53 protein-coding genes (1 of these 53 cut by a window edge) are annotated in these 56609 nt (G+C 65.9%); 12 read left to right on the top strand and 41 right to left on the bottom strand.

Features of this window, described 5'->3' with window-relative positions:
- The 4 genes in view from AAFG50_RS15595 to AAFG50_RS15580 are tightly spaced (at most 9 nt apart) and all read right to left on the bottom strand, a layout consistent with a single transcriptional unit that may run on beyond the window.
- Positions 1-473: the start of a 2Fe-2S iron-sulfur cluster-binding protein gene (locus AAFG50_RS15595; RefSeq protein WP_028172056.1), read on the bottom strand. It extends 733 nt beyond the left edge of the window; 473 of the gene's 1206 nt are visible here — the first part of the coding sequence; it begins with the start codon at positions 471-473; the stop codon falls past the left edge of the window.
- The gene (locus AAFG50_RS15590) at positions 470-1306 is read right to left on the bottom strand and encodes an FAD binding domain-containing protein (RefSeq protein WP_028172057.1); all 837 of its coding nucleotides are present in this window, start codon (positions 1304-1306) and stop codon (positions 470-472) included. The genes AAFG50_RS15595 and AAFG50_RS15590 overlap by 4 nt, the downstream gene beginning before the upstream one ends.
- Entirely contained in the window at positions 1303-3696 is a 2394-nt protein-coding gene (locus AAFG50_RS15585) for a xanthine dehydrogenase family protein molybdopterin-binding subunit (RefSeq protein WP_039184158.1), read from the bottom strand. Before AAFG50_RS15585 ends, AAFG50_RS15590 begins: the two co-directional genes overlap by 4 nt.
- 9 nt (positions 3697-3705) lie before the next feature.
- Positions 3706-4983 carry an amidohydrolase/deacetylase family metallohydrolase gene (locus tag AAFG50_RS15580; protein WP_028172059.1) on the bottom strand — a complete coding sequence of 426 codons (1278 nt, stop codon included), beginning with the start codon at positions 4981-4983 and terminating at the stop codon, positions 3706-3708.
- 234 nt (positions 4984-5217) lie between these two features.
- Here AAFG50_RS15580 and AAFG50_RS15575 point away from each other — a divergent pair, with 234 nt between their 5' ends.
- The 3 genes from AAFG50_RS15575 to AAFG50_RS15565 all read left to right on the top strand — a co-directional run bounded on the left by AAFG50_RS15575 (position 5218) and on the right by AAFG50_RS15565 (position 8318).
- Positions 5218-5661, top strand: coding sequence for a MarR family transcriptional regulator (locus AAFG50_RS15575; RefSeq protein WP_039184155.1), 444 nt, complete (start codon positions 5218-5220; stop codon positions 5659-5661).
- Positions 5662-5950: 289 nt separating this feature from the next.
- Positions 5951-7369, top strand: a complete 1419-nt coding sequence (locus AAFG50_RS15570; RefSeq protein WP_038966001.1) for a cytosine permease — start codon at positions 5951-5953, stop codon at positions 7367-7369.
- A 4-nt stretch (positions 7370-7373) separates the two neighbouring features.
- Entirely contained in the window at positions 7374-8318 is a 945-nt protein-coding gene (locus AAFG50_RS15565; RefSeq protein ID WP_028172062.1) for an acetamidase/formamidase family protein, read from the top strand.
- A gap of 2 nt (positions 8319-8320) precedes the next feature.
- Here AAFG50_RS15565 and AAFG50_RS15560 read toward each other — a convergent pair whose 3' ends face one another.
- From AAFG50_RS15560 to hydA, 13 genes are all read right to left on the bottom strand, one after another.
- Entirely contained in the window at positions 8321-9307 is a 987-nt protein-coding gene (locus AAFG50_RS15560; protein WP_028172063.1) for an oligopeptide/dipeptide ABC transporter ATP-binding protein, read from the bottom strand.
- Positions 9304-10293 (bottom strand): ABC transporter ATP-binding protein, encoded by a 990-nt coding sequence (locus tag AAFG50_RS15555; protein WP_028172064.1) that lies wholly within the window; start codon positions 10291-10293, stop codon positions 9304-9306. The genes AAFG50_RS15560 and AAFG50_RS15555 overlap by 4 nt, the downstream gene beginning before the upstream one ends.
- 19 nt (positions 10294-10312) lie before the next feature.
- On the bottom strand, positions 10313-11236 hold the full coding sequence (locus AAFG50_RS15550; protein ID WP_011086127.1) for an ABC transporter permease: 924 nt from the start codon (positions 11234-11236) through the stop codon (positions 10313-10315).
- Positions 11233-12174 carry an ABC transporter permease gene (locus AAFG50_RS15545; protein WP_027548944.1) on the bottom strand — a complete coding sequence of 314 codons (942 nt, stop codon included), beginning with the start codon at positions 12172-12174 and terminating at the stop codon, positions 11233-11235. Before AAFG50_RS15545 ends, AAFG50_RS15550 begins: the two co-directional genes overlap by 4 nt.
- A gap of 17 nt (positions 12175-12191) precedes the next feature.
- Complete coding sequence (locus tag AAFG50_RS15540; RefSeq protein WP_011086125.1) at positions 12192-13796, bottom strand: ABC transporter substrate-binding protein; 1605 nt, start codon at positions 13794-13796, stop codon at positions 12192-12194.
- Between the two features lie 142 nt (positions 13797-13938).
- Positions 13939-15609 carry an ABC transporter ATP-binding protein gene (locus AAFG50_RS15535; protein ID WP_028172065.1) on the bottom strand — a complete coding sequence of 557 codons (1671 nt, stop codon included), beginning with the start codon at positions 15607-15609 and terminating at the stop codon, positions 13939-13941.
- Entirely contained in the window at positions 15606-16454 is an 849-nt protein-coding gene (locus tag AAFG50_RS15530) for an ABC transporter permease (RefSeq protein ID WP_028172066.1), read from the bottom strand. Before AAFG50_RS15530 ends, AAFG50_RS15535 begins: the two co-directional genes overlap by 4 nt.
- Positions 16451-17485: an ABC transporter permease gene (locus tag AAFG50_RS15525; protein WP_028172067.1), complete on the bottom strand. Its 1035-nt coding sequence runs from the start codon at positions 17483-17485 to the stop codon at positions 16451-16453. The genes AAFG50_RS15530 and AAFG50_RS15525 overlap by 4 nt, the downstream gene beginning before the upstream one ends.
- 28 nt (positions 17486-17513) lie before the next feature.
- Positions 17514-19133, bottom strand: a complete 1620-nt coding sequence (locus tag AAFG50_RS15520) for an ABC transporter substrate-binding protein (RefSeq protein ID WP_028172068.1) — start codon at positions 19131-19133, stop codon at positions 17514-17516.
- Positions 19134-19251: 118 nt separating this feature from the next.
- A complete protein-coding gene (locus AAFG50_RS15515) occupies positions 19252-20688 on the bottom strand; it encodes an NAD(P)/FAD-dependent oxidoreductase (protein ID WP_028172069.1) in 1437 nt (478 codons plus the stop codon).
- The gene (locus AAFG50_RS15510) at positions 20685-21434 is read right to left on the bottom strand and encodes an SDR family oxidoreductase (RefSeq protein ID WP_011086119.1); all 750 of its coding nucleotides are present in this window, start codon (positions 21432-21434) and stop codon (positions 20685-20687) included. The genes AAFG50_RS15515 and AAFG50_RS15510 overlap by 4 nt, the downstream gene beginning before the upstream one ends.
- Position 21435: 1 nt before the next feature.
- A complete protein-coding gene (locus AAFG50_RS15505) occupies positions 21436-22410 on the bottom strand; it encodes an NAD(P)-dependent oxidoreductase (protein ID WP_028172070.1) in 975 nt (324 codons plus the stop codon).
- A 16-nt stretch (positions 22411-22426) separates the two neighbouring features.
- Positions 22427-23896 (bottom strand): dihydropyrimidinase, encoded by a 1470-nt coding sequence (gene hydA / locus AAFG50_RS15500; RefSeq protein WP_028172071.1) that lies wholly within the window; start codon positions 23894-23896, stop codon positions 22427-22429.
- A gap of 56 nt (positions 23897-23952) precedes the next feature.
- Between hydA and AAFG50_RS15495 the strand changes: the two genes are divergently transcribed.
- Positions 23953-24615 (top strand): aspartate/glutamate racemase family protein, encoded by a 663-nt coding sequence (locus AAFG50_RS15495; protein ID WP_028172072.1) that lies wholly within the window; start codon positions 23953-23955, stop codon positions 24613-24615.
- On the opposite strand, the gene AAFG50_RS15490 is transcribed toward AAFG50_RS15495, so the two are convergent.
- The 13 genes from AAFG50_RS15490 to AAFG50_RS15430 form a co-directional block, all read right to left on the bottom strand.
- Complete coding sequence (locus tag AAFG50_RS15490) at positions 24612-25280, bottom strand: flavin reductase family protein (RefSeq protein ID WP_171463751.1); 669 nt, start codon at positions 25278-25280, stop codon at positions 24612-24614. The two genes, AAFG50_RS15495 and AAFG50_RS15490, sit on opposite strands and share 4 nt — an antisense overlap.
- 5 nt (positions 25281-25285) lie before the next feature.
- Complete coding sequence (locus AAFG50_RS15485; RefSeq protein WP_028172073.1) at positions 25286-26218, bottom strand: N-carbamoyl-D-amino-acid hydrolase; 933 nt, start codon at positions 26216-26218, stop codon at positions 25286-25288.
- Positions 26219-26329: 111 nt separating this feature from the next.
- A complete protein-coding gene (locus tag AAFG50_RS15480; RefSeq protein WP_028172074.1) occupies positions 26330-28012 on the bottom strand; it encodes a long-chain-fatty-acid--CoA ligase in 1683 nt (560 codons plus the stop codon).
- Positions 28009-29304: an aspartate aminotransferase family protein gene (locus AAFG50_RS15475; RefSeq protein WP_028172075.1), complete on the bottom strand. Its 1296-nt coding sequence runs from the start codon at positions 29302-29304 to the stop codon at positions 28009-28011. Before AAFG50_RS15475 ends, AAFG50_RS15480 begins: the two co-directional genes overlap by 4 nt.
- A gap of 11 nt (positions 29305-29315) precedes the next feature.
- A complete protein-coding gene (locus tag AAFG50_RS15470) occupies positions 29316-30896 on the bottom strand; it encodes a hydantoinase B/oxoprolinase family protein (RefSeq protein WP_028172076.1) in 1581 nt (526 codons plus the stop codon).
- Positions 30893-32902: a hydantoinase/oxoprolinase family protein gene (locus AAFG50_RS15465; protein ID WP_028172077.1), complete on the bottom strand. Its 2010-nt coding sequence runs from the start codon at positions 32900-32902 to the stop codon at positions 30893-30895. Before AAFG50_RS15465 ends, AAFG50_RS15470 begins: the two co-directional genes overlap by 4 nt.
- A gap of 409 nt (positions 32903-33311) precedes the next feature.
- Positions 33312-34877, bottom strand: coding sequence for a PLP-dependent aminotransferase family protein (locus AAFG50_RS15460; protein ID WP_039185050.1), 1566 nt, complete (start codon positions 34875-34877; stop codon positions 33312-33314).
- Between the two features lie 46 nt (positions 34878-34923).
- Positions 34924-35454 (bottom strand): flavin reductase, encoded by a 531-nt coding sequence (locus AAFG50_RS15455; protein WP_038966016.1) that lies wholly within the window; start codon positions 35452-35454, stop codon positions 34924-34926.
- A gap of 8 nt (positions 35455-35462) precedes the next feature.
- Positions 35463-36716, bottom strand: a complete 1254-nt coding sequence (locus AAFG50_RS15450; protein ID WP_342714191.1) for a Zn-dependent hydrolase — start codon at positions 36714-36716, stop codon at positions 35463-35465.
- A 4-nt stretch (positions 36717-36720) separates the two neighbouring features.
- Entirely contained in the window at positions 36721-37602 is an 882-nt protein-coding gene (locus AAFG50_RS15445; protein ID WP_028172080.1) for an alpha/beta hydrolase, read from the bottom strand.
- 11 nt (positions 37603-37613) lie between these two features.
- Positions 37614-38759 carry a pyridoxal phosphate-dependent aminotransferase gene (locus AAFG50_RS15440; protein WP_028172081.1) on the bottom strand — a complete coding sequence of 382 codons (1146 nt, stop codon included), beginning with the start codon at positions 38757-38759 and terminating at the stop codon, positions 37614-37616.
- A gap of 7 nt (positions 38760-38766) precedes the next feature.
- Entirely contained in the window at positions 38767-39546 is a 780-nt protein-coding gene (locus AAFG50_RS15435) for a short-chain dehydrogenase/reductase (protein WP_011086104.1), read from the bottom strand.
- A gap of 68 nt (positions 39547-39614) precedes the next feature.
- Positions 39615-40538, bottom strand: coding sequence for a GntR family transcriptional regulator (locus AAFG50_RS15430; RefSeq protein ID WP_028172082.1), 924 nt, complete (start codon positions 40536-40538; stop codon positions 39615-39617).
- A 17-nt stretch (positions 40539-40555) separates the two neighbouring features.
- Between AAFG50_RS15430 and AAFG50_RS15425 the strand changes: the two genes are divergently transcribed.
- Genes AAFG50_RS15425 through AAFG50_RS15400 form a run of 6 tightly spaced genes read left to right on the top strand, consistent with a single transcriptional unit; the run spans position 40556 to position 46122 of the window.
- Positions 40556-41419, top strand: coding sequence for an ABC transporter ATP-binding protein (locus AAFG50_RS15425; RefSeq protein WP_028172083.1), 864 nt, complete (start codon positions 40556-40558; stop codon positions 41417-41419).
- Positions 41416-42207, top strand: a complete 792-nt coding sequence (locus AAFG50_RS15420; protein WP_028172084.1) for a class II aldolase/adducin family protein — start codon at positions 41416-41418, stop codon at positions 42205-42207. The genes AAFG50_RS15425 and AAFG50_RS15420 overlap by 4 nt, the downstream gene beginning before the upstream one ends.
- A gap of 22 nt (positions 42208-42229) precedes the next feature.
- A complete protein-coding gene (locus AAFG50_RS15415) occupies positions 42230-43246 on the top strand; it encodes an ABC transporter substrate-binding protein (RefSeq protein ID WP_028172085.1) in 1017 nt (338 codons plus the stop codon).
- The gene (locus tag AAFG50_RS15410; protein ID WP_028172086.1) at positions 43243-44058 is read left to right on the top strand and encodes an ABC transporter permease; all 816 of its coding nucleotides are present in this window, start codon (positions 43243-43245) and stop codon (positions 44056-44058) included. Before AAFG50_RS15415 ends, AAFG50_RS15410 begins: the two co-directional genes overlap by 4 nt.
- Positions 44055-44813: an ABC transporter permease gene (locus AAFG50_RS15405; RefSeq protein ID WP_028172087.1), complete on the top strand. Its 759-nt coding sequence runs from the start codon at positions 44055-44057 to the stop codon at positions 44811-44813. Before AAFG50_RS15410 ends, AAFG50_RS15405 begins: the two co-directional genes overlap by 4 nt.
- A gap of 4 nt (positions 44814-44817) precedes the next feature.
- Positions 44818-46122 (top strand): LLM class flavin-dependent oxidoreductase, encoded by a 1305-nt coding sequence (locus AAFG50_RS15400; protein WP_028172088.1) that lies wholly within the window; start codon positions 44818-44820, stop codon positions 46120-46122.
- Here AAFG50_RS15400 and AAFG50_RS15395 read toward each other — a convergent pair.
- The 11 genes from AAFG50_RS15395 to dapA all read right to left on the bottom strand — a co-directional run bounded on the left by AAFG50_RS15395 (position 46119) and on the right by dapA (position 54966).
- On the bottom strand, positions 46119-47051 hold the full coding sequence (locus AAFG50_RS15395) for a dihydrodipicolinate synthase family protein (protein WP_028172089.1): 933 nt from the start codon (positions 47049-47051) through the stop codon (positions 46119-46121). The genes AAFG50_RS15400 and AAFG50_RS15395 overlap by 4 nt on opposite strands.
- A gap of 26 nt (positions 47052-47077) precedes the next feature.
- Positions 47078-47869: an amino acid ABC transporter ATP-binding protein gene (locus tag AAFG50_RS15390; RefSeq protein WP_028172090.1), complete on the bottom strand. Its 792-nt coding sequence runs from the start codon at positions 47867-47869 to the stop codon at positions 47078-47080.
- Positions 47866-48597: an amino acid ABC transporter permease gene (locus AAFG50_RS15385; protein ID WP_028172091.1), complete on the bottom strand. Its 732-nt coding sequence runs from the start codon at positions 48595-48597 to the stop codon at positions 47866-47868. Before AAFG50_RS15385 ends, AAFG50_RS15390 begins: the two co-directional genes overlap by 4 nt.
- 19 nt (positions 48598-48616) lie before the next feature.
- The gene (locus AAFG50_RS15380) at positions 48617-49453 is read right to left on the bottom strand and encodes an ABC transporter substrate-binding protein (RefSeq protein ID WP_028172092.1); all 837 of its coding nucleotides are present in this window, start codon (positions 49451-49453) and stop codon (positions 48617-48619) included.
- 121 nt (positions 49454-49574) lie between these two features.
- The gene (locus AAFG50_RS15375) at positions 49575-49877 is read right to left on the bottom strand and encodes a DUF4286 family protein (RefSeq protein ID WP_231166672.1); all 303 of its coding nucleotides are present in this window, start codon (positions 49875-49877) and stop codon (positions 49575-49577) included.
- An 11-nt stretch (positions 49878-49888) separates the two neighbouring features.
- Entirely contained in the window at positions 49889-50830 is a 942-nt protein-coding gene (locus AAFG50_RS15370) for a dihydrodipicolinate synthase family protein (RefSeq protein WP_231166671.1), read from the bottom strand.
- A gap of 8 nt (positions 50831-50838) precedes the next feature.
- Positions 50839-51270, bottom strand: coding sequence for a MaoC/PaaZ C-terminal domain-containing protein (locus tag AAFG50_RS15365; RefSeq protein ID WP_011086090.1), 432 nt, complete (start codon positions 51268-51270; stop codon positions 50839-50841).
- A 3-nt stretch (positions 51271-51273) separates the two neighbouring features.
- Complete coding sequence (locus AAFG50_RS15360; protein WP_028172095.1) at positions 51274-51681, bottom strand: MaoC/PaaZ C-terminal domain-containing protein; 408 nt, start codon at positions 51679-51681, stop codon at positions 51274-51276.
- Between the two features lie 11 nt (positions 51682-51692).
- The gene (locus tag AAFG50_RS15355; protein WP_039184147.1) at positions 51693-52856 is read right to left on the bottom strand and encodes an acyl-CoA dehydrogenase family protein; all 1164 of its coding nucleotides are present in this window, start codon (positions 52854-52856) and stop codon (positions 51693-51695) included.
- Positions 52853-54043: a CaiB/BaiF CoA-transferase family protein gene (locus AAFG50_RS15350; protein WP_028172097.1), complete on the bottom strand. Its 1191-nt coding sequence runs from the start codon at positions 54041-54043 to the stop codon at positions 52853-52855. The genes AAFG50_RS15355 and AAFG50_RS15350 overlap by 4 nt, the downstream gene beginning before the upstream one ends.
- 14 nt (positions 54044-54057) lie before the next feature.
- Positions 54058-54966 carry a 4-hydroxy-tetrahydrodipicolinate synthase gene (gene dapA / locus AAFG50_RS15345; RefSeq protein ID WP_028172098.1) on the bottom strand — a complete coding sequence of 303 codons (909 nt, stop codon included), beginning with the start codon at positions 54964-54966 and terminating at the stop codon, positions 54058-54060.
- A 184-nt stretch (positions 54967-55150) separates the two neighbouring features.
- Here dapA and AAFG50_RS15340 point away from each other — a divergent pair, with 184 nt between their 5' ends.
- Together AAFG50_RS15340 and AAFG50_RS15335 are read left to right on the top strand one after the other, a co-directional pair.
- A complete protein-coding gene (locus AAFG50_RS15340; RefSeq protein ID WP_028172099.1) occupies positions 55151-56236 on the top strand; it encodes a LacI family DNA-binding transcriptional regulator in 1086 nt (361 codons plus the stop codon).
- A 3-nt stretch (positions 56237-56239) separates the two neighbouring features.
- On the top strand, positions 56240-56608 hold the full coding sequence (locus AAFG50_RS15335; RefSeq protein WP_028172100.1) for a tautomerase family protein: 369 nt from the start codon (positions 56240-56242) through the stop codon (positions 56606-56608).
- The last annotated feature ends 1 nt before the right edge of the window (position 56609 follow it).

The following is a 56609-nucleotide window of genomic DNA, read 5'->3' as shown; positions in this document are numbered from 1 at the left end:
ATGTTGCGCGCACGCCTCGCCCCGATCACGGACTGCACGGCGCGCACGATGCCGACATAGCCGGTGCAGCGGCAGAGATTGCCGCTGAGGCCGACGCGAATGCGCCGTTCGTCGGCGTCAGGCAGGCGCAACACCAGGTCGCGCGCGGAGACCAGCATGCCGGGCGTGCAATAGCCGCATTGCAGCGCGTGCTCCCGGGTGAAGGCGGCGCGCAACTCGGTCGTGACCTCGTCCTCGTCGAGGCCCTCGATCGTGGTGATGTCGGCGCCTTCGCAGGCCACCGCATAGGTGATGCAGGAGCGCGCCGGCACGCCGTCGAGCAGCACGGTGCAGGCGCCGCAGACGCCATGCTCGCAGCCGAGATGGGTGCCGGTGAGATCGAGCTTTTCGCGCACGAAATCGGCAAGGCTGGTGCGCGGCTCGGCCGAGACCTCCACCGCACGCCGGTTGACCTGAAGCGAGACCGTGTTCATGCCGCGGCCTCCAGGACGGCGCGCTTCAACACGCTGACATGGATATGGCGCTGCGCGGCATCGTCGATGCCGGCCTTCATCAGAAGAGCGTCGACGACGCGGATGTCGAAACGCTGCTTGTAGTCGGCCGCAATCCGGCCGCCGAACAACCCGGCGGCATCGGTCACGACGATCGGCGCCGTATCGATCGCACCGATCACGATGCGCGCGGTGGCGGTGGCCGGGTCGACCAGGACCGCACCAATGGCATGGGCGAACTCGCCGGTCTTGCGGCAGCTCTTGGCATAGCCCCAATGCGCGGAGGCCGCGCGGGCCGGCACGTGAATCGCCTCGACGATTTCGCCGGCGTGCAACGCCGATTCCAGCGCACCGACGACAAACGCCTCGATCGCCATCGTGCGCGCACCGGCAAGACTGCGCAGTGTCACCTGCGCACCTAGGGCCGCGAGCGCGGAAATCCAGTCCGCGGCGGGATCGGCATGGCTGAGCGAGCCGCCGATCGTGCCGCGGTTGCGCACGGCGCGATACGCGATGTTGGCCGCGACGCCGCGCATCGCGCCACGCGTCACGTCGGCGGTGCGGCCGTCCTCGATATCGGCATGGGTGACCAGGGCACCCAGCACGAGCTCGCCGCCGGACACCACCGCGCGCTTGAGCTCGGCAAGCCCGGAGATGTCGACGATCAGCTCCGGCTGCACCAACCGCAGATTGAGCATGGGCCCAAGCGACTGGCCGCCGGCGATGATCTTCGCCGATCCGCCTGCCGCTGCCAGCATCGACAGCGCCGAATTGAGATCGCGCGGGCGTTCGTAAGCGAAGGGCGCCGGTTTCATGCCGCGCTCCTCTCAGTCGCGCGAGCGGCCAGTACGGCCGCGACGACGCGATGCGGCGTGATCGGCGACTGCATCAGCTCGACACCGAGTGGCCGCAGCGCGTCGTTGACGGCATTGGCGATCGCGGCCGGCGGCGCGATGGCACCGCCCTCGCCGATGCCCTTCACGCCGAACTGCGTATAGGGCGACGGCGTCTCCATGTGATCGAGGCGCGCCGCCGGAACCTCGGTCGCGCCGGGAAGCAGATAGTCGGCCAGCGTCGTCGCTAGCGGCTGGCCGGAGGCGTCGAACGGCATCTCCTCGTAGAGCGCGGTGCCGATGCCCTGCGCGAGACCGCCATAGATCTGGCCGTCGACCACCAGCGGATTGACCAGCACGCCGCCGTCCTCGACGATCACGTAGTCGAGGATTTCCACCTCGCCCAGATCAGGATCGACCGCGACGACGGCCGCATGCGCGGCGTAGCTGAACGTCCCGCTGTCGCGCACGGGCTTGTAGCCCTGCGTCACCTCGAGCCCGCCGGGATCGACATCGGCCGGCAGATCCTGCGGGCGGCGATACCAGGTGTGGGCGATCGCCCGGAGGCTGACGCTGCCATTGACGCCGCGCACCTCGCCATTCTGCAACACGACCGATGCCGGATCATGCTGCAACAGTTTGGCACCGATGCGCCTCGCACGTTCGCCGAGCTCGCGGCAGGCGGTTGCCACCGCGCCGCCCGCCATCACCATCGAGCGCGAGCCCCAGGTGCCGGTCGAATAGGGCGTCATCGCGGTGTCGCCGAGGATGATGCGGATCTTTGCGACGTCTATTCCCAGCATTTCATGCGCGACCTGGGCGAGCGTCGTCTCCATGCCCTGCCCATGCGAATGCACGCCGACACGCAGCTCGAGACCGCCATCCGGCGTCAGCCGTGCCGATGCCTGCTCGTGGCCCGGCACCATCGGGATGCCCCAGCCGGAATAGACGGAGGTGCCGTGCGCCGCCTGCTCGCAATAGATGGAGACGCCGACGCCGATGCGGCGGCTATCTGCCCCGCCCTGCTTTTGCTTCGCGCGGATGGCGTCGACATCGATCGCGGCGAGCGCGCGGCGCATCGCTTCCGGATAATCGCCGCTGTCAAAATGCTTCCTGGTGATGTTGTCGAACGGCATCTGTTCGGGGCGCACCAGATTGCGCAGTCGCACCTCGCCGGGCTCGAGCCCGGCCTCCACCGCGACGAGGTCGAGCATCAATTCCAGCGCAAAGCAGACGCCGGTGCGCGCGACGCCCCGGTAGGGCAGGATCGGACATTTGTTGGTGGCAACCGAAAAGGTGCGGCAGCGATAGGCCGGCATCTTGTACGGACCGGGCAGGATACTCGCGACCTGCGCGGCCTCGAGACAGGCGGAGAACGGATAGGACGAGTAGGCGCCGGAATCGACCGTCGCCTCGCAATCGATGCCGCGCAAGGTCCCGTCGCTGTTAGCATAGACCGTGATCTTGTAATGATGCTCGCGGCAATTGGAGCTGGCGACGAGATGCTCGCGGCGATCCTCGGTCCAGCGCACGGGGTGGCCGCGTTGCATGGTCAGCCAGGACAGGCAGACCTCTTCAGGCAGCAGAATGCCCTTGTGGCCAAAACCGCCGCCGACATCGGGCGAGATGACGCGGATCTGGCCCTCCTCCATGCCCAAGCATTCGGCAAGGCCGCTGCGCGTGATGTGCGGCATCTGAGCCGCCGAATGCAGCGTGAGCTGGTCGAGCCGGCGGTCGAAGGTCGCGACCACGCCGCGGCCTTCCAGCGGCGACATGCATTGCCGCGCGGTCGAGATCTCGCGCGTCACCTTGATCGGCGCATCGAGCGCGGCGGAGATATCGACCTCAAAGTTGGTCTCGAGGAAAACGTTGTCGCCCCAATGCTCGTGCACCAGCCCCGAACCGGGCTCGCGCGCCTTCAGCATGTCATAGACCGCGGGCAGCTCCTCCAGATCCAGCGTCACGGAGGCCGCGATGTCCTCGGCCTCAGCCCGCGTCGGCGCAAGACACATGGCGACGAGCTCGCCGACCTGGCGCACCTTGCCGGTGGCGAGCACCGGCTGCTCCGAGATCTTGAAGCCCGGCAATCCAGATACCGCGCGGATTGGCTTGATGCCGACGAGGTCCGCCGCCGTGAAGACGCTGCCACGATGGCGCTCGGGCACGTGGATGGCGCGGATGCGTGCGTGCGCCAGCGGGCTGCGCACGAAGGCGACGTCCTGAAGGCCGCTAAGCCTGATGTCCGCGACGAACTGGCCGCGGCCGCGCATCAGGCGGTCGTCCTCCTTCCGCGGCAGGCGCACGCCGACGCCCTGCCCGGACCTTCCAGAAGGAAACTCTCGCTCGTTGCGCAACTCCGCGCCCTCCTTCACCGCCCGGCCTTACGCCGCGACGGCCTGCGGCAGGATCGGGGCGACCGCGTCGAAGCGCGTGCCGGCACGCAGGCAGAAGGCCGGCTGCAGCAGGCGCTCGGCGATCACCTCGTTGTTCTCGTTGTCCTTCAGGATGAAGCGCCCCTTCTTCTCCGAGAGCACGGAGACGTCGGCATCCATGCCGACCTTGAGCGCGCCGATCTCCGCGCTGCGGCCGAGCATCTTGGCCGGATTGGCGGTGACCATCGGCACCACCTGCTCGAGCGACAGGCCGAGCGCCATCATCGAGCTCATCGCCTGGACCAGGCTGAACTTGGCCTGCCCCGCGAAGGGATGGTTCTCCTCGTCCTCGTGCTCGTCGGGCGTTCCGGCCGGCGCGGGCACATGGGTGTTGTAGCCGTGGATGTCGGCGCCGAGCGTGGTCGGAATGATGCCGGCGGCGATCGCCTTCTTCGCAAGCCGGTACGAGAAATGGCTGCCGTGGCCGACATCGACCTTCAGGCCGCGATCGAGCGCCGCCTGGATCACCGGATGCACCTCGCCCTCGCGGTTGACGAAGCCGCCGGGGTGGCGCGTGAACGGATGAGCGAGAACGTCGCCTTCGCGCAAGAGCGGGATCACACGCGTGAGGATGGTGTCGGCATCTTCGCCATTGGCGCCGCTCTCGGGCAGGCCCCAGAGCTGGCCGAAATGGACATAGACAGGCAGATCGGCGCGCTTGCCGATCTCCGCCGCCATCTCGATGACGCGGATGCCCCAGCGCGCGAAGCCGCCGATCTCGGCATGGGCCTTGATGCCGCGCACGATGTCGAGATTGGCCGTCGCCGCCTTGACGGTCGCATCGATGTCGACGCCGTCGGGGCTATAGAGCTGCGGATAATAATGTCCTTCCAGTCCGCCGACGAGATAGGCCGACAAGAAGGCGTAGACGCGCGAGGCCGAGGGCTCGGCGATGAAATGACGAAAGCCGGGCAGCGTCATGCAGGACGGGCCGCCCTGATCGACCAACGTCGTCACGCCCGACTGCACGCCGACCATGTCGGGGTTCATGCCGAAGCGGCCGGAGACATATTGATAGACATGGGCGTGGGTGTCGATTAGCCCCGGCAGCACCAGCTTGCCGCCGACGTCGACGACCTCCTTGGCGCTGGTCGGCAGGATATCCGCCGCGACCGCTGCGATCTTGCCGCCCCGGATGGCGACGTCCTTGATGCCGTCCACGCCCGAGGCCGGACAGATCACGCGACCGCCTCGCAGCAGAAGGTCGAAGCTGGCAGTAACTGACATGACGCTCTCCTCGGTCCCGCGCAGGCGGTTGCTCCGCCCCGGATTACGAAGCATGCTTCGCATTTTAATACGAAGTATGCTTCGTATTTTGACAAAAGCAAGCATCATGCCATGATCAGGCGGTGGCAGCCGCGTTCGAATCGAGCTAAGCGCGAGGGAGTTTTTGGGTTGGGAGAGCGTGCATTGCGGCAAGCACAGAAGCGTCGCAGCGGGGGCAAGCACCGCCCCTGGCCATTGTCGCAACGTCCCGGCTATCTGATCCGGCGGCTGCACCAGATTCACGTCGCGCTGTTTCAGGAAGCGTGCGGCGCGTTCGAGGTCACGCCGCTGCAATACAGCCTGCTCTCGGCGCTAGCCGTGCGCGAAACCGCCGATCAGACCACTTTGGCGGCCGATATCGCCCTCGATCGGACCACGACGACCGGTGCGCTGAAGCGGCTCGCTGCACGGAACCTGGTCGAGCGCGCCATCAACAAGGACGATCGCCGCGCGCGCCTGTGCCGATTGACGCCTGAAGGCGCCGCGCTTCTGGTCAAGATCGAAGGCGCGGCGCGACGGGCGCACCGTGCGACGCTCGGCGATTTGAGCGAGCGGGAACAGGCGCTCTTCATCGAAATGATGCAGCGCATCGTGGCCGGCAACCCAAGTCGCGACAGCGCCGCTTCCCTATTCGATTAGAAGCGGCTGCTGCGCTTTTGGGTGGGGCTGCTTAATTTATCATCGTACCGCTGCACGACCGTGCAACGTCTTTTGCCTCCCGCCCGCAAGCGCGCGGAGGAGATCAGCGTCTCGCGGGCACGGTGGCGAACCCGCGCGTGAGTTCAGGGCACGCTTGAATTTCCAATGACAATCCGGCGCAAACCTCATTGCATCCGGCATCGGCGCACGCCCTGCTCCGGCGGTTGCGCAACCGATGGCACGATTTATGCTGCAACGATGCGAAGCGTGCTTCGTATTGGGGGATGTCATGACGGATTCCGAACTTCGCGCTGATATTCACAGCATCGAGCCAATTCCCGATGCGGACCGGGACTCGACCGGACCGCAGCAGATGTGGATCTGGGCCGGCGCCAACATCGCGCCGGTCAACTGGGCGCTCGGCGCGCTCGGGATCATCCTGAAGCTTGGGCTGATGGAGACGATCGCGGTCATCGTGCTCGGGAACATCGTCGGCTGCGCGATCTTCGCAACCTTCACCGTGATGGGGCACAAGACCGGCGTCAACCAGATGGTGCTGAGCCGGTCCGCGTTCGGCGTCCGCGGCGCCTACCTGCCCAGCATCCTGATGTTCGTGATGACGCTCGGCTGGATCGGCGTGAACACCTACTTCCCGGTGAAGGTTTCGATCGGAATCCTTGGCCAGTTCGGCGTGCCCGACACCTGGCTGATCGAGATCGTCATCATCACGCTGGTGATGGCGGCGCAGGTCCTGATCGGCGTGTACGGTTTCTACGCGATCCGCACCTTCGAGAAATACACGGTGCCGCCCACCATCGCCATCATGGTGCTGATGAGCGTGCTGGCCTGGACGCGCCCCGGCGTCGTCAACTGGAGCCTCACGACCTCGCTGCCGCCGGGCGCGCATCTGGCGATGCTGACGCTGCTGATGACCGCGATCGGCGTCGGCTGGGGCATTTCCTGGGTCACCTGGGCCTCCGACTATTCGCGCTTCGTGCCGAAAAGCGTGCCGTCGAAATCCGTCTTCTGGTACAGCTATGTCGGCATGTTCGTGCCGACGGTCTGGCTCGGCATCCTCGGCGCGACCATCGCCTCGACCACGCTGGACACCGATCCCGCAAAAATGGTCAGCGCGGTGTTCGGCGGGCCGGTCAGCATCCTCGTTTTGCTGATGGTGCTGCACGGCCCGATCGCGACCAACATCCTCAACGTCTACTCGGCGACGCTGGCGGCGCTGAGCGCGGGGCTGAAGTTCTCGCGCTTCTGGCTCACCGTCATCGTTGGCGTCGCCGGCTATCTGGTCACGCTGTACTTCATCTTCGCGCCGTCCTTCGCCAAGGCGTTCGACAACTGGATGATCAGCCTCTTGTTGTGGATGAGCCCGTGGGCCGGCGTGGTGCTCGCGGACTTCTTCCTCAAGCGGAAGGGCAAGATCGACGTCGCCGAGCTCTATCGCTCGCCGGAGACCAGCGCCTATGGCGACATCAACTGGGCCGGCATGATCGCGTTCTTCGCCGGCCTTGTCGCCGGATGGCTGGTGGAAGACGGCCTGGTCGGCGCGCTTCAGGGGCCGGTCTCGATCAACCTCCTGGGCGGAGCCGATCTGAGCTGGCTTTTCGGGATCGGGGTCTCGGGGCTGGTCTATCTGGCGCTGGGCAAGCACGTCACGTCGCCCTCCTCGATCGTTGCGAGCAGCGCAGGCCGGTGAAGGCATGGACCACATTCTGCGATCCACTCCTGGAAACGTCCAGTGGGGACTCTGGGACGGACGGCTGAAGCCGGTGCTCCGGATCGCATCCGGAGACCGCGTGACCATCGAGACGCTCTCGGGCGAGCCGGACGACCTGCCCGATCCGTCGCTCGGTTTTGATGTCGTGCCCGGACATGCGGAGGTGCTCGCAAGCGCCTTCCGCGGTCCGGGGCCGCACCTTCTCACCGGGCCTGTCTACATCGAGGGCGCCGAGCCCGGCGACGTCCTCGAAGTGCGCGTGCTGAGCATCGAGCTGCGCTGCAATTGGGGCTGGAATCTCCAGGTCCCGACGCTCGGCACTCTCCCTGAGGATTTCCCCGAGTTCCGCCGCATCCACATTCCGCTGGACCGCGCGCGCAACGTCGCAAAGCTCCCCTGGGGCCAGGAGCTGCCGCTCGCCCCCTTCTTCGGCAATTTCGGCGTCGCGCCGCCGCTCGCCTGGGGCCGGCTGTCCTCGAAGGAGCCGCGGGCCTTCGGCGGCAACATGGACAACAAGGAGTTAGGTGCCGGCAGCACGCTCTATTTTCCGGTCTTCGTGCCGGGCGCGCTGTTCTCCGCCGGCGACGGCCACGCGCTCCAGGGCGACGGCGAAGTCTGCCTGACCGCGATCGAGGCGGCGCTCACCGGCACCTTCGAATTCCACGTCCGCCGCGATCTCCGCCTCACCTCGCCCCGCGCCGAGACGGCGTCCGACTGGATCACCATGGGCTTTGACGAGGATCTCGACGACGCGGCCAAGGCCGCGCTGCGCGACATGATCGCGCTGATCCGCGAGCACAGCGGCCTCGGCGCACAGGATGCCTATACGCTCTGCTCGATCGCCGCGGACCTGCGGGTCACGCAGATGGTCGACGGCAACAAGGGCATTCACTGCGTGTTGGCGAAATCCCGCATGCCATGCCTCTAAACTTATGGTGCCTCTAGTGCCTCGTCGAGGTGGCACGCCACCCACTGCTCGGGTCCAGTCGTCCGAAGCACCGGCTCTTCCGTGCGACAACGGTCGAACACGTATGGACAACGGGTGTGGAAGCGGCATCCGCTCGGCGGATTGATCGGGCTCGGCACGTCGCCGCCGAGGATGATCGGGTTGCGCTGGGCGCCCGGCTCGGGCAGCGGCACCGCTGAGAGCAGCGCCTTGGTGTAGGGATGCCTCGGCGCGGCAAAGATCTCCCGGCGCGGCGCGACCTCGACGATCTTGCCGAGATACATCACCGCGACGCGATGGGTCATGTGCTCGACGATGGCGAGGTCATGGCTGATGAACAGCAGCGCGAGGCCGAATTTCTGCTGGAGGTCCTGGAGCAGATTGACGATCTGCGCCTTGACCGAGACGTCGAGCGCGGAGACCGCCTCGTCGCAGACGATCAGCTCTGGCTCGGCCGCCAGCGCCCGCGCGATCCCGATGCGCTGGCGCTGACCGCCGGAGAATTCGTGCGGCCGGCGGTTCAGCGCCTCGCGCGGCAGGCGCACGGTGTCCATCAGAGACGTGACGCGCACCTCGAGATCTTCCGCGGATTTGGCGAGGCCGAAATTGCGGATCGGCTCCGCGAGAATGTCGCGCACGCGCATGCGCGGATTGAGGCTGGAGAACGGATCCTGGAACACGACCTGCACGCGCCGGCGCATCTGGCGCATCGTGGCCGGCGCGGCATCGTCGATGCGCTGGCCGTCGAGGATCACCTGCCCCGAAGTGATGTCGAACAGCCGCAGGATGGCGCGGCCGACCGTCGATTTGCCGCAGCCGGACTCCCCGACCAGCGACAGCGTCTCGCCGCGCGCGATCTCGAATGACACGCCGTCGACCGCATACACCCATTCGGACTTGCGGACGAACAGGCCCTTGTTGACCGGAAAATGCTTCTTGAGGTCGTTGACCTGGAGCAGAGGAGGACTCATGCCGCGACCGCTCCCTTCGCCGCGTAGTGACAGGCCGCAACATGGCGCGGGCCCTTCTCCTCGAGCCCCGGCGCATATTGGCGGCAGAGATCGGTCGCGAGCGCGCAGCGTCCGGCGAAGACGCAGCCGGTGATCGGCTTGCGCAGGTCGGGGACCTGCCCGGGAATCTCGGCCAGCCGTCTCGCGGTGCCCGTCAGCGACGAACCAAGCCGCGGCACGGCGCCGAGCAAACCTTGCGTATAGGGATGCCGGGGCGAGCGAAACAGCTCGGCGACCGGCGCCTCCTCGACCTTGCGGCCAGCATACATGACCATGACGCGCTCGGCGATCTCGGCAACGACGCCAAGATCGTGCGTGATCAGGATGATCGCAGCACCGACCCGGCTCTTGAGGTCGAGCATCAGCTTGAGGATTTGCGCCTGGATGGTCACGTCGAGCGCCGTGGTCGGCTCGTCCGCGATCAGAAGTTTTGGATTGCACGCCAGCGCAACGGCGATCATCACGCGCTGGCGCATGCCGCCGGAGAGCTGGTGCGGATATTCGCGCACGCGCCGCTTCGGCTCGGGAATGCCGACCAGCGTCAGCATCTCGATCGCGTGCGCCTCGGCGGCCTGCTTGTCCAGGCCCTGGTGGATCATCAGCGTCTCGCGGATCTGGCGGCCGACGGTCAGGACCGGATTGAGGCTCGTCATCGGTTCCTGGAAGATCATCGAGATGTCGTTGCCGCGGATGGCGCGCATCTCGCGGTCGGACAGCTTGAGGAGGTCCCTGCCCGCAAAGCGGATGCTGCCTGCGATCTTGCCCGGCGGCTCCGGGATCAGCCGCATCAGCGACATCGAGGTCACCGACTTGCCGCAGCCGGATTCGCCGACGATGGCGAGCGTCTCGCCCTCGTTGACATGGAAGGACACGCCGTCGACCGCGCGGTTGATGCCGCTGGGCGTACGGAAGTGGGCCTGAAGGTCTTCGACTTCGAGCAGCGCCATCGTGATCAGCCTCGCAACATCAGAGGCTCTTGGCCATGCGCGGATCGAGCGCATCGCGAAGGCCGTCGCCGAGCAGATTCACGGCGAGCACGGTGACGGACAGGAAGGCCGCCGGAAAGAACACGATATAGGGCTTGACTTGCCACAGCGCGCGGCCCTCGGCCATGATGTTGCCCCAAGACGGAATGGTGGGCGGCGTACCCGCACCGATGAAGGACAGGATCGCCTCCGTGATCATGGCGCTGGCGCAAATGTAGGTCGCCTGGACCAGCATGGGCGCGAGCGTGTTGGGAAGGATATGGCGCAGGATGATCATCGGCGTGCGCGTGCCGCAGGCCACCGCCGCATCCACATAGGGCTGCTCGCGCAGCGACAGCACCACGCTGCGGACGAGGCGCGAGACGCGCGGGATCTCGGCGATGGTGATGGCCAGGATGACGTTGCCGACGCTGCCGCGGGTCAAGGCCATCAGCGCGATCGCCAGCAGGATCGGCGGGATCGACATCAAGCCGTCCATGAAGCGCATTAGGATGCCGTCGGCCCAGCGGATGAAGCCGGAGACGATGCCGATGGCAAGGCCCACCGCAGACGCGAACATCGCAACCGACAGGCCGACCGTGAGCGAGACCCGCGCGCCGAAGAGCACGCGCGAATAGATGTCGCGGCCGAGCACGTCGGTGCCGAACCAGTAGTCCGCCGACGGCGCGCGCGTGCGCTTGGCTGGCGCGAGCGCGGTCGGATCGACCGTTCCGAGATAAGGCGCGAAGATCGCGATCAGGACCAGCGTCAGCAGCAGCGCACCGCCGATGGCGACCGTCGGATGACCGCGCAGGAAGCCGATGAAGCCGCGCCGGATCTTGACCGGCCGAAGGATCTCCGGCAGTTGCGGCGCGAGGACTAGACCGGCCGGGAGCGATTGCGGGTTGACGGTGGTGTCGGTCAATAGCGAATCCTCGGGTCAACGAGCGTATAGATGACGTCGATCATCAAATTGACGAGGACGTAGACGAAGCTGAACAGCAGCACGATCCCCTGGATGACGGGATAGTCGCGGCGCAGGATCGCATCGATCGTGAGCCGGCCGAGGCCGGGAATCGCAAACACGCTTTCCGTGACGACGGCACCGCCGATCAGGAGCGCGATGCCGATCCCGATCACGGTGACGATCGGCACCGCCGCGTTCTTCAGCGCGTGAACAAACAGGATGCCGCCCTGCCCGAGGCCCTTGGCCCGCGCGGTGCGGATATAGTCCTGCTGCAGCACTTCGAGCATGGTGGCGCGGGTGATGCGCGCGATCAGCGCGATGTAGACACAGCCCAGCGCGACCGCCGGCAAGATCAAGTTCTCCAGCCAGGGCCAAAAGCCCTGGGCAAGCGGCGTGTAGCCCTGCACCGGCAGCCATTCCAGTTCGAGCGCGAAGATGTAGGCAAGCATGTAGCCGACCACGAAGACGGGCAGCGAGAAGCCGAACACGGCAAAGCCCATGATGACGCGGTCGATCAGGCTGCCGGCTTTCCACGCCGCCACCACGCCGAGCGGCACCGCGACCACGATGGTGAGCAGCAGCGTGACGATCATCAGCGACAGCGTCGGTCCGAGACGCTGCCCGATCATCGTCGAGACCGGCAGATTGGTGAAGATCGAGGTGCCGAGATCGCCGTGCAGGATGCGCCAGACCCAGCTTCCGAACTGGATCAGGAACGGCCGGTCGAGACCGAGGCTCTGGCGGATTCGCTCCACATCCTCCGGGCTCGCCTGATCGCCCGCGATCACCACGGCCGGATCACCCGGCGCGATGTAAAGCAGGCTGAACACGAACAGCGCGACGATTGCCATCACCGGCAAGGTCGCGACGATGCGACGGAGGATGTAGGAGAGCATCTGGCCTCAGCGCGCGATCATGCGGATTTCGACACGCCCCAGAAGAACGGCAGCGGCCCCTTGGTAATGCCGGAGACGTTCTTGCGCCACGCGGTGTAGCTCAGGAAGAAGCCGGTCGGCGCGTAGACGACGTCATCGAGCGCCGCCTTGTTGAGGCGGCCGATGGCGGCTTTCTCCTCATCGAGGTTCTTGGCCTCGAACCAGGACGCGACCTCCTTTTCGGTGCCGGGGCTGGTGGGCCAGCCGAACCAGGCCTTGTCGCCGTTGGCGCGAATGGCGGTGTACGGCGCAGGGTTGATGCAGTCCGCGCCCGCATGCCAGGTGTGGAACATGTTCCAGCCGCCCTGTCCCGGCGGCGTCTTCTGTGCACGGCGCGAGCCGACCGTGCCCCAGTCGGTCGCGACGAAATCGACATTCATGCCGAGCTTCTTCAGGAGGTCCGCGGTCACGTCGCCCTGCGCCTTGGTGATCGGCTGGTCCTGCGCCACGAGGCACGTCACGGGCTGGCCGGAATAACCGCTCTCGGCGAGCAGCTTCTTGGCTGCGTCGAGATCGCGCTTGCCCTTCAGGATCTCGCCGCCCGCCTCGGAATAGAGCGGCGTATCCGGCGTGAAATAGCCGGGCAGCGGCTTCCACAACGCGGTGTCGTCGCCGACGATCGCGCGCATGTAGTCTTCCTGACTCATTGCCATCAGCACCGCGCGCCGCGCCCGCACGTCGTTGAAGGGCGGATACAGGAAGTTCATGCGGAACGAGCCGACATTGCCGAGGGGATCGCCAATGTCGACGCTGATGTTCTTGTTCTTCTTCAGGACCGGAACGAGGTCGGCGATCGGGCTTTCCCACCAGTCGACCTCGCCGTTCTGCAAGGCGGCGGCCGCGGTCGCCGGATCCGGCATCACGATCCATTCGATGCGGTCAACCATGATCTGCTTGCCGCCGGCCAGCCACGACGCTTTCTCCTGCCGCGGCGCGTAGTCGGCGAACTTCTCGAACACCGCCTTCGCGCCGGGCACCCATTCGCCCTTGGCGAACTTCATCGGCCCGGAGCCGACATAGTCGGTGATCTGCTTGAACGGATCGGTCTGCGCGATGCGCTCCGGCATGATGAAGGCGCACGGCGAGTTGTTCTTGGCCAGCGCGTAGAGCAGCTTCGGGAAGGGCTGCTTGAGCACCCATTTGAAGGTGCGATCGTCGACGGCCGTCAGCTCCTGCTGAAGCGCCTTGATCATGAGCCCCATCGGATCTCGCGCCGACCAGCGCGTAAGGCTCGCGACGACGTCCTTGCTCAGCACCGGCTCGCCGTCATGGAACTTGAGCCCCGGCCGCAATTTGAACGTCCAGGTCGTACCGTCGTCGGTGACTTCCTCGGACTCCACCATCTGGCGTTGCGGCTGGAGCGAGGAATCGATGCCGTAAAGCGTGTCCCAGACCAGCGCCGCAGCGTTGCGCACGACATATTGCGTGCCCCAGATCGGATCGAAATTGGCGAGATTGGCCTGCGGCACGAAGCGCAGGGTGCGCGCCGCGGCACCCTGGGCGATCGCCGGGGCCGAAAGGCCGCCCGTCAATGCCAGGCCGCTTGCGCCAGCCAGTCCCTTCAATACGGTCCTGCGATCCATGAAGTCCTCCCAGTAATGCCGTGATGCCGGCCAATCATTGGCCAAGAGCAGTGAAACCGAAGCCCATTGGCGTGCAAATGGTATGCCAGTAACCAGGCCTTCGCCAGCGGGATCTCATCGTCACTTTTGGTCGATCGAGACCTCAAAGCGCCGCCGCCAGCGTCGGCCCGATCTCGATATGCGGGATCGCCTCGACCAGCTTGCGCGTGTAGTCGGTCTTCGGATTGTCGAACAGCGCCCGGCTCTCGCCCTGTTCGACGATGCCGCCATTGCGCAGCACGATGGTGCGATCACAGAGCATGCGCACCACGTTGAGATCGTGGCTGACGAACAGCAGCGCGATGTCGTTCTCGCGGCGCAAGCGATCGAGCAATTGCAGCACCACCGCCTGCACGGAGACGTCGAGTGCGGCGGTCGGCTCGTCCAGCACCAGAAGCCGGGGCCGGCAGGCGATGGCGCGGGCGATGCCGACGCGGGCCTTCTGGCCGCCGGAGAGCTGGTGCGGGAAGCGCGGCAAGAGATCGAGCGGCAGCCCCACGCGCTCCGCGCATTCCTCGACCCGCGCGCGTAGCGCGTCGCCCGCCCGCATGCCGTCGAGCCGCATCAGCGGATGGGCGATGCAGTCGAAGGCGGTGAAGCGCGGGTTGAGGCTCTCGTTCGGGTCCTGGAAGACCATCTGAATGTCTTTGCGCAAGGACGAGCGGTGAAAATCACGCGATGCCACATGACCGATCGACTGCCCGTCGAACACGATGTCGCCTTCGCTCGGATCGATCAGGCGGCAGATCATCCGCGACGTCGTGCTCTTGCCCGAGCCGGACTCGCCGACGAGACCGACGCTCTCGCCGCCGGCCATCGTCATCGAGAAATCCGCGACCGCCGCGGAGCCCTGATCGAAACGCTTGGCAAGCTTGCGCACTTCCAGCAGCGGCGGCGTACCGTGCGCGGGCTCCTGCCTCGGCATGTTGACAACCGCCGCGTAGCCTTCCCGCTCCTCCTCCGTCACGAGATCCTCGATCCGGGACGTCGCGGTCGGCGATGCCGCAACGAGGCGCCTGGTGTAGGCGTGCTGCGGCGTGGTGAAGAGAGTCCTGGGACTGGCCTCCTCGACGATGCGTCCGCGCTCCATCACCGCGATGCGACGGCAGTAGCGCGCCGCGAGCCCGAGATCGTGCGTGATCAGGATCGTCGCCATGCCGCGCGCGGCGGCGATGTCCGCCAGAAGATCCATCACCACCTTCTGCGTGGTGACGTCGAGGCCGGTGGTCGGCTCGTCGGCAATCAGCAGTGCGGGATTGCAGGAGATCGCGATCGCGATCATCACGCGCTGGCACATGCCGCCGGAGAGCTCGTGCGGATAGGCGTTCATCCGCACCTCGGGGTCGCGGATCTGGACCGCGCGCAGCAGCTCCAGCGCCTCGGCGCGCGCGGCGTCCTTCGAGATGCGCTTGTGGGTGAGGATCGCGTCTGCGATCTGCAAGCCGATCGCCCGGATCGGATTGAGCGCCGCACGCGGGTTCTGGAAGATCATGGACATCGCGGCGCCCTGGAGCTGACGGAGATCGTCGCCCCGGAGTTTTGTCACATCCTGCCCGCGAAACAGGATCTTGCCGCCGGTGACGCGGCCGGCGGCATCGAGCAGCCTTGTCGTTGCGAACCCCGTAACCGACTTGCCCGAGCCGCTCTCGCCGACGAGGCCGAGCATCTCGCCGGCTTCGACGGTGAGCGTGACCCCGCGCACGGCCTCGACCATGCCGCGCCGCGTCGAGAACGAGACGTGGAGGTCGTCGATCCTGAGCAGTTCCTTGCTCATGTGCGCATGCGGGGATCGAGAATGTCCCGCATCCCGTCACCGAGGAGATTGAAGCAGAGCACGGCCAGCATCAGCGCAAGGCCGGGGAAGGCCACCAGCCACCACCGTCCGGTCGAGATGAAGCGCGCGCCTTCCGCGACCATGATGCCCCATTCCGGCGTCGGCGGCTTGACACCAAGGCCGATGAAGGACAGGCCCGCCGCATTCAGAATGGCCCAGCCGAGATTGAGCGAGATCTGCACCGCCATCGCCGGCAGGATATTCGGCAACAAAAACCGCAGCACCACCGAAAAGTGGCTCTCGCCGCAGGCGCGCGCGGCCTCGACCCAGCCGACATTGCGCCGGACGTTGACCTCGGCCCGCGCGAAGCGAATGTAAAAGGGAAGATTGATGATCGCGGTTGCAATCACGATGTTCTCGATCCGGTTGCCGAGCGCCGCGACCATCGCCATCGCCAGCACGAACAGCGGAAAGGCCATCATCACGTCGACGAAGCGGCCGACGCCCCGGTCGAGCCTGCCGCCGGCATAACCGCAGAACGAGCCGACAACGGCACCGATCACGAAGGAGATGCCGACCGCGGAGACCGCGATAGCAAGGTCGAGCCGCGCCGCGATCACGAGGCGGCTGAACACGTCGCGCCCGAGCTGGTCGGTGCCGGCAATGTGCGCCGCGCTTGGCGGCAGCAGCGCTTCCGAGACATTGGAGACCACGGGATCATAGGGCACGATCCAGGGGCCGAAGATCGCGAGGAGGACGAACAGAAGGACGCCGGCCGCGGCGACGGCCGTAAGCGGATTGCCGCGCAGGATCCAGACCGAATGGCGGAGGGTTGCGCTGGTCATTCGATCGACACCCTGGGATCGGCGATGCCGTAGCAGACATCGACCACGAGATTGACCAGCACAAAGAGGCTGGCCATCAGGAGCACGAAGCCCTGCACCGGCGCATAGTCGGAGGACAAGAGCGCATCGAGCGCGTAGGAAGCAACGCCCGGCCAGGAGAACACCTTCTCCACCAGGACATTGGCGCCCAGCATGGTCGAGAATACGATGCCGGCGATGGTGATGACGGGGAGAATCGCATTGCGCAGCGCATAGGTGACGACCACCTTGCGCCACGACAGCCCGACAGAGCGCGCGGTGCGCACGAAATCGCTGCCGAGCGAAACCAGCATCGAGGCGCGCGTGATCCGCGCCAGCGGCGCGATCACGAACAGGGCCATGCTCACCGCCGGCAGGACCAGCTGCTTGCAAGCTGCCCACCAGCCTTCAAAATCTCCTGCGAGCAGGAAATCGATCGAGAGGAAGCCGGTGCGCTGCGGCGGCAGCGAGGTGAAGACGTCAATCCGGCCCGTGGGATCGGGCGCGAGCCCGAGCAGGTAGTAGAAGACGTAGATCAGCAGCAGGCCCGACACGAAGGTCGGCACGCAGACGCCGAGCGCGCAGAACAGCCGCACGCCGTGATCGACGATCGACCCCGGCCGCAGCGCCGCGACGACGCCGAGCGGCACCGCCGCGATCAGCGCGATCAGCAGCGCGGTGAAGGTGAGCTCGAGCGAGGCCGGCAGCCGCTCGCGCAGATCCTTCAGCACCGGCTGCCCCGTCATCATGGAGCGGCCGAGATTGCCGTGGCCGATGTCGGAGAGATAGAACACGAGCTGCTCCGGCACCGACCTGTTGAGCCCCATCTGCTTGCGGATCTGCTCGATCTCCTCCTTGCCGGCGTTGGGCCCCGAGGCAAAGAACACCGCGGGGTCGCCGGGCAGGACGCGCATTAGAAGAAAGGTGAAGACCAGCACGCCGAACAGCGCCGGCAGCGACGACAGAAGCCGCCTGCCCGCCCGGATCATCGTTGCGCCAAGACCGGTCATCACCTTTCAGAGCCTCCCTTGTTTGCCGATCTCACTTGCGGCTGACGTCGCGGTAATCCACCTGGCGGTGGAACTCGTAGGTATAGCCCTCGATCGACGACGCCATCACCGCGTCCTGGTTCGGCTGCCACAGCGGAATCTGCGGCATCTCGCTGAAATGGATCGCGTTGAGCTTGCGGCCGTCGTCGTCGTACTTGGCCTTGTCCGGCTCGAAGCGGGCTTCCTGCGCGATCGCGGCGAGCTCGGGATTGTTGATGGAGCTGTAGTTCCAGCGCTGATTGCCGGTATAGAAGTTGCGGTAGAAATAATCGGTCGACGGCAGCCAGGCGACGATGCCTTCGGTGAAGAACGGCAGCTTCTTCTCGTTGATCTGCGTCGACATCTGCGCATCCGGCAGCTTCTGAATGTCGACCTTGATCCCGATCTTCGCAAGCGATTCCTTCACCAGCGACGCCATCGGCTCGGCCGTCGAGGCCTGGCCGACATTGAAGCTGAAGGTGGTCGAAAAACCTTCGGGAAGGCCGGCGGCCTTGAGATACTCGCGGGCCTTGTCGAGATCGGTCTTCACCGGCGCCTGGAACGGATAGATGCCGTTCACAGGCTTGCCGTCCGGCCAGCTCGCGCCGAACAGCGGCGCGCCGCGGCCGAACAGCGCAGCCTTGAACATGTCGTCATAGGGCAGCGCGAAGGCAATGGCGCGGCGGACGTTGACGTTGTCGAAGGGCGGGATCTGGTTGTTCATCGAGACGAAGGTGATCGCATTGTACTGCGGCGTCGAGATCACCTTGAGCTTGCCCTTGGCCTCGAGCGACTGCACGTCGCTCGCCTGGAGATCGACGACGATGTCGGCATCGCCGCGCTCGACCAGGTTGGCGCGGGTCGCCGGCTCCGGCACCGACTGCACGATCACACGCTTGAAGAAGGCGGGCTTGTTGGCCGAGCCGCGGTTCCAGGACTCGTCACGCTTGAGGATCACCTGCTCACCCGGCTTGAAAGTCTCGACCACGTAGGCACCGCTGCCGGCGGTGTGCTCCTTCAGCCAGGCGGTGGCCCAGGGATCATCCGCGGTCGCGTGCTCCTTGGCGACCTTCGAGTTGATGATCATGGGATAGACGGTCGCCAAATTCGGCAGCGCGAGCTTGTCGGGCTTTGGCAGCGTCACCTCGATGGTGAGGGGATCGATCACCTTGAACTGATCGGCCGACGTCAAGGAGCCGGTCAGGAGCTGCGCCTTGCCGAGGATCGGCGCGGTGACGCAGCGATCGAGCGACCATTTCACATCGTCGGCCGTAACAGGCGAGCCGTCCTGGAACTTGGCGTCCTTGCGCAGGCGGAAGGTGAGCTTCAGCCCGTCGGGACTGACGTCGTAGGATTCGGCGAGCTCGCCGGTGATCGTGTCGAGATCGAACACCCATTTGCCGTTGAGCTGCTTGCGGCCGAACGCCACCAGCCGGTCGTAAGTGCTCATGCTCAGCGCGAAGGACTCGCGCGTCGAGCCGGGGATGTTGGGATCGAGCGTGTTGACGGATGCGCCGGTCACATAGCGCAGCGTTTCCGCCCTGGTTTGGGCCTGCGAGGGCGCGCTCGCGATGAGCAGAAGCGCGACAGTGGCAAGCATCGAGGACGCCGGCCTGAAAGACACAAAACGCATTCGTTTTTCCCTGAATTTCGACAAGAACGCCAGCAAGGCAGGTTAAGAAACAAGCAAGTTGCGCGCCAGTCTCACGGGTCGCGCGTGGGGACGCTTCGTCGCGGCGGCGCATGGATGATCATCGCGATTCCCCCGTCTTTCGCGCCGGCCGCGTGACCACGGCCTGCGGCACGTCATAGGCGCTGAGCGAAGCCCAGTGCCGCGCGATATCGGCACGAAACAGGCCGCGCGTCAGGCCGTGGACCAGCTTCGGGACGGCCGTCGTCATCGCGTTGATCGACGATCCCGACGGACCGAAGCTCATGGTGGAGGCGATGGCGAAGAGATGGATGTCGGAAATCCAGGGCGTCTCGCCTGCCACACGCTCGGTGAAGGCGTAATCGTCGGCGAGATAGGGAAAGCGGCCGAGCCGTTCGTTGCGCTCGCTCGAAGGCGGCTGATAGCGGTCGGCCCAGGTCGCGATGTTGCCGGCGAATGCAGCGAGCTCGCCGCGCCCGGCAAAGCTCATGTCGATGCCGGTGCCGCAGATGACGAAATCAGCACGGATGGCGCCGCGCGGCGTCTGCAATTCGATGCCTTTGCCCGTCTCCCGGGCCGCCTCGACCGGCGCGCCCTCGTGCAGTGTGAAATTGGCATGACGCGCGCAGCGATCATAGGTTGCTTGCGGAAAGCCTTCCCGCATTTCGAGGATGGTGCGCATGAAGCGCCAGCGCCAGGCATCGTCGAGATCGCTGAGATGACGCAGGAAGCCGCGAAAGGTCAGCCACCGATAGGGCTGGATCACCTGGATCTGCGTACGGCGGCACAGCAGATGCACCTCGGCGGCGCCAGCCTCCAGCGCGGTCGCCGCATTGTCGAAGGCGGACGCACCGGCGCCGATTACGGCGACGCGCTTGCCGCGCAGCTTTTCGAAGTCGATGTCGTCGGCGACGGTCGCGACCGAACCTGACGGCAGATGGCGGAGCGGTTCCGGGATCATCCAGCCGCCCATCCCCTCCTGCCCCGTCGCCAGCACGATCTTGCGGGCGTAGAGCGTCTCGACCTCTCCTGCCCGTTTTACTCGCGCGGTGAGCAAGCCGTCAGACGCAGGCGCGATCTCCAGGAGTTCGCAAGCGTTGCGCACCGGCAAGCCGACCGTGCGGCGCAGCCACAGCAGATACTCAGCCCAATGCCCGCGTTCGATCAGGCCGAGTTCTTGCCAGCTCTGCTTGCCGAAGCGGGCTTCGTGCCAGGACTGGTAGGTCAGGCTCGGAATGTCGAGGTCGGGACCGGTGTAGTCCTTGGGGCTGCGCAGCGTCGGCATGCGGGCGTAAGTGAGCCACGGACCCTCCTTCCCCTCCTCGGCCTTGTCGAGCAGCAGGATGTTGCTGACGCGGGAGCGCATGAGGCCGAAGCCGATGGCGATGCCGGATTGGCCGGCGCCGACGACGAGCACGTCCAGCGCCGGTTTGCCATCAGGCCCGATCTTCGGCTCAAGCCATGCCGCGCCCGGATGCGCGATCATGGCGAGATCAGCGCGAACGTCAGCTTCGAGCTCTCCCAGCGCGTCGGTCATGCCGCGAGCCAGCCTCCGTCAACCACCATTACGGTTCCGGTCGTGAAGGACGACGCGTCGCTGGCGAGATGCAGCGCGGTCTGCGCGATCTCTTCCGCCGTGCCAAACCGCTTCATGGCGTGGCGGTTGCGCGAAGCTTCGCGCACCTCGTCCGAATTGGCGTGACGGGCAAAGCTGCGGCGAAGCATCGGCGTGTCGATCGCGCCGGGCGCGATGGCGTTGACGCGAATGCCGTCGGTGGCGAAATCCACCGCCATCGTCCGCGTGAGACTCACGATCGCGCCCTTGGCGGCGATATAGGCGCTGTTGCCCTTGCCGCCGGCGATGGCGAGCTGCGATGCCAGCGTGATGATCGAGCCGCTCTGCTGCCGCTGCATGTGAGGCACCGCGGCTCGCGCCCACAGCCAGGTGCCGCCGACATTGGCGCGGAACACCGCGTCCCAGTCGTCCGGGCTCGTCGTCAGCACCGTGCCGCCGCAGGAGAAGCCGGCAGCGGTCATGAGGATATCGAGCCGGCCGTGGCGCGCCACGACATCGCCGGCAACAGTCTCGGCCAATGCGGCATCGCCGACGTCCCCGACATGCACCGTTGCCTCTCTCACGAGGCCCAGCGTTTCCTGAAGACCCGCGGCATCGCGATCGACCAGCGCGAGACGCGCGCCCTCCGCCGCGAACAGCTTTGCGCTGGCCCGGCCGATGCCCGAGCCCGCTCCGGTGATGATGGCCGTGCGCCCCTGCAGCCGCATGTCAGATCCCTTCCTTGTGCTGCATCCACCAGGCGCTCATCGCTGCGGCCGACTCCACGCAGCCGAACCGGGCGCGCCAGCCGAACTCATCGGCCATCCGCTTGACCGACATCGGCGCACGATCCCCGCCGTGGAGCTTGATGAAGGTCTTCTCTCCGGGTGACGCGAGCCGGCACTCCAGCCCGGGATGAAGGGCTGCGAACGCCTCACCCCATTGCAGCGCGGACCAGGCTGCGCCGCTTGAGATGTTGTAGAGCCGGTGGCGTGGCCGCTCGGCTTCGATCAGCACCGCCACCGCTTCGGCGGCGTCGGGCGCGTAGGTCCAATCCTTGATGCCTGGCGCAGGGAGAAGGGCCGGTTCGCCGCGGGCGAACGCAGCAAGGATCTGGAACTGGAGGCTGGGCGTATCGCGCACCTTCCCGATCTGCTCCCACGGACCGAACACGGCGCTTAACCGCACACTCAGAAAATCGCCTCCCCACAACTCGGCAAGCCGCGCCACGGATCTCTCTGACGTGAATTTGCTGATCGCGTAAAATGAGACGGGATCGCACGGCGTCTCCTCGTCCAGTACCGGATAGCGTTGCCCCGCGGCACCATAGGCCGACGCAGAGGAGAGATTGATCACGCGCCGAACGCCACGGCGGATCGCAACGCTCAGGATCGGCATCTGAGCCATCACATTGATCTCGAGGATGCTCGAGGTCGTGGTCCGCTCGAGCTGGTCCCCGGCGGTTATGGCAGCGCCAAGGATGATCGCATCAAAGCCTTGCTTTACCAGCGCGTCGATCCTCTCGATGTCCGTGATCTCGCCCTGAATAATCGAGAGCCGCTCCCGGTGGTCAGCAAAGAACCGCTCCGCGCCAGCCGGAAGTTGCTTACGATCATACAGCGTCACCTCATGGCCGCGCGCAAGCAGCACCTCGGCAACATTGAGGCCGACAAAGCCGGTGCCGCCGAAGATGACGATCTTCATCGCGCGCGATCCACCGTCACAGCAGTTTTGCTCCGAAATTCCGTTCCGGATCCATGTCCGCGACCAGCCGGCCCGTCGGCTTCGCTGCCTCGCCGCCGCTGCGCGCCAGGAACTTTCCGCTGCCGGCGCTTGCGAGGCACTTGTTGCCCTCGACGATCACGCGGCCGCGCGAGAGCACCGACACCGGCCAGCCCTTCAGCTTCCGCCCGGCAAACGGCGTGTAACCGGCGAGGTCGTGCATCATCTCGTCGGCGATCACGGTCTCGCGATTGGGATCCCAGATCGCGATATCGGCGTCAGCGCCGACCGCGATCGAGCCCTTGCGCGGATGCAGATTGTAGATCTTGGCCGGCGCCGTCGCAGTCAGCTCGACGAACTTTTCCAAGCCGAGCCGGCCCTTCGAGACCATCGCGTCGAACAAGAGCGGCAGCCGCAGCTCCAGCCCCGGCAGGCCGTTGGCGACCTGCTTGAAGTTTGGATTGGGGCCGGCGCGCAGCTTGCCGGTCTCGTCAAAGCGATACGGCGCGTGATCCGACGAGATGGTCTGGAGATCGCCGAGCGACAGCGCCTGCCACAGCGCCTCCTGGTCGGCATGCGTGCGCGGCGGCGGGCTGCACATCCATTTGGCGCCGTCCGCACCGGGCTTGTCGAGATCGGCAGCGGTGAGGAACAGATATTGCGGGCAAGTCTCGGCAAAGACCTTGAGCCCCTGCCCGCGCGAGTCGCGGATGACCTTGGCGCCTTCGGCGGTGGAGACATGGAAGATCATGATCGGCTGGTCGATCAGCGCCGCCATTCCGATCAGCCGGGTGAACGCCTCGGCCTCCGACACACGGGCGTGGCTGACGGCGTGGTATTTCGGCAGCGTGTAGCCGCGCGCGAGCAGGCGCTTCACCATCCAGGCGATGATGCCGTGGTTTTCGGCGTGCGCGCACAGCATCGCGCCGGACTGGCGCGCGGCAAGGAGGATGTCGAGCAGCGGCTCGTCGTCGACCTTGAGCCGGTCGTAGGTCATGAAGATCTTGATCGACGCATGCCCCTGCTTTACCAGCGCCGGGATGTGCTCCTCGACCGTCTCCCTGGTCGCGTCCGCAATGATCATGTGGAAGGCGTAGTCGATCACCGCGCCCTTCTTCGCCAGCGCGTGATAGTCCTCGACCACCTGCGGCAGCTTCATGCCGACATGCTGGGCGGCGAACGGGATCACCGTGGTGGTGCCGCCGAACGCCGCGGACACGGTCGCGCTCTCGAACGTATCGGCATTCATGATGCCGGCCGCGGACAATTGCTCGATATGGGCGTGGCTGTCGACGCCGCCGGGCAGCACCAGCTTGCCGCGCGCGTCGATCTCGCGCTTGGCGGCCGGAAGGCCGCGGCCGACGGCTGCGATGGTTTCGCCGGAGATGGCGACGTCGGCCTCGAAGACGTCAGTCGTGGTCGCGACGCGGCCGCCGCGAATGATCAGGTCGTAGGTGGGTTCAGTCATGAGGCACTCCGTGATAGGCTCAACGCACGTGATCGCAATTTCTTGGAAAGACCATCATGCCCCGGCCGCGCATTCTCGTCATCAATCCGAACTCCAACCCCACCGTCACGCAGGGGCTGGAGGACGCCTTGAAGCCGCTCGATTTCGAGGGCGGACCGGAAGTGGTTTGTCGGACGCTGGCCGAGGGTCCGTTCGGCATTGAAAGCCAGGCCGACGTCGACAGCGTCGCGATGCCGCTGCGCCGGCTGGTGGAAAGCGACAACAGTTTTGCCGCCTTCGTCATCGCCTGCTATAGCGATCCCGGGCTTCAGGTCTGCCGCGAGGGCACCGACCGGCCCGTGTTCGGGATCGCGGAGTGCGGCGTGCTGACGGCGCTGGCGCGCGCCGAAACCTTTGGCGTCATCGCCATCGCCCAGCGCTCGATCCCGCGGCACATGCGCTATCTCAGGCAGATCGGACTGACCGACCGCCTCGCCGGCGAGCGGCCGCTCAACATGAGTGTTGCAGAGACCGCGTCCGGCGAAGGCACGCTGGCCAAGATGATCGACATCGGCCGTGCGCTGCGCGACGAGGACGGCGCCCGCGCCATCGTGATGGGCTGCGCCGGCATGGCGCGCCATCGCCGCCCGCTGGAAGACGCGCTGCGTATTCCCGTGATCGACCCGACACAGGCGGCCGTCACCATGGCGCTCGGAGCGGTGCAGTTCTCGGCTCACTAGGCGTCCTTCAGCTCTTTGGCGTCCTGCCGCGCGCGCCATTGCGCGTGGCTCTCGCGGACCAGTGCGAACGTGTCCCGCTGCGTCGTGTAGAGATTGCCGAACATGCGGCCGATCGGCCGGTAGGCGTCGAGATCGACATACATGTTGGCCTCGTCGACGAGGCCCTCGCGGGCGTGAACCCTGAGCACCTCGCCGACCAGCAGCTCGCGATCGGGCGAGAACGTCATCACGACATGGCGCCGGCATTCCAGCGCAAAGGGTGCCGCAGCGAGACGCGGCACCTTCACGTCGACCGAGGGAAGCGTGGCGAGCCCGGTCGCAGCGACCTCGCTGTCGCCGGAAGGAAAATCGACCGCGCAGTCGTTCATCGCCACCGACAGCGCCTCGTCCACCATGTGAACCACGAACTCGCCGTCGCGATGGATGTTGCGGGTCGTGTCCTTCGGGCTGTGATCCGGCTTGTGCTGAAGCCCCAGCACGATCAGCGCGGGACTCTCGGAGAAGACGTTGAAGAAGCTGAACGGCGCGGCATTGACCGCCCCGTTCTCGTCCAGCGTCGTCACCAGCGCGATCGGCCGCGGCACCACCACGCCGCAGAGCAGCTTGTAGCGGTCGCGCGGATCGAGCTCGGCTAAGGGAATGCCTGATGTGCCCTTGTCGGCCATCGGCGTCACTTTTCCGGCGGCGGCACCGCGCCGGTTTGGCTGGTGATCAGGCCGTAATGCTCGATGCGGCGATGCCGCGCGAAATCGAAGATCGTGGTCTTGCCGAAGGTGGTGGCATCGAGGTCGCAGGCGTGAACCAGAACCTCGTCGTCCTCAGTCCTGGCCTCGGCGACGATCTCGCCGTTGGGGTCGACGATCAGGCTGCCGCCAAACAGCGGGTGGCCATCCTCATTGCCGGCCTTGGCCACTGCGACGACCCAGGTTGCATTCTGATAGGCGCCGGCCTGCACCGAAAGGCGATTGTGAAACAGGCGCTTCTCGACGCCCTCCTCGCTCTTCTCCGCATTGACGGACGGCGTGTTGTAGCCGATCAGCACCATCTCGACGCCCTGCAAGCCCATGACGCGATAGGTCTCGGGCCAGCGCCGGTCGTTGCAGATGGCCATGCCGATGATGCCGCCGAGCTCACGCCAGACCTTGAAGCCGAGATCACCCGGCTCGAAATAGCGCTTCTCCAGGTGCTGGTGCGAGCGCTTGGTGTCGTATTCCACATGGCCCGGCAGATGGATCTTGCGATATTTGCCGACGATCCTGCCGGACTTGTCGGTGAGGATGGCGGTATTGAAGTGATGGCCGTCCGGCGTCAGCTCCGCATAGCCGAAATTCATCGCCATCTGATGCTGCGCCGCGCGCTCGAACAGCGGTTTCGTCGCCACACTCGGCATCTCGCGCTCGAACCAGTTGTCGAACTCGGCCCGGTCCTCCACGTACCAGCGCGGAAAAAACGTCGTCAGCGCCAGCTCCGGATAGACGATCAGATCGGCGCCTTTTGCTTTCGCCTCGTCCATCAGCGCGATCATGCGCTTGACCACGGCCTCGCGGCTGTCGGCTTTCTGAATCGGGCCCATCTGGGCGGCGGCAACATTGACGATACGCATAAGCGGGTTCCTGGTGACCTCTTGGACGAAGCTGAACATCGCAGCCTCAACGATTTGCCGGCGCCGGCAGCATAGCGCAGCCGCGTCCGGAATTTCCAGCCGGGCGCCTTCTCATGCGGTCCGCCCCCATTCGGCGTCTTGCAGCAGTCGCCAGTTGATCTTGTTGCTCGCGGTCCGCGGCAAATGATCGACGAAGATAACGGCGCGCGGCGCCTTGTAGCTCGCCATGACGCCGCGCGCCCAGCCGATGATATCGTCCGCCGACGTCGTCGCGCGCATCGCCTCGTCCAGCACCACCAGCGCCTTGACGGTCTCGCCGCGATAATCGTCCGGCGCCGAGACGATACAACACTCCCGGATGGCGCGGTTCTGGTACATGGCCGCCTCCACCTCGGCCGGCCACACCTTGAAGCCGCTGACGTTGATCATCCGCTTGAGGCGGTCCACCGCAAAGAAATAGCCGTCGGCATCGCGATAACCGAGATCGCCCGTGCGCAGGAACCGTTTGCCTGAGAGTTCGATGAAGGATTCAGCATTGGCCTGGGCGCGGTTCCAGTAGCCTTGCAGCACCTGCGGCCCGTGCACGACGATCTCACCGACGACGTTGTCGTCCAACTCGATCAGGCTCTCGGGATCGACGATCCGCGCGTCGGTCTCCTGCACGGCGATGCCGAGACACTGCCGCTTCGGCGCCGCCATCGGATTGAGGTGCGTCGGCGACATGGTCTCGGTCATGCCGTAGCCCTCGACGAAATCGAGACCGAAGCGTCCCTTCAGCCGTTCGGCCACCGCCGTCGGCATCGCGGCGCCGCCGCCGGTCAGCACCTTCAGCTTCGCAAAACACCGGTCGCGGAACCGCGCGCTTGCGAGCACGTCCACGATCATGGTCGGGGCCGCGTTCCAGAACGTCACGCCATAGGTTTCGAACAGGTCCGGCAGCAGATCCTTGTCCCAGCGCGCCATCAACAGCAGCGTGGCGCCGGCGACGATCGCAGCATTCATCGAACCCTGCATGCCCGCGACGTGGAACAGCGGCATGAATCCAGTCATCACGTCGCCGCCGTTGATCCCGTACCAGCGCGCCTGCAAGGCCGCGGTGAACAGCGCGCTGCGATGACTGTGCATGCAGGCCTTGGGCTTGCCTGTCGTCCCCGACGTGTAGGGCAGGATCATGAGGTCGTCCGGCCCGGCGGCCATCGCACCCGGCCGCAAGTCTTGCGCGATCGCGGACGACCAAAAGTGCCAGCCCGGCGACGACGGCATCTCCGACGGCGCTTCGGTCACGCAGGACGGCAGCGTATAGGGCGTGGCGACCGGAACCTCGTCGCGATACTGCGCGACGATTGCATACGCAATGGCATCCCCGACCAGCGGAGCAAACACATCGCTCAGTTCGCTGCCGATGATCGCGACCTCCGCGCCGCTGTCCGCGGCGAGATACGCCATCTCGGCGGTCTTGTTCATGGGATTGACCGGCACGATCACGGCGTCCGCCCGCATCACCGCATAATAGGCGATGACATATTGCGGCGAGTTCTGCAGCGCGATCATGACGCGGTCGCCGCGCTTGATGCCGCAAGCACCTTGCAGGAAACCCGCCAACGCGTCGACACGCTCACGCAGCTCGGCGTAGCTCAGGCTCGCACCGTAGAACACCGTCGCCGGATGCGACGGCCGGTCGTTCGCCGCGCGTGCCAGCGCGTCGTACAGCGTCCCTTCCGGCATCGCGAGATGCCAGGGCTCATCCACCGGCCAGGCCGGCGAACGACGGGATGCTGCGTGATCTATACTCACCCGTGCTCCTCGTCCGCGACGTCGAGACCGTGGTCGAGCGCATCCAGAAGCTGCTCAGCTTCGCGCTCGGAGATCACGAGTGGCGGCGCCAGGAACAGCGAAGTCTGCTCGCCGCTGGTGCCGATCACCGCGCCGGCTTCCAGCGCCCGCTCCGCCACGCGCGAGGCGATCGGCACCTCCGTGGTGTCGGCATGCCAGGTGCGCCAGTCCGGGCCGTGCAGCTCCACCGTCCAGTGCAGTCCCTGCCCCGCCACGCGCTGCACGCTCGGATGTTTCTGCGCGATCGCGAGCAGGCGGCGGGTGAACAGCCTTTCGAGCTCTTGGACATGCTCCAGAATCTTGTCGTCGCTGACGACCTTCAGATAGGCGCTGACGGCCGCCATGCTGATCGGATGGCCGCGCAGCGTGCCATAGTTCTGCCAGCTCGTGCCCTTGAGCCGCTCGACGATGTCCTTGGACACCACGACCGCGGCCACCGCCGCCGCACCGCCGCCGAGCGACTTTCCGAGCGTCACGATATCGGGGCGGCTCTCCGCGCCCTGAAACGCGAACCAGCGGCCCGCGCGACCTGCGCCGGTGACGACCTCGTCCGCGATCCAGTACGATCCCACCTGCCGCGCGCGGCGCGCCACCTCGTCCTGATAGGCGCCGTCGTAGTAGATGCCGCCTTGGGTGTAGTCGATGATCGTCGCCGCCGTGTCGGAGAGCAGACGCGCGGCATCCGCCAGATATTCGCTCGGCGGCGTATTATTGGCCGGTGCGCCGTAGATCGCGCCATTCGGTGCCGGCAAAATCCGTACTGGCGCCATCGGTGCCGGCAGCTGCGAACCGCCTGAGTGCACCGCGAGCCCGCCATGCCATTGCGGCTGCACCGTCATGCTGCGCGACAGGCCGGTGATGCCATGATAGGCGCGCTCGCGCGTCGCCAATGCAGAGCGCTGCGTCAGCGCCTGGCAGAGCGAAAGTGCCATGTCGTTGGCCTCGCTGCCGCTGATGCAGAAGCGGACCGCACCGACCCAATCCTCTTCGCCCCCGAACGCGGTGGCCATCAGGTCGTCCGCGGCCTGCTCGCGACCGACCCAGGTCCACCCCTCATTCACGACCGGCGTATCGGCCGCACGGCGGATCGCCTCCACCATCGCGGGATGACGATGCCCGAGGCCGCCGCCGGTGTTGCTGCCGTCGATGAGGCGGCGGCCGTCGGACAGGTGGAAGTAGACGCCCTCGCCGCCGACGACGGCCATCGGCGCGGCCTCGCCCGCATTCAGTCCGGTTCGCAACAATCTGCTCATCGCGGGTCCCCTCACTCCGCAGCCGCGGCGCCGTAGCCACCGCCGCCGCACATCTCGATCGTGACGAGATCGTCTTGCTGCAGCACCAGATTTGATTTGCCGTCGATCGCAACATGCGCCCCCTGCCGGATCAGCGAGATACGGCAGGTCTTGCCGGCCTCGCCGCCCTGCATGCCGAATGGCGGAATCACCATGCGCTCGATGCAGGTGGTCAGGTGCATCGACGGCGCCAGGATGCGATAGGTGCGGACGGAGCCGTCACCGCCGCGATGAGCCCCCGCGCCGCCGGAATGCCGGCGAATGGCCTGCTGCTCCAGGCGGATCGCGTAGCTCGCCTCGATGACCTCGACCGGCGTGTTCGAGGTGTTGGAGAGATGCACCCGGGTTGCCGACATGCCGGCGCGATTGTGCCGGGCGCCCTCGCCGCCGCCATGGACCTCGTAGAGCATCTTCCATGAACCGTTCGGTCGCGGTTCGGCAAAGAACAGGACGCCCGCGGTGGTGGCGCCACCGGCCGACAGCCGCTCGGGAATGGTGTCCTGCATCGCACGGAAGATCGCATCGACGATGCGCATGGACGTCTCGTGGTTGCCGGCAGCGACCGAAGCCATCCAGCCCGGCTCCAGGATCGAGCCCGGGCGCGTGATGATGGTCAGGGGCCGGAGTGCACCCGCATTCTGGTTCATGTCGCGTCCGCTCATGATGCGCGCGGCATAGGCGACGGCCGAGCGGGCCATGAACGGCGTCGTGTTGCAGAAGTTCGAGACGCGGTCGCAGCTTCCGGAGAGGTCGAAGGTCGCCTCGTCGCCGCGAATAGTGATCTTGACGTGGATGCGCGCGGGCGCGTTGTTCGCGCTGCCGTCGTCGAGATAATCCTCGCCTTCGTAGACGCCATCCGGCAGCGCGCGCAGCGCCTCGCGCATCTCGATCTCGGAGAGATCGTGCAGGCGGGACTGCGTTGCCGTGAACACCGCCTTGCCGTGCTCGCGGCAGAGCTCGACGATGCGCTTCTCGCCGGCCTTGGTCGCCGCGATCTGGGCCAAAAGATCGCCCTCGCAGGACTCGGGGTCGCGGACGTTGGCCTTGAGCAGTTGCACGATCGGCGTATTGACGCCGGCTGAGGTTGCGATCAGCACCGGCGGAATCTGCATCGCCTCCTGGAAGGTGTCGATGGCCTTTGCGAAATAGCTGCCCGGCCAGGTGCCGCCGATGTCGGGCCAGTGCGCGAGGCTGACCGCGAAGGCGACGATCTCGCCCTCGACGAAGACGGGACGCACGACCTTCACGTCGTTGAGATGGTTGCCGCCGAGCGCGCCGACATTGTAGATCACCACGTCGCCGTCGTTCAGGCTGTCGCGCGGCATCACCTTCAGCAGCTCGGGAATCGTGTAGGCCATCGCGCCGAGATGGATCGGGATGTCGCGGCCCTGCCCGACCAGGCCGCCGCGACCGTCGGTGATCGCGGACGACAGGTCCCCGGCCTCGCGCAGCAGCGGCGAGCGCGCCGAGCGCGTCATCACCAGGCTCATCTCTTCGGCGGCGGCGGACAACCCGTGCCTGATGACTTCGACGACGAACGGATCGAGCTTCATGCCGCCCTCCGCGTCAGGAACAGATTGCCGGCGGCGTCTGGCCTCGCTTGCCAGCCGGGCGGAACCACCACTGTTGACCACGCGTCTTCGATGATGGCCGGACCGCTGACGATTTCGGTCAGTGCAGCGCGGTCGATGATCGCGGTTGCGATCTCGTGGAAGCCGTCGAACGAGCAGATGCGCGTACCTGAGGACACGGCCCTCACCGCTGTCGCCGGCCGACTGACGACGGTCGTCGACGGGCGGCGCGCCTGCACCCGCACGGATTCGATGACGCAGCTCTCCTTCGTCGCATAGCCGAAGAGCTCGTGATGCCGCGCCAGAAAATCCTTCTTGAGCCCAGCCACGTCGAGCGGCAGTGCGAACGGCACCGGAATGGCGTCGTTCTGCGCCGCATAGCGCATCAAGGCCACCAGCTCGACCTGGATCTCTGCCCTGGCGACACCGTTGGCAATCAGCGGCGCCGAGGCATCATCAATCAACGTCCCGATCCGCTCCGACACGCGCGCCAAGTCGATCCCTTCAAGCGCCGCGCGAAGAGTCTGCTGTTGGAGGAAGCTGAAATCGGCGGTGAGACAGCCCAGCGCTGAGAACGCACTCGATGCGCTCGGCACGACGACCGCTGCAATCCCGTAGAGATCGGCAAGACCCGCAGCATGCATCGGTCCGCCGCCGCCGAAGGCGAGCAGCGTGCAATCGCGCCCGTCGATGCCACGCTCGACCGTGACGCGGCGGAGCGCGCGCGCCATCGTCGCGTTCGCAACCTTGATGATGCCGAGCGCCGTTTCGGTCAGGCTCATCCCCAACGCACGCGCGATCGGCGCGATGACATCAGCGGCCGCCTTGATATCGATCCCGATGCGGTCGCCAAGCTTGGTCTCGGGATTGAGATAGCTGAGCACGGCGTTGGCGTCGGTGATGGTGGGCTCGGCTCCGCCGCGGCCGTAGCAGGCCGGCCCCGGCTCGGAGCCGGCGCTCTCCGGCCCGACCGTCAGGCCACCGGGACCGTTGCGCACGATCGATCCGCCGCCGGCACCGATGGAATGAACCGCGAGCATCGGCTGGCGCAGCGGCTTGTCGCCGAGCATGCGGCCGTCGGTCATCTCGGCCTGGCCATCCACGATCAGGCACACGTCGGTCGTGGTGCCGCCCATGTCGAAGGTCAGCATGCGCGACGTGCCAAGCTGGCGCGCGATACTGACCGAGGCCGAGACGCCGGCCGCAGGACCCGACATCGCCATCACCAGCGGCCGCCGCTTCACCGCCGAAATCGGGATCATGGCGCCGGCCGAATGAAACACCTGCAGGCCGGCTCCGATCGGCAGCCGCTGCTCCAGCTCGCTGAGATATTCCACCGCGATCGGCATCGCGGCCGCGTTGAACACGGTTGCCGAGGTCCGCTCATATTCGCGCGCCTCGGGATTGACCTCGTGCGACAGCGAGACGTGGGCGACGACGTCCTTGAGCCGCTCGCCGAGAATCTTTTCATGCACCGGATTGGCGTAGGCGTGCAGCAAGGCCACCGCGACGCTCTGAACGCCGGTCTGCTTGAGCCAGGCCACCAGACGCTCGATCTCGGCGTCCTCAAGCGCCTTCAGCACCCTGCCTTCGTGATCGAGGCGCTCGGCGAGTCCAAAGCATCGTTCGGGCGGCACCAGAGGCGGCGATTTCGGGGGAATGTCGAGCCGATAGAGATCGCGGCGGCGATAGCGCGCGATCTCGAGCACATCGGCAAAGCCTTCGGTCGCGACCAGCGCAACCTTCGGCAGCCGGCCCTCGACGATGGCGTTGGTCACGCGGGTGGTGCCGTGGACGAAGCGCTTGACCTCGCTCTTGCGCAGGCCGACGGCCTCGATGGCCTCAAGCATCGCCTGAACGGGCGCCTGCGGGCGCGACGGCACCTTCGCAATCCGCGCCTCCGCGGAGTCGCGCCGGATCGCGATGATATCGGTGAAGGTGCCGCCGATATCGGTGCCGACTTCCCAGTGATGTTCGGAAGAGCTCATGTGCAGGGATCAGCTACGCGTGACGTCCGAACCGGACGCCGGGTCCTTGCCGTTCATCGCAACGTCCAATGCCGAAACCAGAGCGCTCATCATGCATCCCTTGTCATGCCACCGACCGAGAGCGTGCGACAGAGCGATGGGCACGGGATAGGGCCAGAGTTGTCGCAAACCACTAGACCAGCGCGCGACCGGCGCCGTGCGCCGCGCCACCTGTTGCACGTTTTGGTGCAGTCGTGCCCGCAGAGAGTGCACGCGAACACGAGCGGGTTCACGCGAAAAACGTGCAGCGCACCACGGAATTCTCCGGGCAAATCGCAACTCCTGCTGCGCTGCAATCCGAACGTCTGAAATCGTCTGTCTAATTTGCAGGCGATCGAACGGCGCTGCGGGATCGTCGGGTGCCTATGAGCTATGCACCACGATCGGCTCTGCCTCTCTTTATTGTACGAACAGTACGAGACGATATTGCCGGATCGGATGATGCATTGCGGGAGCCGCTGCCGATGCAAGCCGCGATTCTCGCAAGCAGCGGAGATGCATCCTCGACGCGCAGCCGCCCGTATCCGAACACCAGGCCTTGCAACGTCGGCTGCTCCAGAAAATTCTGCGACAGCGGCTGCACATGGATGCCAGCCTGCTTCAGGCTTGCAGCCGCTTCGCGGTCGCTCATCCGCGCCCGCATCGCCTCGGTGAACAGCGCCACCAGATGCAGTCCCGTCACCGCCGCGGACACAGTCAGATCGTCAGGCATCAGCGTGGCGATCGCATCGATCAGCGCCTTGCGCCTGGTGGCATAGGCCCGGCGCATCCCGCGCAGGTGCCGCAGCAGATGCCCCTCCCGCATGAATTCGGCGAGCGCGAGCTGACCGACGCCGGAGGTGTGAACGTCGATCCGCGCGCGGCCCTTGGAGAAGCCCTCGATGAAACGCCTGTTGGCGACGATGTAGCCGAGCCGCAGGTTCGGCATCATGATCTTCGAGAAGGTGCCGAAATAAATCACCCGCCCCTCGCGATCGAGCGAACGCAAGGAGGCGATCATGCTGTCCTGGTGCCTGAACTCCGAATTGTAGTCGTCCTCGATCACCCAGACATCGTTCTTGTTGGCCCAGTCGAGCAGCTCGAGACGCCGCTCCAGGCCCATGCTGACGCCGAGCGGATATTGATGCGACGGCGTGACCACGATCAGCCGGGCACCCGGCGCGCGTCGAATCCCTTCCGAGACCACCAGCCCCTTGTCGTCGACCGGAACCGGAACGAGCTTTGCGCCGGCCGCCGTGAGCGCCCACCGGGCCTCGACAAAGCCGGGCTCCTCGACCCAGACCTCGTCGCCGGGATCGAGGATCATCCGGCTACAGAAATCGAGCGCCCCCGATGTGCCTGACGTGACGACGACCTCCTCCGGCGCGCAGACCAGCCCGCGCACCGAGCCGAGGAAATTTGCGATCTCGCTGCGCAGGCGCGGATGGCCTTCGGGAGGGAGATCGAGGCACTCCTGCTCCCTCGGATTTTGCCAGGTCTGGCGCAGCAGGCGCGACCAGTCCTTGAAGGGGAACGTCGAGATATCAGGTGCGCCGGGACTGAACTCCGACGGCCAGTTGGTCTCGTAATCGAACGCCAGCAGTGATTGCCAGCGCTTCGACATATGGGCGGGCACGGCCGCGGGCGACGCCACCGACGGCGGCTCCGCGTGCGGTGTTGCGACTGACGCCACCATGACGCTGCCGCGCGGGGTCGATTCAAGATAGCCCTCGGCGTAGAGCAGATCCCACGCGGTCAACACCACCGTGCGCGAGCAGCCCAGCTCCCGCGCGATCTCCCGCGAACCCAGAAATTGCGTTCCGGCCGGAAAGACGCCGCGCAGAATGCAGCCCCGGATGTGGGCCGCGATCTGCAAGTGCAGCGGCACAGCCGACGTCCGGTCGATGTGCATCCCGGCGAGAGATACGCGCTTGTTCGGTTGACGGCTCTTGTCCATCGCGCAGAGGTGATTGTTGGAACGGCCGGCGATCGCCAGCCTCACCTCAGGATGCGTCAAGAGCGGATTCGGGTCCAGCCTCGGCTGGATCGGTCACCCCGACCGTGTGGTAGGCGCGGCCGAAATAGATCAGATTGTCGGTGCAACCGAATCTCTGCAGGGCCACGACGCGGCAGAACAGCACGTCATGCGTACCGACATTGACGGTATCGGCAATCCGGCAGTCGAACGCGGCGGAACAGTCGGCCAGCACCGGCGCACCGGTTGCGAGTGTCGACCACGCGGCCGCGGCAAACCGTTCGTCGGCGGGCACCTTGCCGCCGAACAGCCGGGACAGCGGCTCATGCCGGGCCGAGAGCACGTTGACGCACACCACCTCGTTGCGCGTCACGCTGGAGTAGGCAGAGGAGCCGCGGTTGATGCAGACCAGAAGCGTCGGCGGATCGTCGGTAACGCTGCAAATGGCGGATGCGGTAAATCCGGCGCGACCCGCGCTGCCGTCTGTGGTCACGATGTTGACGGCCGCGCCGAGACAGGCCATCGCATCGCGGTAGTCCTGTGGGGCCACATCCTGCATCCGCATCCTCACACCGCAATGCCAGGCGCAAACGCCAGCTCGCGCAGCACCTGGGCCAGCACGGAGGCGCCGGCGGCAACATGATCGGGCTCAGCCCATTCGTGCTCGACATGGCTTGCGCCGTCGCGGCACGGGATGAAGATCATCGCGGCGGGACAGATCTTGGCAAGATGGCGGGCGTCGTGACCGGCGGCGGAGAGGATCTCCATGGCGGAATGCCCCTGCGCGCGCGCGGCTTCCGCAATGCTCGCCCGCAGGCACGGATCGAAGGCGTTTGATGGCGCATCGACGAGCGGTGTCACCGTGACCGCGCACGGTGCGGCGTTCTGCTGGCAAAGAGCCGCGATGCGCGCGCCCGCGGCATCGAGCACCGCATTATCAGGATGACGCAGATCGATGCTGAAGCTGACGCGCGAAGGCACCACCGACGGCGCGTTCGGAACCACGGCAACACGGCCGATGGTGAACTTGATGTCGGCATCGACCGCGCCGATCTCGCCATGGAGCGCCGACGCCATCCGGGCAAAGGCCGCGAGCGCATCCCGCCTCTCCTGCTGCGCCAGCGTGCCGGCGTGTCCTTCGGCGCCCTCGACCACCACCTGAAACGTCTTCTTGCCCTGGATGCCCGTGACGACCCCAATCGCGCAGTCGGCTGCCTCGAGCAATGGTCCCTGCTCGATGTGCAATTCGAGATACGCTCCGGCCGCGAAGCCGAGTGGCCTGCGCGGCACATCAGGGAAAGCCTGGTGGAGGCGGTCGAGCGCTTCGCCGACGCTGATGCCGTCGGCATCGCGCGCGGCGCGGATCGCATCCATGTTGCGTTCGCCGGTAAAGGCCTCCGAACCCATCATGCCCGGGGCGAAGCGCGAGCCTTCCTCGTTCATCCAGGCGACGACGATGACATCGCGTGCCAGCCTGTCACTTTGCTCGGCGAGCGAGACCGCCGCCTCTAACGCCGCCATGACACCGGCCGCGCCGTCGAATTTCCCGCCGGTCGGCTGGCTGTCGAGATGACTGCCGAGCAGAACCGGCGACGCGGCGCGATCGCGCCCGGCCAGCGTCAGGAACAGGTTTCCCGCGGCATCCGTCGACGGCGTCAAGCCCGCCTCGCGCGCCCAGCCGATAGCACGGCGCCAGGCGGCAATCTCGCCGTCACTCGGTGCCTGACGGTTCACCCCGCCGGCGGGCGTCGCGCCGATCTCGGCGAGCGCCATCAGGCGCGTCCAGAGCCGATCGGCGTTGATCAAGGTGCTCGATCCCATCGACCTACTTCGTGCGCATGATCTGGCCCGGCAGCGCGCGCGGATCGCGCGGCAGCCAGCGCCCGGCCTCGACCTGGGCGATGAACTCGGCAAGCAGCGCGTTGAACGCCGCCGGCTCCTCGAGATTGAGCGTGTGGCCGGTCTTGGGGAAGACCGAGAGACCGCAGGCCGGAATGGTCTTCTTCAGGAAGATGCCGGGCTGGAGACAATGATCGTCCTCGTCACCGACGACGACCAGCGTCGGCACCATCATCTTCTTCAGGCCGTCTTCGAGATCGTAGAAGGACGGCCGCCGTGCCTGGACCCCGCGCATGGTGTTGGCGGCGCCGCGGTCGGAATGGGTGGCAAGGCGATCGGCGAATTCCTTCCAGCCGCGCGGATCCTTGTTCTGGAACTGCACCCGGCTCGCGCCGAGCGCGTAGATCTTCGAAAATTCCTTGGCGCCCTGCTTCTCGAAATTGTCGGCAACTTCGAGCGAGACGCCGCGAAAATATTCTTCGAACTCCTTCTCGCAGCCATAGCCGGCGCCGGCCACCGTGAGCGACAAGGCACGCTCCGGCGTGCGCAGGCCGAAATGCACCGTACAGAAGCCGCCCATCGACAGGCCGACGATGTGCGCCTTCTCGATTCGGAGCGCGTCGAGCACGGCGACCGCATCGTCAGCGGCGATCGCCTGCGAATAGGCCTCCACGCTGTCGGGCACATCCGACGGCGGATAGCCACGTGCGGCGTAAGTGATGCAGCGATGGCGCCGGCTGAAATAGCGCAGCTGCGGCTCCCAGCTTTCGTGATTGCCGCCGAATTCATGGATGAAGAGGATCGGCGTGCCCGCGCCCGCCTCTTCCACATGGAGCTTCACACCGTCTTTGGTGGTGATCATCGTCATCGACATATTCCCTAGAATTGCGGCGGCAGGTCGTTGAGCGTGCGCGCCTGCGCAACCATGTCCGGCAGCAGCGTGCAGAGCTTTTCGACCCACGCCTGCGGCACGGAGGTGCTGATCTTGACGAAGCGGTCGCCGAAGCGCTGCGTATGATACGTGCCCTGGCGGATCATGATGCCCTGGCGGCGATAGCACTCGACCAGCGCCTCGGGACGGATGCCCGCTGCGATGGTCTCCAGCACCAGAAAGTTTCCGTGCGAGGGCATGATCGGCAGCGCCAGCCCTTCGATCGCGGCCGCCGCCTCCTGGATCATCGCCTTGTTGGCCCGGTCGGTGCTGCGGACCTTCTTCATCCATTCGGCCTTGACGGAAAGTCCCGCCTGCGCCGCACGCTGGGCGATGACGCTCGCACCAAGCACGCTCGTGGATGTCAGCGCCAGTTCCTCGAACAGGTCGGGCGCTGCGACCAGAGCGCCGATCCGCAGGCCGGCAAGCCCGAGCCATTTCGAAAAGCTGGTCGAGACCACCGAGCCTTGCGGCGCCACGTGGAGCGCCGGGGTGTGGCCGTCGGCGAAATCGCGGTAGGTGCAGTCGTGCACCAGCAGCGCGCCGCAATCGCGCGCAATCGCCGCGAAGCTCTCGATCTCCTCGCGGGTGTAGCGAATGCCGAGCGGATTGTTGGGATCGACGAGATAAATGATCGCCGTGCGCTCATCGACATTCGCCTTCAACGCCTCGGGCGTCAGGCGGTAGTTGCAGGCCGGATCGTAGATCGGAATCTCGATCACCTCGGCGCCCTGCTGGCGCGCGAACAGGCACGGCCATTTCCAGGTCGGATCGGTCGTCACCAGCGTCGTGCCGGGCTTGCAGCGCGCGCGACAGATCATCGCCAGCGCGTTGACGCCGCCCTCGGTCACCAGCGCTTCCGCGCCGGGCACACCGAGGTCGGCGACGATCGCGGCACGCAGCGCCTCGAAGCCGAGCGGCGGGGCATAGGCATTGAACTCGCCAGCCTCGATCGAGCGCAGCATCGCCTCGCGCACGGCGGGGTGGCTCTCGATATGGTTGGTGTTCTGCCCGAGCCAGTAGAGCCCGGGCGTCGCCGAGAGCTCATCGAAATAGCGGTTGCGGAGCAGTGCCGCGGATTGAGGCTTCGACATCGAGGCCTCAGATCACCGAGCCGCGTGCGGCGATGCCGCCGTCGATCGTCACCACGGTGCCAGTGATGTAGCCGGACCTTGGCGAGGACAGGAAGGCGACGAGATCGGCGACCTCCTCCGACGTCGCGGGGCGCTTGCCGGGATATTTGTCGAACAGCTCCTCCCAGCGGCTTTCGTCGCCTAGCATGTCGATCGCCTTGCGCTTCATGATCTTGAGCATGCGGTCGGTGGCAACCGGCCCCGGATTGACCGCGACGACGCGCACGCCGTGATCGAGGCTGCGGCCGCCGAGCGCCTTGGTGAAGGACATCAGCGCCGCGTTGCCGGTCGAGCCGGCGATGTAGCTCGCGTCCCAGTTCTCACCGGAATTGCCGATGATGTTGATGATGACGCCGTCCTTGCCCTTCATGCGCGGATAATAAAGACGCGACAGCGTGATGTAGCCGAACACCTTGAGATCGAAGCCGCGCCGCCAGGCGGCATCATCGAGGATTTCCAGCGAGCCGGCCGGGATGTCGCCGGCATTGTTGACGAGGATGTCGATGTCGCCGACCTCGGCCGCGAGCTTCTCCATCGCGGCCGTGCTCGACAGGTCGAGCGCGTGGATGGTGATCTTCACGCCAAAGCGGGCTTCCAGATCACGCTTGGCCTGGAGCATCGCCTCGCCATTGCGGGCGGCCAGATGCAGGTGACAGCCCTCCGCGGCGAAGAGCTCGGCCACCGCAAGTCCAATTCCTTTCGACGCGCCGGTGATCAGGGCGGTCTTGTTCGTCAGCTTCAGGTCCACTCCGGGTCTCCAGGATGCAAACTAGATATACAAGGTCTAGCAATTTGCATACCAAGCGACCCGAGGGGTCATTCGAAGGCGGCGAGGAAGTCCAGAAGGTTGTCGCCGAGCAGGTTGACGTGGTCCCGCATGGCGCTGTGCGCCCGCTCGGGATCGTGGGCCAGGATCGCCTGCATGATCGCCTCATGCTCGCGAACGGTGTCGGCAATCCGGTTCGGCATGCGCGTCACCCGGCGGCGATACGCCGCCACCTGGTTGCGCAGCTTGCGGGTCTGCTCGGCCAGGAAGGCGTTGCGCGAGGCCTCATAGATCGCCTCGTGAAATTCCTGGTTGATGTCGTAGAAGACATCGATATCGCCGGTTTCACCTGCCGCCACAAGCCGCTGGTGAATCTCGCCAATTTCAGTCCCCCAGGCCTGGGAGACGCGCCGCGCGGCGAGCCGCGCGCAGAGCCCTTCCAGCTCCGCCATGACCTGGAACATCTCGATCAGCGCCTGCGCCTTGATGCTGCGGACCGTCGCCCCTTGCCGGCCGCGCAGTTCGACCAGATTGTTGGCGGCCATCAGACGGAATGCCTCCCGCACCGGCGTGCGCGAGACGCCGAAGCGCTGGGCGATCTCCTGCTCGTCGAGCCGGCTGCCCGGCTCGAGATGCCCCGCCGCGATCGCCCCTTCGAGCTTCTGGCGCAGGCTCTCGGCGAGCGTCATGCCGGGGCCTGCCGCCAGGGTTTCGTGCCCATTTTTCACGCGCCTGCCTCCGGCATGTGCACCAATATCCGCCATCATGTTTCTCCGATATCTATATACGTATACAAAATGGCACCAATCTTCCAGTGAACCGGCCGATTTTCTGGCGGAGACGCGCGCATCTCCGGGATATCCACCTGCCAACTCGCAAATCTTATGCCTGATTTGCCGCGAAATCGCACTGGCACACGAGTTGCTAAGAGATTTCGACGCGGTCCGCTTTCGTATGCGAATGGCCGCCGCCATTATACAAGGACATCCCGGTGCAGGCTGCCCGCCTCCCCGATCCCGGACCGACCATCGAGGCCCCTCAGGCTCACCCGAAGCCTGGGCCGCTGCTCGAGCTGCGCGCGATCGACAAGACCTTCGGCTCCGTTGCGGCACTGTCCGGACTTCAGGCGAGCGTCGCCCCCGGCGAGTTCGTCACCGTCGTTGGCCCAAGCGGCTGCGGCAAGAGCACCCTCTTTAATATTGTCGCCGGCCTGGAAGAGCCCGACGCCGGCGGCATCCTGCGCTTCGAGGGCAAGAGCTGCCACGCCGCCGACCTGCTCGGCCGCGTCTCCTTCATGCCGCAGCGCGATTTGCTGTTTCCCTGGCGCAATGTCGTCGACAACGCCATCCTCGCGCTCGAGGTCGAGGGCATGCCGCGCGAGCAGGCGCGCGCCAAGGCGCTGAAGATGCTGCCCGAGTTCGGGCTCGCCGGCTTCGAGAAGCAATATCCCAACCAATTGTCCGGCGGCATGCGCCAGCGCGTCGCCCTGATGCGCACCTTCCTGTTCGAACGCGACCTGATGCTGCTGGACGAGCCGTTCGGCGCGCTCGATGCGCTGACGCGGGCGATGATGCAGCGCTGGCTGCTCGACGTGTGGCAGAAATACCGCCGCACCATTCTCTTCATCACCCATGACGTCGACGAGGCGATCTTCCTCGGCGACCGCGTGCTGGTCATGACCGCGCGTCCCGGCTCGGTGAAGCTCGAACAGGTCGTCGACCTGCCCCGCCCGCGCCGGCCCGAGATCGTCACCTCTCCGGAATTCGTGCGCCTCAAGCGCACGCTGCTCGATGCGATCGAGGAGGAAAGCATGAAGTCGTTCCAATCCTCCATCGCGCAGGAGAAGACGCCGTGAATGCGATGTCAGCGAGAGAGCCCCAAGCCGCACCGCGCGGGATCGAGCCGGCCGAGTGGGATGCCCGGATCAAGCTCGCGGCCTGCTATCGCATGGTTGCCAAGCTCGGGATGGACGACCTGATCTACAACCACATCTCCTTGCGCGTGCCCGGCCACGAGGACCAGTTCCTCATCAATCCCTACGGCCTGCTGTTCGACGAGATCACGGCATCCAGCCTGGTGAAGATCGACACCAAGGGCAACAAGCTCGACGACACGCCGCATGCGGTCAACGTCGCCGCTTTCGTCATCCATGCCGCGATCCACACCGCGAACCACGACGCGGCCTGCGTGCTGCACACCCATTCCGACGCGAGCGTCGCGGTCTCAGGGCAAGAGAAAGGCCTGTTGCCGCTCAGCCAGTTCGCGATGCGCTTCTACGACCGCCAGGCCTTTCACGACTACGAAGGCGTCGCCATCGACCTCGACGAGCAGGTTCGCCTGGTGCGCGACCTCGGCCCGCACAAGGTGATGCTGATGCGCAACCACGGCATCCTCACCGTCGGACGGACGCCGGGCGAGGCCTTCATGCTGCTGTATTATTTCGAACGCGCCGCGCGGATCCAGCTCCAGATGCAGGCGGTGGCCGCAGCCGGCGCCAAGCTGGTGATGCCGCCGCACGAGGTCTGCGAGAAAGCCGCGCGCCAGTTCTGGGAATTGCAGGGCGACATCCTCGTGCCCGGCGAACGCGAGTGGCCGGCGCTGATGCGCCAGCTCGACCGCACCGATCCGTCCTACCGCAATTGATTTCACCGCCTGGAGTTTGACCATGTTGAGCCGACGCCACGCCTTCTCCGCCCTCTCCGCCATCGCACTGGCGACCGGCTCGCTTGTCACGGCCGCGCCCGCAGCCGAATTGCAGAAGGCCAGCCTGCGCCTGAAATGGCTGCCGCAGGCGCAGTTCGCCGGCTTCTACGTCGCAGCCGCCAAGGGCTACTACAAGGCCGAGAGCATCGACCTCACCATCAATCCCGGCGGACCCAACCTGCTCACCGAAAACCTGGTCGCGACCGGCGCCGACACATTCGGCCTCTCCGGCGGCACCGACAGCGTGTTCGCGGCGCGCGACAAGGGACTGCCGATCGTCTGCATCGGCGTGTCGCACCAGATCACGCCCTTCATCTTCGTCACCCGCAAGGACGGGCCGGTGAAGACGATCCAGGATTTCAAGGGCAAGACCGTCACCACCTGGTTTACCGGCGCCAACCATGTGCTGAACGGCATGCTGGCCAAGGAAGGCATCAAGCCGGATGAGCTGAAGATCCAGCCGCAGCAGGTTTCGGTGACACCCTTCGTCGACGGCAGCGTCGATGTGGTCACGGCGACCTATTACAACGAGTTCTACACCATCCAGTCGCGCATGCCGAAGGACAGCCTGAAGACCTTCGTCGCCGAGGACTACGGCATCACCTTCCCGCGCGACACGCTGATCGTGGCCGAGGCGACCGCCAAGGAGAAGCCGGAGCTGGTCAAGGCGTTCCTGCGCGCTTCGCTCAAAGGCTGGAAGGACGCCTTCGCAGATCCCAAGGGCGCCGTCGATACCGTGATGGCCGCGGCCCCGACGCTCGACCGCGCGCAGCAGGAATTCATGCTCACCGAGGTAAAGCGCCTGATGACCGCTGGCGCCGCGGCGAAGAACGGCATGTTCTGGATCGATGCCGACGCGGTCAAGACCGCCCACGACTTCTTCCTGAAGTACGGCGTCATTTCCAAGCCGCTGGATCTTGCCGCCGCGTATGATGCAAGCTTCATCCAGAGCGTTCCGCTGGCGGACCGGCTGCCGTGAGCAGCCCTTCGGCGGCATCGCTTGGCAAGGGCTGGGTTGCTGCGCAGCGCATCGCGATGCCGGCTTCGTTGCACAAGCTGGTCCGGCTCCTGCTGGGCCTTGCGATTGCGGCGGTGATCTGGGAAGGCTCGGTGCAGCTGTTCGGCATCCGGCCCTATTACCTGCCGCGCCTTAGCACGATCCTGCTGTCGATCGCGGCGACGCCTCGCGCCTATGTCGACGGCTTCCTGCGCACGCTCGCCGAAACGCTGATCGGCTTTGCTTCGGGCGGTGCGTTTGGCGTGCTCATGGGCGTCGTGTTCTTCCGCGTCCGCGCGCTGCGCGAGATGATCTTTCCGATCTTCGTGGTGTCGCAGACCATTCCGGTCATCGCCTTCGGGGCGCTGGTGGTGCTGTGGTTCGGCAACACGCTGCTCGCCAAGGCGATCATCGCGTTCTATTTGACCTTCTTTCCGGTAACGGTGAACACGCTGCTGGGCCTCGAGACCGTCGATCCCAAGCAGGTCGACTTGATGCGCAGTTTTGGCGCCTCCAATCGCCAACTCCTGCTGCGCTTGCAGCTTCCGACCGCGCTGCCGCAGATCTTCGTGGCGCTGCGGCTCGCCGCATCGCTGAGCCTCGTCGGGGCCATCGTCGGCGAATGGTTCGGCGACACCACCGGGCTCGGCGTGCTGCTGCTCCAGGCCATGTTCACCGAGAATGTCGTCGCGATCTGGGCCGCCCTGCTCGCCGCGGCGCTGCTCGGCACCGTCTTCTATGCGGTGGTCGCCGCGGTGGAGCGACGGCTGGTGTTCTGGAGCGCCGAGCAATGAGCCCCTCGCTCGCATCACCTTCGCTCGCCGTCCAGCGCGGCATCCTGGGCGCCGTCCTCCTGGTCGCGTGCTGGGAAGGCGCGGCGCGCGGACTGCATCTGCCGGCCTATGTTCTGCCCGCCGTCAGCGACATCCTCGCCGGCCTCTGGTCCAAGCGCGCGACGCTCATCGACGCTGCCGGTTACACCCTGCTCGAAGCGCTGGTCGGCTACGGGCTCGGCTGCCTGATCGGTATCGGCCTCGCCGTCGCAATCGCATTGGTTCCGGCGCTTCGCAGTGCGATCCTGCCGCTGGCCACCGCGATCAATTCGGTGCCCGTGGTCGGCTATTCGCCGCTGATCCTGCTCTGGTTCGGCATCGGCGTCAGCTCGAAGATCGTGATGGTGGCGATGGCGGTGAGCTTCACCATCCTGCTCTCGATGCTGGCCGGGCTCGACCGTGTCGACCGCCGCGCCGTCGATCTCATGAAGAGTTTTGGCGCAAGCCGCTTCGGTGTGCTGTGGCGCCTGCGCCTGCCGACGGCCCTGCCGCTGCTGCTCGCCGGCATGCGCGTCTCGACGGTGCGCAGCGTGATCGTGGCGATCGTCACCGAGATGCTCGGCGCACATGGCGGGCTCGGCTGGGTGATCTACCAGGCCGTGCTCCAGATCGACTTCGTCCAGGTCTGGGCGGCGATCTTCGTCGCATCCGCGGCGAGCCTTGCCTTCTTCGGCCTGATCGGTTTCCTCGAACGCAAGATCCTGTTCTGGACATGACGCCATGAAACGACAGATGCATCTCGGCCTGTTCATCCTGGGAACCGGCAGCCACGTCGCCGGCTGGCGCTATCCCGGCGCGGTCGACAGCTTCCAGGACTTTGCGGCGATCCAGCAGATCGGCCGCACCGCCGAGCGCGGCAAGTTCGACCTGATCTTCATGGGCGACAATCTCTATGCCGATGCCGCCGCCCATCCCTCCTACACGCTGCGGCTCGAGCCGCTGACGATGCTCGCCGCGCTCGCGACCTCGACCAGCCATATCGGGCTCGGCGCCACCGTCTCGACCACCTACAGCGATCCGTTCTCGGTCGCGCGCGTGTTCGCCTCGCTTGACCACATCTCCAGGGGCCGCGCGGCGTGGAATGCGGTGACGACGGCCAATCCGGCGACCGCTGCGAATTTCGGCACCACCCATCCCGACCACGCCCGCCGCTACGAGATGGCCGGCGAATTCCTCGACGTCGTCAAGGGCCTGTGGGACGGCTGGGCGGATGACGCCATCGTCGCCGACCGCGCGAGCGGCGTCTACATCGATCCGGCCAAACTCCGCCCGATCGATCATGACGGCGCGTTCTTCAAGGTGAAGGGCCCGCTCAACATCGGCCGCAGCCCGCAAGGCCACCCCGTGGTGCTCCAGGCCGGCGGCTCCGAGGCCGGACAGGCTCTTGCCGCGCGCACCGCCGATATCGTGTTCTCGGTGGTGCAGGATATCGAGGAGGCCAAGGCCGGTTACACCTCGCTGAAGACGCGACTGCCGTCGTTCGGCCGCAAGGCCGACGACGTCACGGTGCTGCCGGGCGTGATGCCCGTCGTCGGCCGCACCGATAGGGAGGCGTTCGAGAAGCTCAACGTGCTCCAGAGCTTTGTCAGCGGCAGCAATGCGCTCGCGATCCTGTCCGATCGCTTCGGCCGGGACATGTCGGCCTACGATCTCGACGGGCCGATCCCCGACATCGCACCGTCCGACAGCTATCACAGTTTCGCCAGCGTCATGCTCGCCAAGGGCCGCCGCGAGAACATGACGCTGCGCGATCTCTACAACCTCACCGCCGCCGCCCGCGGCCATTGGGTGCTGTGCGGCTCGGCCGAGCGCATCGCCGATACGCTCCAGCTCTGGTTCGAGCAGCACGCCGCCGACGGCTTCAACGTCATGCCGCCTTATTTCCACGAAGGGTTCGAGGATTTCGTCGAGCTCGTCGTACCCATCCTGCAGGAGCGTGGGCTGTTCCGCGCGGACTATGAGGGGACGACGCTGCGGGATCACCTCGGCCTTGCGCGGCCGGCCAATCCGTTCTTCGCGGCTTAGAGCGCGCCAGCGATCCGCAGTGCCCGTTCGAGCGCCTGCAACTCGTTTGGTGTGGCCCGCGGCTGCGGCGGCCGTGCCGCGTCGCATGCGAGACGCCCAAGCAATTTCAGGCAGGCCTTGAGCCGCACCGTCGCGCGTCCTCCCGGCGCATCGCGATAGATCGCGACCGCAAGCGGATAGAGCTTCTCGTGCGCGGCCCGCGCCTGCTCCCAATCACCGGCTTCAGCCGCATTCCAGAGGCTGACGACAAGCTCCGGCACGACGCAGGCAAGGCTGACCTGGCTGCCGGCCGAGCCGACGAGATAGCTCGTCAGCAGGTGCTCATCTCCCGAGCCGAGCACGACGAACTCCGCCCGCAGCTTGTGGATCAGTCGCAGATTCTGTTCGTAAGTCGCGACCTCCCAGCTGCCCTCCTTGATCGCAACGAAGCGAGGGTCGGCAACCAGTTGCTCCAGCAGCGACGGTGCATAAGCCATGGCACCCGCACCGACCGGCGCGGCGTAGAGCATCAGCGGCACGGAGGTGGCATCGCGGATATGGCGGTGATGTGCGATGACACAATCATCGGCGTGTGCGAGCGCCCAGCTGTTGGGAGGAAACACCAGAAGCCCGTCCGCGCCCGCCCGCTCCAGCACAGCCGCCTCTCGCGCGGCCTCCAGGCTCGATTCGTGATTGACGCCAGAGACGATCAGGCAGTCTTTCGGAGCGTACTCGCGCGCCAGCTCCACCACGCGCTGTTTTTCGGCGAGCGACAGCACAAAATTCTCACCGGCATGGCCGTTGACCAGGAGTCCATTGATGCCCGGCGTGGACGCGACCGCGGCGAGATGCGCCGCCAGACTTGTCTCATCGATCTCGAACTCAGCCGTCATCGGCACGATCGTGGCGGCATGAATGCCGCGAAGGCGATCGCTGAATGTCTGCGTCATCTCGCCGGACACCGCAGCCGCGCCCGCTAATGGATGATCTGGTCGAGGAACGTCCGCGCCCGTTCGGACTTCGGATGCTGGAAGAACTCCTCCGGTGCGGCCTGCTCCACGACCTTGCCCTCGTTCATGAACACGATGCGGTCGGCGACCTCGCGGGCGAAGCCCATCTCGTGGGTCACGCACAGCATGGTCATGCCCTCTTCCGCCAGCTTCTTCATGGTCTCCAGCACCTCCTTGACCATCTCGGGGTCCAGCGCGGAGGTCGGCTCGTCGAACAGCATGATCTTCGGCCGCATGCACAGCGCGCGTGCGATCGCGACGCGCTGCTGCTGGCCGCCCGAGAGCTGCCCGGGAAATTTTTCGGCCTGGTCCGGAATCCGGACTTTTGTCAGGAAATGCATGGCGAGGTCCTTGGCTTCTGCCTCGCTCATGCTGTTCACGGTCATCGGGGCCAGGATGCAGTTCTCCAGCACGGTCATGTGCGGAAAGAGATTAAAACTCTGGAATACCATGCCGGTGTCGCGCCTGACCGCGTCGATGTTCTTGCGCTGGCGATCGAGCTCGACGCCGTTGACATAGATCAGGCCCTCGTCGTGCTTCTCGATGTGATTGATGCAGCGGATCAGCGTCGACTTGCCCGAGCCGGAGGGACCGCAGACCACGATCTTCTCGCCCTTGGCGACCCTGAGATCGACCTGGTCCAGCGCGGTGAAGTCGCCATAGTGCTTGTAGACGGCCTCCATGCGAACCGCAGGCACATCGCGGAGCTGCGTTGCACCTTCGACGCCGCTAGCCGCATTCATCGATATCTCGCTCATGCCCGGGCCTCCACACTCGCCTGCGTAACCGGCGCCCTCGCCGCGACGCGCCTCGACTTCGCAGCGCTCGACCGACCAAAGTGCTTCTCCAGCCGGCGTTGAATCGCATCCCAGACCGAGGTGAGGATCAGGTAATAGGCCGTGGCCGCCGCATAGACTTCGAGGATCTGGAAATGCTCCTGCATCAGCATGTCGCTGCGGCGCATGAGCTCCTCGACCGAGATCACCGAGGCGAGCGAGGTCGCCTTCAAGAGCGAGTTGATGGAGTTGCCGAGCGGCGGGATCATCAGCCGGAAGGCCTGCGGCAGGGTCACCCGGCGGAACGTCACCCAGGGCGACAGGCTGAGCGCCCAGGCGGCTTCGCGCTGTCCCGCCGAAACGGCCATGAAGCCGCTGCGCACGATCTCGGCGAGGTAGGCCGCCTCGTTGAGGATCAGGCCGACCAGCGCGCAGGTGATAACGGAGAACTTGATCCCCAGCTGCGGCAAGCCGCTGTAGATCACCACGAGCTGGATCAGCAGCGGCGTGCCGCGGAAGAACCAGATGTAGAAGCGCGACGCGCCCGACAGCACCGGGTTGGACGACATGCGCATCAACGCGATGCCCATGCCGAGGATCAATCCGCCGATGACCGCCGCCACCGTCAGGCCGATGGTGACGAGCACCCCCTTCATCAGGAAGTAGTTGAAGAAGTAGTTGACGGCGGCCGTCGGACTGAAATGGCTCATCGGCTCGTCTCCGTAGGTATCAGGCCGGACCCGGGCCGGCGATCGCAAGCGGCTGATCGGCCGGCATGCTGGTCAGGCCGAACTTGTCGAACAGCGCCTGGTAGCTGCCGTCGGAACGCATGGCGTTCAGCGCCTTGACGACGGCGTCGACCACCGTCTTGTTGCGGAAACCGAGCGTAGTGCGCGCCGTGCCGAGCCCGCTCAATACTTCCTTCACGCGACCGCGGCCGGTGAGATCACGCGCCACGCTGTCGACGAGCAACGCGTTGTCCACCTGGCCGGCCAGCAGCGCGCTGACGACGTTGGTGGCGGTGGGGAAGGTCGGCATCTCGACGGCTGCGCCGCCCTTCGCCACGCTCGCATCGCTGAGCTTCTTGAGCCAATTCATCTGGTAGGTGCTGACCTCGACGGCGGATGTTTTTCCGATCAGATCATTTTCGGTAGCAATTTTTGTGCCGCTGTCGGGCGCAACCACGACCGAAATCGCCTGAATGGCGTACGGCACCATGTACATCAGCTTCGAACGTTCCTCGGTCCAGAACATGCCGGTGTCGATGCCGTCGATGCGGCCCGCGGCCATGGCCGGTATCATCGCCGGAAAATCCATCCGGACGAGTTCGACCGGAAGACACAACCGCTTGCCGAGCTCGGCGGCGAGTTCCACGTTGAGGCCCTGCAACTGGCCGTCCATGTCGACGAATTGCTGCGGCGGGTTGGTCGGATTGATCGAGAGCTGCAACTTCCCGGGCGCGATCAGATTGTCGTCGGTGATCCCAGGCGTACAGGCCGCATGCGCAGCCGTGGATGCAAGAGCGAGTGCGGCGGCCGCACTCAGGCGAAGCAGTGTCGAGAGCATGTGATACCTCCAGTAAGACGCCAATGACCGATGCAGTCCCTCGCCCGGGATTCCCCTCAATGTTTGTTGGATGCGGCCGGCCGGATCTCACGACACGACAGGCAGCATCGTCTTCGCCCCCTCAAGCCGGTCCCGACGTCGGCTTGAGCTGGATTCGCATGAAGTTCTTCACCAGGGATTCGAACGGACCGAAGCCCTTCACCTTCAGGAACTCCGGCGTTTCGAACGCCCATCGTCCCGCGACTTCGTACATCGCCGCGTATTTCGGTCCGTCGCCGATCGAGACGAAGCGCTTTGCGGACAGCCAGCCGGGACAGGCGAGCAAATCGGGGAAATGCCTCTGCTCGTACCAGGCGTTGAACGCGGCCTCGTGCTCGGGATCGATGTCGACCCGCACGATGTGAATGAAGGCTTCGTCGGCCACGGGTTCGTCCCTCACGCCAGACGAATGTCGCCGGTCGCGCGCGCTGCACCGAGCGTCGTTGCGATGGCGTCGCACAACGCCGGAACGACCGGCAGCAGCGGCGGCCGCGGATCGGCGTTACCGATCAAGCCGAGCGCCTTGAGCCCGACTTTCATGCGCGTGTGCATGTCCATGATCGGCGCTGGGCCATAGATCGCGCGGACGATTGGATAGAGCCGCTCGTTGACCGCGCGCAGCGCGGCGAGATCGTCGGCGAGCGCCGCCTGCCAAAGCGCGACGAACAGATCCGGCGCGAGGCTGACGAGGCCCGAGAGAATGCCGTCGCCGCCGATGGCGAGCTGCGGCAGGAACCAGTTGAAGTTCGACGGCAGGATCGCGACGGAGGGATCGGCCTGCTTCACCGCCCGGCGGTTCTCGTCATAGGCGAAGATGCTGTCGCTGCCCTCCTTGATGGCGATGACGCCGTCGAGCGCTGCGATCTTCGCCAGCGTCTCCGGTGAGTAGCCAAATCCGGACGCCAGTGGATATTGGAAGATCGACACTGGAATGCCGATGGCGGAACTGACCGCCTGCACGAAGGCCACCGGTGCGCGCGAGGTCGCCGATGCACCGCCACCAAGCGGCGCCGGCGGGAACAACACGGCACAATCGGCGCCGGCAGCTTCCGCGAGCTGCGCCTGATGGATCGCTTCCGCGGTGGAATGCGCGATGATGCCTGAAAGCAGCGGCTTGCCGCCGATGTGCTTGCGCGTCCGCTCGATCACCGCCTGCCGCTCGTCGTCCGAGAGCGACCCGCCCTCGCCGGCATGTCCGTTGACGAACACGGCCGCGATTCCGTCCGGACAGGCGCAATAGTCGAGCACGCGGGCGTAGCCGTCCCAGTCGATCGAGGTGTCGTCCTTGAAGGGCAGCACGGTCGCGACCGTGACGCCGCGCAGGTCAGGTTTCTTCATCGGCTTGCTCATGACGGTTTCCGCCGTGGAAATTTCAGGCTCGCGCGCGCCTTCAGCACTTCGAGGCCGCCCTCGTTGCGGGCGCTCGCCTCCCAGATGATGGTGCGGGTCTCGTCGTGCTGCTCGGCGATCCAGACGTCGAAGGTGAGCGTGTCGCCGTAGAACACCGGGCCGGTGAACCAGAACCGGTCCTCGACAGAGACGCCGATCGTGCCGACCAGTTCGCTGGTGAGGATGCTGGTGCAGAGGCCGGCGACCATGATCCCGGGCGCCAGCCTGCGGCCGAAGCGCGTTGCGCCCGCGTAGACCTCGTCGACATGAACAGGGCCGAAATCGCCGGTCGCAGCAATATAGAGCGCACCGTCCGCCTCGGTGATGGTCTTGCTGAGGCTGACCCTGTCGTTCACCTTCAGATCGTCGAAGGATTTCGGCTCGTACATGGCTCAGCCCTTCGCGAAAGGAACCAGCGTCGCGGTGCCGTCCACCACGGTCGCCCCCGAGGGCGACAGCGTGCAGGTGACGCGGCAGACCGCGTCATCACCGGCAACCGAGACGATCTCGGCCTTGGCCTCGACGGACTCGCCGACGATCACCGGCGCGGCGAAATTCAGCGCGATGCTGCCGATCCGCCGCGTCGGTCCGCCGAGCTGGCTGAGGCAGGTCGTGGCAAGGCCGCCGACCGCGAGCTCGAAGGCGACCATGTTGGAGGCGCCGGCCTTCCTGGCGCGGACGGCGTCGACATAGAGACCGCCGAGATTGCCGCTGATGCCGGTGAACATCGCCTGCTCCGCGACCGTCATGGTCTTGCGGAAGGCGAAGACGGCGCCGGGCTTGAGAGGTGCGTGAGACATCGGTCGTTTCCCTAGAGCTGCAAGCCATTCTTGATGGTGCTGCGCGCGACCAGCATGCGGTGGATTTCGGAGGTGCCGTCATAGATGCGGGTGACGCGCGCGTCGCGATACATGCGCTTCAGCGGCAGGTCCTTGCTGAAGCCCATGCCGCCGAACACCTGGATGGCGCGGTCCACGACGCGGCCCTGCATCTCGGAGGCCGCGACCTTGATCATCGAGACCTTGTCCCGCGCATCCTTGCCCTGATCGATGTCCCAGGCGGCGTTCATCACCATCATCTTGACGCCGAAGATCTCGGTGGCGGAATCGGCGATGAGTTTCTGCACCATCTGGAAGTCACCGATGAGCTGGCCGAACTGACGCCGCTCGCCGGCATGCTTGCGCATCATCTCGAGCGCACGCTGCGCCATGCCGACGGCACGCGCCCCGATATGGGCGAGACGGATCTGGAGCACGCTCTGCATGATCAGCTTGAACCCGCCGCCAACCTCGCCCAGCACGGCCGCTTTCGGAATGCGGCAGTCCTCGAAGGCCAGCTCGGCGTGGCCATAGCCGCGGTGGCCCATCATCGGCTGCGTGCGTGCGACCTTGAAGCCGGGTGTGGTACGATCGACCAGAAACAGCGTGATGCCGCCCCGCGCGCGCTTCTCCTTGTCGGTCAGCGCCATCAGGATCACGTAATCGGCGATGTCGCCGTCGCTGATGAAATGCTTGGTGCCGTTGAGCACCCACTGGTCGCCCTCGAGATGCGCGGTCGTGCTGATCGAGGCGGCGTCGGAGCCGGCGCCCGGCTCGGTGATCGCCATGGCGCAGATCTTGTCGCCCTTCACCGTCGGCAGCAGATAACGCTCGACCTGATCGCCCTTGCAGGCCATCAGCATCGGATAGACTTGGCCGAACACGCGGCGGATCAACGCATCGGAGGTCTTGCCGAACTCTTCCTCGACGAGGCAGTGCTCGACGCAGGACAGCCCGCCGCCGCCGACATCCGCCGGCATGTTCATGGCATAAAGGCCGAGCTTCTGCGCCTTGGCCTTGGTCACCGCCAGCGCATCGGGCGGCACCTTGGCCGTCTGCTCCACCACGTCTTCGAGCGGCTGCACCTCTGTTTCAACGAAACGGCGGACGGTGTCGACCAGCAGGCGCGTATCCTCAGGGATTGAAAAGTCGATCATCGCGCCACTCCCACCGCCTTGCCGGCGATCATCGCGTCAATGTCGGCAGCGTCGTAGCCGATCTCGCCGAGCACTTCGCGGGTCTGCGCACCTAGCCGCTGCGGCACCAGCCGCACCTCCGGCGTCCGGCCGTCATAGCGAGCGGGATGCGCGACCATCCGGATTTGCGCGCCGCCTGCACTCTCGGCGCTCTTGAACACGCCGAGATGTCTCAGCTGGGGATCGGCCTCGAGGTCGCGATAATCCTGGACCGGCGCGTGCCAGATCCGCGCCGCCTCGAGCGAGGGCAGCCAATCGGCCGTCGACTTCTGCTTCAGACGCGTCGCGACGATCCGCGTGATCTCCTCGCGCTTCGAGAAACTGTCGGCCTCGCCGAACCGCTTCAACTCTTCGCAGTCAAGCCCTGCCGCGAGCGCCTTGGGCGCCGCCATGGAGATCGCGAGATGGCCGTCGGCCGTCGCATGAATGCCGTAAGGCCCGGGGCTGAACCAGGCGGCAATTCCGGCCGGACCGCGTGGCGTCGGCGACGGCGCGCCATTGAGCCAGGCGGTCAGCGGCTCGACCTGGAGATCGAGGGCGGCCTGATAGAGGTTGACCTCGACGAGCTGCCCCGTCCCCGTCTTGGTCCTGGCAAACAGTGCCGCGAGAATGCTCATGGCATAGAGCGAGGCCGCATGCTGATCGACGATCACCGCGCCGACAGCGGTCGGCTCGCCGTCCGCCCGCCCCGTCCGCATCGCAAGGCCCGACATCGCCTGGAGCAGCAGATCCTGGCCGGGACGATCCTTGTAGGGCCCTTCCGATCCGAACCCGGTCGCCACCGCATAGATCAGGCCGGGGTTGATCGCCTTGAGCGTGTCGTAGCCGAGGCCGAGCTTGGCCATGGTGCCCGGCCGGAAGTTTTCCATCACGACATCGGCGGTCGCGACCAGCTTCTTCACAGCGGCGATGCCGTCGGGATGCTTGAGATCGACGGCGAGACTGCGCTTGTTGCGCCCGGTCGCCAGGTGATTGACGCTATCACCCGCGACGAAGTGATTGGCGACCGCCCAGTTGCGCTGAAACGCGCCCTCGATCGGCTCGACCGCGATGACGTCGGCGCCGAGATCGGCGAGCGTCTGTGCGGCCAGCGGGCCCGCGAGGTAATGATTGAAGCTGAGGATCTTGACGCCATCGAGCAGGTTCATCGATCACACCTGGTTTAAGCGGCTGCAATGGACGCGCCGCGCCACGCGAGACCGAACGACTTGACCAGCGCCAGCGCGGCCGCGTCCTGTGCGGCCGGCAGCGGCAGTCGCGGCGGGCGCGGGCCGCCGACCGCAAGGCCCATATGGCCGAGCAGCGCCTTGCTGCCGGCGACATAGGCCTGGCCGCCGACGAACTCGATCACCGGCAGATATTTCAGATAGAGCTCGCGCGCCTCCTTGATGGCGCCCTCGTCTGCGACGAGGCTGAAGATGCGCGCCATCTCGGACGGCACCACATTGGAGGCCACCGCGACCCAGCCTTGCGCGCCCTCGACGAAGGATTCGAAGCCGAGGATGCCGCCGAACACGGTCATCCTGTCGCCGCAGAGCCGGATGATGTCGCGCACCCGCGTCACCTCCAGCGTCGACTCCTTGATATAGAGACAGTTGTCAATCTCGGCGATGCGCGCCACGAGCTGTGGCTTGAGATCGACATTGGCGGTCGCCGGGTTGTTGTAGACCATGATCGGCAGCGCGATCGCGTCGGCCACCGTCTTGTAGTGATGGACGAGCTCATCGTCGGTCGGCGTCGAATAGAACGGCGGAATGATCATGACGCCGTCGGCGCCCAGCTTTTCGGCACGGCGGCTGAGGCGAACCACCTCGCGCGTATCCTCCGCACCGGTGCCGATCAGCACGGGCACGCGCCCCGCGGCCTGGCCGATGACGACCTCCGCCACCAGCGCCTTCTCGTCGTCGTCGAGAGACAGGAATTCGCCGGTCGAGCCGAGCGGGATCAGCCCATGAATGCCCTCCGCGATCTGCCAGTCGACGAAGGCGCGCAAGGCTGCGACATCGACCTCCCCCGCTGCCGTGAACGGGGTGATCATGACGGTGTAGGTGCCGCGGAACGTCTTCATCAGGGAACTGCCGGGTGCTCGGGTGAATTCGGGCGATGGGTGCCGCCTGCGGAATATCCGCACGCTTTATGCAATCGTTTGCATAAATGGCTCTGCATTGGGCAACACCATCCATTTTTTGAGCTTGATCCGCGTGGAATAAGCTCATAGCGTTTCTGCAATCGTTTGCAGTCTATCGGCAGGTTTGATGAGCGTCACGCTCAAAGATGTGGCACAGGCGGCCCGCGTTTCAATCAGCACTGCTTCCCGAGCGTTGACGGGAACCGGCCTGACCAGCGAGCGCACGCAGCAGCGCCTGACGCGCATCGCGCGCGAGCTCGGCTATCGGCCGAACCCCATCGCGCGCGGACTGAAGACCGGACAATCGCGGCTCGTCGCGCTTCTGGTTCACAACCTCACCAACGCCTCGTTCCAGGTGATGGCCGAAGTGGTGCAGGCGCGCCTGAAGGCGCTGGGTTATCAGATGCTTCTGTGCATCGGCGGCGACGATCCGCAGCAGGAGAGCGACACCCTCACCACGCTGGTCGACCACCGCATCGACGGACTGATCGTCGTTCCCACCGGCAAGAACGGCCCGCAGCTCAAGGCGTTGGCGAAGGATGTTCCGATCGTCTGCCTGGTGCGGCGCGACGACGCAACCGATCTCGAGACCGTGCTCGCCGACGATCCGCAGGGCGCCTATCTCGGAACGCGCCACCTGATCGAGCTCGGCCACAAGCGCATCGGGTTGATCGTCGGCCGCCAGGACACGACGTCCGGCCGCGAGCGACTGTCCGGCTATGTCCGCGCGCTGCGCGAGGCCGGCATCGCCAGGGACGACACATTGATTCATGCCGGTCATTTCGTTCCCGAGACCGGTGCGACGGGCTGCCGCAAGCTGCTGGACCTCCCGCGCCCGCCGAGCGCGATCTTCGTGGCCAACCACGAGGCAACGCTCGGCGTGCTGCGCGTGACGGCGGAGCGGAACATCGCGATCCCCGACGACCTCTCGCTGCTCTGCTACGAGGACATGCCGTGGTTCGAATGGCATCGCCCCGCCATCAGCATCGTCGACAACGGCGCGCGCGATCTCGCCAATCTCGCCGTCGACCGGTTGCTGCAACGCATGGATGCGAAGGGCAACGGCAATAACGGCGTTCGCGAATATCGCGTCGGCGCCCGGCTGATCAAGCGCGACTCCTGCCGCCAGTTCGATGCCCCGCCCCCTGCGAGATCCGCGAAGTCCAAATCATCTTCATCCAAATCATCTGCGGCCAAATCCGCGAAGGTCTGATCGATGCCCTATGTCGAAGTGCTCGCCCCGCAAGCCCCAAACCAGCGCAAGGCCGCGCTGGCGAGGTCCGTGACCGACGGCCTGATGTCGGCATTCGGCGTCACCGCTGATACGGTCACGCTCTATTTCCTGAACATTGCGCCCGATGACTACGCCCATGCCGGCACGTTCGGCGCGCAGGCCACCGGCCAGCGCATCCTGCTCAAAGTGCACGCGTTCCGCCGCAGCGAGGCCGAGCGCCGCGCCGCCGCCATCGCGCTGACCCGCGGCGTATGCAGCGCCTATGGCGTGCCCGGCGATGACGTCGCGGTCTATTTCCTCGATCGCGACCGCAGCGAGGTCTCCCACGATTCCAAGCTCGCCAGCGACTGAC

Source organism: Bradyrhizobium sp. B039, from assembly GCF_038965675.1.
In the GTDB taxonomy this organism is placed as follows: domain Bacteria; phylum Pseudomonadota; class Alphaproteobacteria; order Rhizobiales; family Xanthobacteraceae; genus Bradyrhizobium; species Bradyrhizobium diazoefficiens.
Note: the sequence above shows the minus strand (reverse complement) of the source record. Positions and strands in the feature narration are given on the sequence as shown.

Excerpts from the sequence above, each read along its gene's own strand:
- AAFG50_RS15580 (WP_028172059.1), bottom strand. The coding sequence starts at position 4,983 with ATGTCAGTTACTGCCAGCTTCGACCTTCTGCTGCGAGGCGGTCGCGTG.
- AAFG50_RS15400 (WP_028172088.1), top strand. The coding sequence starts at position 44,818 with ATGAAACGACAGATGCATCTCGGCCTGTTCATCCTGGGAACCGGCAGC.
- AAFG50_RS15380 (WP_028172092.1), bottom strand. The coding sequence starts at position 49,453 with ATGCTCTCGACACTGCTTCGCCTGAGTGCGGCCGCCGCACTCGCTCTT.
- AAFG50_RS15460 (WP_039185050.1), bottom strand. The coding sequence starts at position 34,877 with ATGGACAAGAGCCGTCAACCGAACAAGCGCGTATCTCTCGCCGGGATG.
- AAFG50_RS15470 (WP_028172076.1), bottom strand. The coding sequence starts at position 30,896 with ATGAAGCTCGATCCGTTCGTCGTCGAAGTCATCAGGCACGGGTTGTCC.
- AAFG50_RS15540 (WP_011086125.1), bottom strand. The coding sequence starts at position 13,796 with ATGGATCGCAGGACCGTATTGAAGGGACTGGCTGGCGCAAGCGGCCTG.
- AAFG50_RS15475 (WP_028172075.1), bottom strand. The coding sequence starts at position 29,304 with ATGAGCAGATTGTTGCGAACCGGACTGAATGCGGGCGAGGCCGCGCCG.
- AAFG50_RS15455 (WP_038966016.1), bottom strand. The coding sequence starts at position 35,454 with ATGCAGGATGTGGCCCCACAGGACTACCGCGATGCGATGGCCTGTCTC.
- AAFG50_RS15385 (WP_028172091.1), bottom strand. The coding sequence starts at position 48,597 with ATGAGCCATTTCAGTCCGACGGCCGCCGTCAACTACTTCTTCAACTAC.
- AAFG50_RS15535 (WP_028172065.1), bottom strand. The coding sequence starts at position 15,609 with ATGAGCAAGGAACTGCTCAGGATCGACGACCTCCACGTCTCGTTCTCG.
- AAFG50_RS15415 (WP_028172085.1), top strand. The coding sequence starts at position 42,230 with ATGTTGAGCCGACGCCACGCCTTCTCCGCCCTCTCCGCCATCGCACTG.
- AAFG50_RS15355 (WP_039184147.1), bottom strand. The coding sequence starts at position 52,856 with ATGATCGACTTTTCAATCCCTGAGGATACGCGCCTGCTGGTCGACACC.
- AAFG50_RS15515 (WP_028172069.1), bottom strand. The coding sequence starts at position 20,688 with ATGACCGACGCGCTGGGAGAGCTCGAAGCTGACGTTCGCGCTGATCTC.
- AAFG50_RS15490 (WP_171463751.1), bottom strand. The coding sequence starts at position 25,280 with ATGGCCGACAAGGGCACATCAGGCATTCCCTTAGCCGAGCTCGATCCG.
- AAFG50_RS15440 (WP_028172081.1), bottom strand. The coding sequence starts at position 38,759 with ATGTCGAAGCCTCAATCCGCGGCACTGCTCCGCAACCGCTATTTCGAT.
- AAFG50_RS15430 (WP_028172082.1), bottom strand. The coding sequence starts at position 40,538 with ATGGCGGCGGCCATTCGCATACGAAAGCGGACCGCGTCGAAATCTCTT.
- AAFG50_RS15450 (WP_342714191.1), bottom strand. The coding sequence starts at position 36,716 with ATGGGATCGAGCACCTTGATCAACGCCGATCGGCTCTGGACGCGCCTG.
- AAFG50_RS15590 (WP_028172057.1), bottom strand. The coding sequence starts at position 1,306 with ATGAAACCGGCGCCCTTCGCTTACGAACGCCCGCGCGATCTCAATTCG.
- AAFG50_RS15365 (WP_011086090.1), bottom strand. The coding sequence starts at position 51,270 with ATGTACGAGCCGAAATCCTTCGACGATCTGAAGGTGAACGACAGGGTC.
- AAFG50_RS15485 (WP_028172073.1), bottom strand. The coding sequence starts at position 26,218 with ATGCGTATCGTCAATGTTGCCGCCGCCCAGATGGGCCCGATTCAGAAA.
- AAFG50_RS15405 (WP_028172087.1), top strand. The coding sequence starts at position 44,055 with ATGAGCCCCTCGCTCGCATCACCTTCGCTCGCCGTCCAGCGCGGCATC.
- AAFG50_RS15570 (WP_038966001.1), top strand. The coding sequence starts at position 5,951 with ATGACGGATTCCGAACTTCGCGCTGATATTCACAGCATCGAGCCAATT.
- AAFG50_RS15565 (WP_028172062.1), top strand. The coding sequence starts at position 7,374 with ATGGACCACATTCTGCGATCCACTCCTGGAAACGTCCAGTGGGGACTC.
- AAFG50_RS15445 (WP_028172080.1), bottom strand. The coding sequence starts at position 37,602 with ATGACGATGATCACCACCAAAGACGGTGTGAAGCTCCATGTGGAAGAG.
- AAFG50_RS15390 (WP_028172090.1), bottom strand. The coding sequence starts at position 47,869 with ATGAGCGAGATATCGATGAATGCGGCTAGCGGCGTCGAAGGTGCAACG.
- AAFG50_RS15530 (WP_028172066.1), bottom strand. The coding sequence starts at position 16,454 with ATGACCAGCGCAACCCTCCGCCATTCGGTCTGGATCCTGCGCGGCAAT.
- AAFG50_RS15360 (WP_028172095.1), bottom strand. The coding sequence starts at position 51,681 with ATGTCTCACGCACCTCTCAAGCCCGGCGCCGTCTTCGCCTTCCGCAAG.
- AAFG50_RS15560 (WP_028172063.1), bottom strand. The coding sequence starts at position 9,307 with ATGAGTCCTCCTCTGCTCCAGGTCAACGACCTCAAGAAGCATTTTCCG.
- AAFG50_RS15335 (WP_028172100.1), top strand. The coding sequence starts at position 56,240 with ATGCCCTATGTCGAAGTGCTCGCCCCGCAAGCCCCAAACCAGCGCAAG.
- AAFG50_RS15340 (WP_028172099.1), top strand. The coding sequence starts at position 55,151 with ATGAGCGTCACGCTCAAAGATGTGGCACAGGCGGCCCGCGTTTCAATC.
- AAFG50_RS15545 (WP_027548944.1), bottom strand. The coding sequence starts at position 12,174 with ATGCTCTCCTACATCCTCCGTCGCATCGTCGCGACCTTGCCGGTGATG.
- AAFG50_RS15465 (WP_028172077.1), bottom strand. The coding sequence starts at position 32,902 with ATGAGCTCTTCCGAACATCACTGGGAAGTCGGCACCGATATCGGCGGC.
- AAFG50_RS15395 (WP_028172089.1), bottom strand. The coding sequence starts at position 47,051 with ATGACGCAGACATTCAGCGATCGCCTTCGCGGCATTCATGCCGCCACG.
- AAFG50_RS15505 (WP_028172070.1), bottom strand. The coding sequence starts at position 22,410 with ATGAAGATCGTCATCTTCGGCGGCACCGGCTTTGTCGGCCTCAATGTT.
- AAFG50_RS15370 (WP_231166671.1), bottom strand. The coding sequence starts at position 50,830 with ATGAAGAAACCTGACCTGCGCGGCGTCACGGTCGCGACCGTGCTGCCC.
- AAFG50_RS15510 (WP_011086119.1), bottom strand. The coding sequence starts at position 21,434 with ATGCGGCTGCAGGGGCGCACGGCCATCATCACCGGAGCGGGCTCGGGC.
- AAFG50_RS15555 (WP_028172064.1), bottom strand. The coding sequence starts at position 10,293 with ATGGCGCTGCTCGAAGTCGAAGACCTTCAGGCCCACTTCCGTACGCCC.
- hydA (WP_028172071.1), bottom strand. The coding sequence starts at position 23,896 with ATGACTGAACCCACCTACGACCTGATCATTCGCGGCGGCCGCGTCGCG.
- AAFG50_RS15520 (WP_028172068.1), bottom strand. The coding sequence starts at position 19,133 with ATGCGTTTTGTGTCTTTCAGGCCGGCGTCCTCGATGCTTGCCACTGTC.
- AAFG50_RS15495 (WP_028172072.1), top strand. The coding sequence starts at position 23,953 with ATGCCCCGGCCGCGCATTCTCGTCATCAATCCGAACTCCAACCCCACC.
- AAFG50_RS15350 (WP_028172097.1), bottom strand. The coding sequence starts at position 54,043 with ATGAACCTGCTCGATGGCGTCAAGATCCTCAGCTTCAATCATTACCTC.